Origin of the sequence: Candidatus Nitrososphaera gargensis Ga9.2, from assembly GCF_000303155.1 — an archaeon.
In the GTDB taxonomy this organism is placed as follows: Archaea; Thermoproteota; Nitrososphaeria; order Nitrososphaerales; family Nitrososphaeraceae; genus Nitrososphaera; species Nitrososphaera gargensis.
This window is the reverse complement of the sequence record NC_018719.1, coordinates 1,928,927-1,981,865: the sequence shown is the minus strand read 5'-3', so window position 1 is coordinate 1,981,865 and position 52,939 is coordinate 1,928,927. Positions and strand designations below refer to the sequence as shown.

Genomic DNA, 52,939 nt, shown 5'->3' with positions numbered 1-52,939 from the left:
ATTATCAAGATCGATGCCAACATATAGCGAACTACTGTCATGCTTGGCAAGGGCTTCAAGCAGCCTGCCGTCCCCCATCCCAAGTTCCACTATTACTCTGGGATAGGAGGAGGCGAGCTTATCAAGCATCAGGCTTTAAGCAGCTCGGCTTCAAGCAACTGCTGCACCAGCTGGACTACTTCCTGCTCGACCTGCTGCCTGGGCATACCAAGCTTTGCCGAAAACTGGTCGGTTAGCTGGTTTATTGTCTTGGTGCCGTCGCAAGTGTTCCAGAACTCTACTATTGCCTCGTTTACCATGAACCCTTGATCCTTGTCATTTGCAAGGATCAGCGAGCCGTCCTCCTGCTTTGCAAACTTGCCCATCTTGAGAGGCTTGCTCTTTTCATAATCGATCTGAAAGCGGAGCCTGGGCTTGCCAAATCCGAGCTTTTCGCGAACATCAGGGTTCATCTTTTCAAGCGTCCATGGCGGGTCCCACACGATCTCGACATTAATGTTGCCGATACCGTTTATCTTGCTGACATAGCGCTTGACGTCGCTTACCAGAGTATCGTGAAGAGGACAGCCTCTAGTGGTCATGGTCATCTTGATGTCCACATCCTTGCCGCTAGCGACCTTGACACCATAAATGAGCCCAAGGTCGACTACATTGACCGGTATTTCCGGATCCATGCATTTTTTCAGGGCGTCGTAAACCTGAGCCTCTGTGACTGTCTGCTGTTGTGACATATGTGGCCGTGCAGTATGTGGGCAAAAACACGATAAATACTTTATCCGTAGAGGCTAGGCTAGCCTAACAGCGCCTTTAGGTTCTTCTCAAACGGCGGCGTGAGCACCCCACGCTCGGTGATTATGCCTGTAATGAGCTCAGGAGGAGTCATGTCAAACGCCGGGTTGAACACCCTCACTCCCTTGGGCGCGACCCTCTTTTTGCCCACCCTGACAACTTCATCGACCGACCGCTCTTCAATGACAACGTCTTCAGGGTTGCTCTCAAAATCAAACGTCGACAGCGGAGCTGCAACATAGAACGGGATCTTGTGCTTGTTTGCAAGGATTGCCACCTGATAAGTGCCTATTTTGTTGAACACGTGACCAGTGCGAAGGACTCTGTCTGCACCAACGATCACCCGCCTGATCGCGCCCCTTGCCATCATATGGCCCACCGCAGTATCGGGTATAAGGCTGACATCTATTCCGTCGTGCTGTAGCTCAAACGCTGTAAGGCGTGAGCCCTGCATGACCGGCCGCGTTTCAGTTGCGATGACGCTCAGGCGCTTGCCAGATTCCCTTGCCGCTCGAATTACTCCAAGTGCAGTGCCATAGGCAACCGTTGCAAGTGAGCCGGCGTTGCAGTGAGTGAGCACAATGTCGCCGTCTCTGAACAGCTTGGCGCCGTTAGCGCCCATCTGCCTGTTTGCATTGATGTCCTCGTCAGACATCTTGAGAGCCTCATCAAACACAGCTTTTTTCGCTTCCTGCAGCGTTTTCGCCTTCTTTGCCCTGCCCATCACGCGCTCTAGCGCCCAGAACAGGTTGACGGCAGTTGGGCGCGTAGCCCGCAGCACCTTGAACGCGGTGTCAAGGTCTGTCATGAGCTCTGGCAGAGTCTTGGCCTTGCTCTGCTGGGCCGCAAGTGCAAGCCCAAAGGCAGCAGTAACGCCGATGGCAGGCGCGCCCCTCACTACAAGCTTTTTTATCGCTTCGGCCACCTCCCGATAGTCCTTGCACTTTACATAGACCAGCTTGTTCGGAAGCTTCGTCTGGTCAATGAGCACTACGGAATTATTCTCCCAAGCGACCGTCAGCAAAAGGTCCAGATTGCGGGGCAAACATCTGAAAATCTTTTTTCAGGCGGTATTAAACCTACCTAGGCTTGCCGATCGCAGCAAACCTACCGCTTGCAAATCTTGATCCGTCAAGGATTCCACGGCCGTCGTACACCGGCGCTCCGCCTAGCTCCCGCTGCGTCAGGCTTCTATACTCCGGGTGATCCGAAACCAGCATCACGAGGTCGGCACCCTGCACTGCCTTTGAGAGGTTCGAAGTCAGCATGACATCCTGCGGCAGGGCAGGATCGCTTGCTACAAGCGGGTCGTGCACGCGGATCTCTTTTACTTTCAGCTTTTTCAGCTCTTCAATTATCTTGTATGTGGGCGACAGCCGGGTGTCAGATACGCTGCCCCTAAACGCAAGCCCCAACAGCGTGACTGTCGACTGTGAAACGCTCGCTCCCTCAAGCAGTTTCATCGCTTGGTCAACACAGTAGGCAGGCATCGAGTCGTTGACATTCCTCCCAAGCCGGGTGATGTTGCATTCGACTTTGTTAATGTCGGCAGTGTGCAGCACAAAATGCGGGTATACCGGTATGCATGCGCCGCCCACGCCGGCTCCCGGCTTGTGTATATGGCAGAATGGTTGCGAGTTGGCGGCTTCCCTTGCCTCCCAAAAGTCGACTCCTACTTTTTCGCAGAACTTGGCCATTTCGTTTGCAAGCGCAATGTTGACGTCGCGATAGACGCCTTCGAGAAGCTTCTCCGTCTCTGCCGTCCTCATACTGCTCATCTTGATCACGCCTTTTTTGGCGACAAGCGAATAAAGCTTGCTTCCAATTTCTAGGCTCTTTGGACCAGCGCCTGCAATAACTGCAGGATACCGTTCTTCAATGTCCTCGATCGCCCTGCCTTCGTAGATCCTCTCCGGGTTGTATACCATATAAAAGTCCCACTCGGCCTGCAGCCCGCTCTCCTTTTCCAGTATTGGCAATACTACATCTTCTGACGTGCCAGGCGGCACGCTCGGGTTGAGCGAGACAACATCGCCCTTTTTCAGCCCGCGCCCGATCGCAGATGCGACCTGCTTTACTGCGGCAAGATCTGCAGAAAACGAATCGGTGAGCAGCACCGGGACACATATCAATTTGAAGTGAGCGTTCTGCGATGCCTTGACTGGATCATCGTAAACGTAAAACCTCTTGTCCTTGAGGCCCTTTGAAAATGCCTCGTTCACCCCCGGCTCTGGCACGTGGGTCTTGCCCTTCTTTGCATTTTCTAGCACTCTTGGGGACTTGTCGACCCCGATGACATATGCTCCTGCCCGGAGCCACACTGAAGCGAGAGGAGACCCTACATGTCCAAGACCATAAACCGCGATTTTGAATTCGCCCGATTTGACTCTTCTTGCGAGGTCCGCTTTGCTGTTGTACTTGGTCGCCGAGACCGTCTTGGCTTTGCCCCCCTTCATGGTGCGCTAACATATGGTTTCTGTTCATATATTAGAGTTGATTATTTTAGCGTCTCGTAACAGGTTAAATTTCCGAAGCTTCCAATTCCGCATGATTGCCCAAGGTTCCAACAGCGGTCATCAAGTTCGCCGATAGCATCCCACACCCCGTAGCATTGATCGGATGCCGCACATCGGAAACATCACTTGACTGCTGCGAGTACGATCTGGTAGTGTTTGCGCCAGAAAACCAGAATAATAACAGAGTCGTGCAGGTGGATGGCCTTGCAGTAGAGCTTGTGCATTTTACCGGGCCGGTGAGAAACCATGTTGTCGAGCTGGGCAGCATGACAGTGCTCAAGGACACCAAGTTCATTCTATCATCAATAGCCAAGGACATTACGCCGACAAAATACAGCAAGGCGCTGGCAGCCGCCGGCAGAAAATCGCTGATAAGCTCGCTCTTTTGCCAGCAAAAAATGAAAGAGGCCAAGCACCCAGCGGTGGCCGCAATGTGGCTCAAACTCGCCGCCTACGATTTCATGGGAGGCATGCTTGCCCTGTCAGGCGGTAGGCCGATGCCACTACACGAGTTAGAGCAGGCAAGGCAGGCTGATGATGCCAGTGGCATGGCAGAAGGGGTGGAGGTTGCGCTTGAATGCATCGGGATAGAGCGTGCCACTCGGCCGGTGATATCGCGATCCATTGAAGCCATCAAAGAGCTAAAATCAAAAGACTATGACAGGGATCTTTTTGTTTCTAAAGTGGACTACTTACTTGGCCGCAGCATGCTGGCCGACTGCTACTACTATGTCGGTAGGGTTGCAGCAAAAAATCTTGCAGGCAGGAAGGACCTATTTCATAACCAGTATGCAAAGTTAGTTCAGCTTGCGCTGGACTTGTCCAGTGATGTACAGCATCTTGAAAAGATGCAAAAGCGCCTCTTTAGGGCCGCTAACAGTGGCCTGAAGGGCTGCTGATTATTACTTTATTACTACTACTTCCGCCTGACGGTGAGCACCGGTGGCGCTTCGACTCTGCCACTGGTTCTGGCTCGAAGCTTCGCCTTGTACTTCAGGTTCCTTGGCTTTGTCCTAAGACGATAGCCGCAGCATGGGCACCACAAGCCATCCCATTTGATGAATATCTCACAAATCTGGCATCTCTTCTGTCCGCTTGCGTACCGGCCTGAGCCGACTGGCTTTTGAGCCTTGTGACGGATGCATATACCTTTACAAGTCATCTGCATAACGAGACAGGAATTTTCTATTTAATACTTAGTAATAATTGATCATGATTGGTAAGCAATGATTGTAGAAAAGATAAGAAAAAAGGCTTGTAGCCTTTTAGCGTACGTTTATGCTTTTTGCGTGGAACGTCTCGTTCATCGTCAGGTATTCTTCGATCTTCATCTTGACGTCGTCTGGCTCAGTGTCGTCCATTCCTGAAAAGCCAGCCTTGAACGAGATCTTGTTGCCTGAAACGTTCACGTCTGAAATCTGCATATCTGCATAGACGTTGGCAAGCTCATTAACCCATTCCTTGGCTTCATTCGCATCTATTCCTGACGTGTCGATATTCACGTTTAACATTTTGGTCATCCGAAACCACCTACAACGCAATTCATACCGGCATTAATAAAGTTGACGCACAGTAGGCAAGCGGGCAGCGCCGGTGAATTTAAACGGCACGCTTTTTTAACATATAAAGGCGATTATTCCTTCTTTTCCTCAAAGCCCCAGTACTTTGTCAGCTCTTTCTCGAACGCAGAGAACTGGTCGTCGTTCAAAAAGTCGCCGCAGTTCTTGTGGTTTGCAACGACCTTCATCCCGACTGTCTTGAATTCTACCTCATAGAATGTGACCTTGGGGCAATTGCACATTTGTGTATAGAAACTCTTCCTCTGGCTCTACTTATTTGTTTACCTGTAGAATAAACATTTATCAGTTCCCATATTCCTATTTTCATTAATGAGTTATAGATTTCTCGCCTTTGCGTTGGTAGCTTTGATGCTTGTGTTCGGAGCATCATCAGTTGCCTTGAGCGGTAGCGCATATGCGCAACAAGACGATCTCTGGTACCCTGGCGAAGGTGTCAGGCAGGACATGTATGTGACATACAGGATTCAAGAGCTTGACACAGCCGATGGAGACCCTTATGTGATGACTCTATACTTTAAGGAGCAGCAAGATGGAGACTGGATCGTCCCGGCAGCCGTACAACATGGGAATAATGTCATTACCGGGATAATGAAGCTTTCCGACGGCATGTCCTATCTTGCAGGCGGAAGCCAAGTTCCTGCTGAAATGAACGATTTCATAGGCGGATACCAAGGTTCTCTGCACTGGCTAGACGCGTTCACTACAAAATCTGCGCCGCTATCGCTGACGGCAGGCTCATGGGGTAAAATTGCCGCGATTGGAGGCGAAGAGATCAGACCACGTGGTGTGGAAAAAGTAGCGTTTGAAGGTGCACAGGATCTGTGTCAAGCAGATTCCTGCGATGCTACGCTTGTCATGTGGCATAAAGGCGTTGACAACAAGATATGGATCGTAAACGGGTTCCCATTCCCTGTCAGGGCAGATACCTTTGCAGAGGATGCAACGGGATCTGAAGTGACCCAGTTCAGATTTGAGCTGCTAGAGACCGGCACGGGCGAGCCCCCAGGACTCAGCGGATCTGGAGCGGCACAAAAGCCGCCAATAGAAAAGAGGACCCACAGCGGATATTACATTAGGCTGGAATGGACTCCAGAAGAAATCCAGCCAAACAACGATGTAAGCTTGGGAATCTCGATGTTTGATGCGCAGAAGTTCCCGTTGCTGGATGTCAGGTACGACCTCACGATAAAGGACTCTAGCGGACAGGTGATTCAGGAGCTCAAGAACCAGGTGGCAGAGCTGGGCACTGCAACGCATCAAGTCAACTTTAACGGCACAGGAACGATGATGGTCACAGTTACGATCACTGCCTTTGGCGGCCAGACTACGGGTCAGTTCGTTGAGGGCGCTGACTTTGGCATAGTAGTAGTTCCAGAATTCCCCGTCAGCGCCGCCATGGTCGCGGCAGCTGTGATCGGCCTCGTGGTCATCATCACCAGAACAAGAGGCACATCGATAGGCAGCAGCCTATTTGGCAACAAGGGTACTGCCTCTCCCTAACTTTTCCTTTTTTGATGACGAATTTCGTTTTTGCCAAGACTGCCCGCATGCCTGACAGCAAAATTTAAAAAGGCATATTCTGATTGTATAGCAAATGACACTACCAAAGGGATACGGAAGTGGTGGACGTAGAAGCGGTGGCGGTGGAGGCGAGGGTAGCCGCGATGACATCGAACGCATGATTGGCCGCAGAGTCGAAAACATGAATGGAATATACATACTCGGCTTTGCGCTGTGCTGGGCTGCAACCGCAGGCGGAGTCTATGTAGGCGTAGCCGTCTATCCGTGGGCATACCCGCTGCCAAGTGGCATTTACGCGCTTTCTGTCCTGACCGTAATTGAGGCGCTCGGGTTCTTCTTCATCATGAAGATAGCGCACGAGAAGCCTGCAAGAGCGTAAACGTCCTCTTTTTCCTCTTTTTGTTTTAATTTTTCACTCCTCAAGTTTTGCTTCCCTCCATACTAGCACATGCGAATTGCCATAGACAAGGGTTGTCGCTATGCGGAAAGCTCGAATTTCGCATGCGCCCGGGCATGGCATAAAATTTTATATACTACGTCTCTGTCTGGGTAGATAATGGTCTGGCTTAGACGTACAACGCACTACTTGTTCATAGTAGTGGTTGCTGTCAACAGCACACTGCTAACCATCAACGCAGGTGACTACATCTTCTACACGGACTGGATGTGGACCTCCTTCGTAGTATTCTCGATCTCCCAGTCTACAATGCTCGTAGTGGGCGCGATATACTACATGCTCTTCACAGGAGTACCAGGAACGGCCACATACTATGCAACAATCATGACAATCTACACCTGGGTTGCAAAGGGCGCATGGTTCGCACTCGGCTACCCGTACGACTTCATCGTGGTGCCTGTGTGGATACCTTCAGCAATGCTGTTGGATCTCACATACTGGGCAACAAGAAGGAACAAGCACGCTGCAATCATTATCGGTGGAACACTGGTTGGCCTCTCGTTCCCGCTGTTCAACATGGTCAACCTGCTGCTCGTCAGAGACCCGCTCGAAGTGGCATTCAAGTATCCAAGGCCTACGCTGCCTGCATACATGACGCCAATCGAACCTCAGGTGGGCAAGTTCTACAACAGTCCTGTAGCCTTGGGTTCAGGAGCAGGAGCAGTGCTGTCAGTTCCCATTGCTGCATTGGGTGCGAAGCTTAACACGTGGACATACAGATGGATGGCCGCGTGGAGCAAGTGGGACTAAACCTCCCCCTTTTTCCTTTTCTTTTTAATTTTTCCACGACCCAGCGGACGCTACTAAGAAAAAATCAAGATGCTTGAAGCGCAATTGGCTTTTAGATGATATTTTTGACGGCATAGCGACAAAGCTTGACGTGCGGCAGTTCCGCCCACAAGATGTTCTTTCTGAAATAAAACAGAGCATCCTTGAAGCTGCAAGGCTAATGGGCAGCGGCATTAACACCCAACACTGGTGGTTTATCGTAGTGGAGTGCAAGGATCAGCTCAAAAAGCTTGCCGAAGATAGCACAAGTAGACAGTGGGTTGCCGAGGCCAACTTTGCAATCATTGTCCTTACGAACCCAAAGCACAAATTCCATATGATTGACGCAGGGAGATGCTGCAGGACAACGCAGTTGGCCGCCTGGAATCGCGGAGTCGCTTTAGGATTGTTCGCGGACATAAAGGAGGACAAGCTTCGAAATGATTTTGGAATTCCAAAAGAGCTCAATATTGCAGTTGTAATAGGCTTTGGATTATCCTGCAGGCAAGTTGACAGGCAGGAGAAAGGATCGCGTGCTGCTTGGCGAGCTGGTCCACTATGGAAAATACGGTAACCCAATGACTTCATGAATGACTGCCGGTAGCTAGAACAAGCAACTAGAGCTTTGGGAGAATCTTTATCTTCGGCATTTGCCTAATGATGTTATGGCCGACTCGGTCATGAGCTACGCCATAGCCGCTGGCATCTTTGCCTTCCTCACAGCCATACTGTTTGGCACAAGGGCGGCAAGGAAGCGTCATGGCGAGGTACCGACGGAGAGCTCGCACGTAGAAGCTGCCTGATGCGGTCACCGTGTTGCATTTGTTTTGTGGACCCTTCAGAAGCAGTAGAGCTGTACAAAATAGAGTGGGGTCGGCCGGATTCGAACCAGCGGCCTCCAGCGCCCAAGGCTGGCATCATACCAAGCTAGACAACGACCCCGACGAAGAGCTTGCCTGTCAGGCGCAATTTTAACCTTGGCGAGAAATCCTGCATGCTCTAACAATTTAGGTGAAAGCGAGCGTCAGATATTTTAGTTACTTACCTTTCATCATAAGGCAAGCTTGATTAATAGAAGGACATGATGAGATGCCACAAGTTCAGACTATATCCAAAAGAGCATCAATTCAAAATCTTGAATGACACCATTGAAACATGCAGACATCTCTACAATAACTCGCTTGGAGAAAGGAGTGCAGGTTGGGGCATTGGATATTGGGAGCAGCAAAATCTACTTCAAGAAAGCGAGATAACAAATATTACAAACAGGTACACAGCCAAGTACTGCAGGATGTTCTACAGAGATTAGATAAGGCATATCAGGCATATTTCAAAAAATAAAGAAATATCCTAGGTTCAAACGAAGAGAGAAGTCACCTCTTTCACATATCCGCAGTATGGCGGCTTCGCATTAGGGATAACAAGCTGGTATTATCACACATCGGTACAATTAGGTTCAAGATGCATAGAATTCCTCTTGGTACACTGAAAAGATGTACTATCATTCGTGACGTTGATCAATGGTATGCTTGTATAACTACTGACGATAATGTTAAAAAATCTATCAAGATCGATGTAACAAATCTGTCGGAATCGATGTTGGCTTGTCGACCTGGTTGACGCTCAGCGACGGCAAGTAATTCAAAATACACTAAATGTCAGAGCTCATGCGAAGAAGATCAAGAAGCCCCTGCTGAATCTTGCAAGGAAAAAGAAGGGTTCTAAGAACAGAGAGAAGACAAGAAAGCGCGGTGGACAGGTAATTGTTGTCAATCCAAATGGCACGTCGCAGAAATGCTCAAGATGCGGGGTGGTTGCAGAAAAGAAGCTTGGCCTTGACGTACGTATGTTTGAATGTTATAGCTGTGGGATGGTCATAGATCGTGACCTGAATGCGGCCAAGAACATTCTAAAATTGGGTCTGTTCTAGGCCCATGCTGAGGCAGAACCGCGACTTATCAAACGAATAAGCAAGTTCCGCCTAGGAAGCAAGAAGCTCGCACCTATAGGCGCGGGTAGTTCTTCACCTTAATGAACAAACTGGAACAGATTCTTTCTTGCCTTGCGGAGCTTGCCAATTATTGGTATCGGGTAGCCACAGTTCTTGCAGCAGTTGTTGCCATCAAGGTTCCATGACTCGATGGCAAAGCCATAGCGCCCAACGACGAGGCTCTTACATTCCGGGCAGTATGTATCTTCAAGCGGGTGCCCTGGGACGTTGCCAAGGTACGCGTATTTCAGACCTTCCTGCTTGGCTATCGCATGGTGCTTCTCCAGTGTCTCGACAGGCGTGTTACCAAATTCCATCATTTTGTAGTCAGGGTGGAACCGCAGAAAGTGAATTGGCGTGTCCGGCCCAAGCTCGTCATGCACAAACCTGCATAGCTTTCTTGCAGCTTCCAGATCGTCGCCCACCTGTGGCACGACAAGATCGGTGATCTCGACGTGGATCTTTGTCTTGTCGCGGATTTCTTTGAGCGTCTGAAAGATCGGATCTGAGCCAGGTATGCCGATGTAGCGTCTGACAAATTTCTGCTCGCCGTTTCCCTTGAAATCAACAGTGATGCAGTCGAGGAACTGACTCATCATGCCGACGGACTCTGGCGTATCGTAGCCGTTTGAAACAAAGATGTTGAATATGCCGCGCTTGTGCGCCTCAATTCCGCAATCGCGCGCGAACTCGATAAAGATGGAGGGCTCGTTGTAGGTGTAGGCTATGCCTTGCGAGCCGTAGCGAGCAGCAGTCTCGGCCACCTGTTCCGGCGTCATTTCTGCGCCTTCCACCTTGCGCCTCTGCGAAATGTCATAGTTCTGGCAGTACTGGCAGAGCCAATTGCAACCAGTCGTAGAAATTGAAAATATGTCCGTGCCTGGCATATAGTGGGTCACCGGCTTTTTTTCAATTGGATCGATATGGCCGGCAATGACTCGGCCGTAAACGAACAGCCTCAGCTTGTTGTTCACCACTCCTCTTATGCCGCAAAGGCCAACCTTGCCTTCCGGTATTTCACAGAGCCGAGCGCACGCTGTGCACCTGACCCTGCCGTTTGGCAATGCTGTAAAAAGCTCGGCATCCTTGCCGGGCACATTCGTCTGCATGAACATGATGTACGCGTTTTAATCTTATAAATCCTCAGGAGGGTTCTCAGGCAGCTACTCGCATCAGCTCTACCTCGTTTGATCTGCCCTTGATCTCTGTTGGCTCGGTGTAGTCGTGCTTGCCCCACGACACGCGAATGTCCGCGTAAAGCTTTTGGGTGCCTGAATCAAGGTCGTTCCCGCTCAGCTCGATGACCTTGTTGACGTCAAACAGCAGCGATCTTGCTTCCTCTTCTGTCAGCGGGTAGAACGGCGCGTCATCCTTGACTATCGACACCCAGATCCTATACGGTATCTTGGGGTTGCGTGTCCAGAACAGAGCAGCCTTCCTCACAAATTTTATCGGCATGACAGTCCTTCTTCCGGATTTCAGGTCGACTTCAATCGTCATCCTAAAGCCGTTGTCGTGCTTGTTATAAGCGCGTTCCCAATTTTTCTGGCTAAATACTTCTCTTATCGCGCCCTCTATCTTGAAGCTCAGGCTCAAAGTGAGCGGCTGGCCGGACTTGACGCTGTCCTGTGACTTTGTAAGTGATGCGCTGGCGATGAAACTGTTATCTGCCATTTGTCCAGATGGTATCATTTATATCCTCAATAAGTAGTTGTCTGTATAACGCATGCTTGCAGAAATTGTCGATGTCAAGGATAACGCGATTGAGCTAAAAATACGTGAAGAGGATATTTCTATTCTATACATTATCCAGCATGAATTGCTAAAGGAAAAGAGCGTGGACTTTGCCGGCGTCATCCAAAAGCACCCGCTGACAAAGGAATACCAGATGAGAGTGGTTACAAAGAGAAAGGACCCGATGGAAGTCATTCAGGACACATCTTCTTCTGCACAAGAATATTCCAAGGACGTGGTCAGCATGATCAAGTCCGCCCTCAAAAAGTAATGGAGGTTTTTTCCACCTTGCGTTTTTGTCCAAAGTGTGAGACGCGCCTGAGGCCCGCACCCGACGAAGAGATGGTAGAATGCCCCAAATGCGGCTTCAAGGCCAAGAAAGGCAAGCAAGAAAAGAACGCAACAACCAAACAAGAGAACAAGAAGACAACAACAGGCTCGGACGCTTCGCTCAAGGTGATGGAAGGAGACAGCGTCGAAGCGCTTCCGACCACCAACATCGAGTGCCCGCAGTGCGGGAACGGCACAGCGTTCTGGTGGATGCTCCAGACAAGGTCGGCAGACGAAGCCACCACACAGTTCTACAGGTGCACAAAGTGCAGCCACACGTGGCGCAACTACGCCTAGCCTAGCCGCCGATATCTTTAAAATGCTATGGAGCTGCCAAATAGGATAATTTGGTATTTGTAGCTAGGAGCAAGTCGCCTGAAGAATGGAAGGCCGTGGCATCCGCGATCTCAACCCTTGTTGACGAGGCAACGTTTGAAGCGGCCGCAGAAGGCATTTCTTTTAGAGGCATGGACCCGTCCCATATTGCGCTTATAGACATACACTGGCCTAACCACGCGTTTGAAAAGTACGAATGCGACAGCTTGGTCAAATTCGGCATAAGGGTAGACGAGTTTTCAAAGCTGATAAAAAGGGCGGACAAGAAGGACGCGATTGAAATCAGCTTGGGCGATGACAGCATGCTGCATGTAAAGATGTCAAACGGCTACAAGCGTGAATACAAGACGCGCCTGATAGAAAGCTCGGCCAGCTCTACCCCGCTGCCAAAGCTCAACTTTAATTCAAAAGCAGTGCTCACGGCCACGGCGTTTGACAAGGTGCTATCCGACGTCCAAGTGGTTTCTGAGTACATCTCAATTGAAAGCAAGTCGGGCAGGATCAACTTTTCAGGCAGGGGCGACTCTGGCGAGGCCGACATCTCGCTTGAAGCAGGTAACGAGGGTCTGGAAGAGCTGGCAGTCAAGGAGGAGAGCAAGGCCACCTACAGCCTCGACTACCTGTCAAAAATAACCAAGGCTGTAATATCGATGGGCGGCTCGGTGGCTGCAGAGTATTCGAGCAAGATGCCGCTCAGGCTAGAGTTCAAGATAGCCAACGTTGGCAGGATACACTTCTATCTGGCACCCCGGGTTCAGGATTAGCATATGCGCCTTGTAATGAAGTTTGGCGGAACTGCGGTGGATTCCCCAGACAAAGTCAGGCACGTGGCGCAGCTGGTAAAATCACATAAGAAGGGCAACAACAGCAACGAGATCGTATGTGTTGTTTCCGCGGTACGCGGCATGACCGATGGCCTGCTGTCCATAGCAGACAGCGTCAGGCGCGGCGACAAGACATCGATAGACGAGTTCGTGAGCAAGTCGGCCAAGATCCACACCGACATTGCCGAGGGCGCGATCTCTGACAAGAAGCTGAAAAGCGAGGCTGTCGCCGCCGTGAAAAAGGTAATCAGCGAGCTGAAAGACGTGCTTGGAGGTATAGTGCTCTTGGGAGAGGTCACGCCCAAGTCGCTTGACTACCTGATGTCATTTGGCGAGCGCCTTTCGACGCCCATCGTGTCATTTGCGCTGCAGGACATTGGGATCAGATCTGAGTACCTGACAGGCAAGGAGGCTGGCGTATTGACAGACGGCAACTTTGGCGAGGCCCGGCCCCTGATGGATACGACGAAGCTGCGGGTGAGCCACAAGCTGGAGCCGATGCTCAAGCAGGACACTGTGCCTGTTGTCACGGGTTTTATTGGCGCCGATCAGTATGGAAATATAACTACCATTGGCCGCGGTGGCTCGGACTATACTGCCACCATAATCGCCGCAAGCATCGGCGCGGAAGAGGTGTGGCTATGGAGCGACGTTGATGGGCTCATGACCGCAGATCCGAAAATAGTAAAGGACGCACAGGTGCTCAAGGAAGTGTCGTTTGCGGAAGCTATGGAAATGGCGCTCTTTGGGGCAAAGTACATGCACCCGCGCGCATTGGAACCGGTGATCGATACCAAGATCCCGATCAGGATCAGAAACACGTTCAACACAAAGCATGCCGGCACCGTCATCACCCAGAACCCTGGCAGGGAGTCGCAGAAAATAGTCAAGTCGGTAAGCGCGATACGTCATACCGCTCTTATTGACGTGAGCGGGGGCGGGATGGTAGGCGCCCCGGGCACTGCAGCCAAGATATTCGATACTCTGGCCAAGAACCGGGTCAACATCATGATGATATCGCAGAGCCCGTCGGAATCGAGCATTTCCATGGTTGTCAGGAAGAGCGACCTTGACAAGGCCACTACAACGCTGGAGCTCAGTCTGCTTGGCAAGGTGATCAAGCAGATAAACGTAAACGACGACGTAGCGGTTATTGCAGTGGTGGGCTCGGGAATGCGCGGCATCAAGGGGGTCGCGGCCAAAGTGTTTGGAGCTGTGGCAAAGCGTGGCGTAAACGTCATAATGATAGCGCAGGGCTCGTCAGAGCTTAACCTTGCGTTCGTGGTCAACGACAGCGACTGCGAACAGGCAGTCAGGGCGCTGCATGACGAGTTTGAGCTTGCCCGAGCTGCGGGAAAAGGATAAATGGCATCTCGTCAATCCCAACGTTGCAAACATGAGCGGTAACAAGGGCAAGCTGTACGTAGTCGGTGTGGGGCCTGGCAGCCATGACCACATGACGCACCGCGCAAAGCAGGTCATCGACGAAAGCCAAGTCATTATCGGTTACGATACGTACGTCAGCCTTGTTGAGGACCTGATAATTGGCAAGGAGGTTTATCGCTATGCCATGACGCAGGAAGTCGACCGGGCCAACCAGGCGATCGACTTTGCTGAAAAGGGCAAGGTGGTGTCGCTGGTGTCATCAGGCGACCCCGGCATTTACGGCATGATCGGTCTTATTTATGAGATTTTGGCGGAAAAGGGCTGGGACAGGGAAAAGGGCATCTATGTAGAGTGCGTCCCCGGCGTTTCTTCTCTTAATTCATGCGCAGCCCTAGTGGGCTCGCCTCTTATGACGGACTTTGCAGTCGTCAGCATGAGCGACCTGCTTGTGCCGTGGGAGATCATTGTCAAGAGGGTCGAAGCGGCAGCGATAGGCGACTATGTCACCGTCATTTACAACCCCGCAAGCAAAAAGAGGGTGCACCAGCTGCGCGACACCCGGGAGATATTCCTCAAATATAGAAAGCCTGACACGCCAGTGGCCATAGTCAAGGGCGCATACAGGGAAGGTCAGCAGGTAGTGATAACAACTCTGGACAAGATGCTCGAACACCAGGACATGCTTGGCATGATAACGACCGTGATCGTGGGCAACTCGTCTACCTTCAACTACAAAGGAATGATGATAAACCCGCGCGGCTACACGTCAAAGTACGAGCTTGTAAAGCAACCTGCCAAGAAGTAAAATATATTTTCAATAGCATCTGCTGAGCCATGGAAAATTAAAAATAATTAAAAGGAAAAAGGGTTGTGGCTTAAATTACTTGCCACGGTCTTGTTGCGAAAGTCACGCCAAGGCCTACACCAATGATCACGCATTGATAGACAATGTTGCTGTATGGGATCGGCTTCAGTATAGCTTCTCCGCTTACGTTCACTGTCGCACCCCTGCCGAGACCTGGGCCTACGTGCTCTACGTTAAGCTGTGTGTGTACGTGGTATGTTCCTGGTTCGAGTGCCTTCACAGTGATCGAGTATGGAACTGTTCCGCCTGCTGGGATGTCGAATATGTTACCTGGTGGATCTCTCTGCAAGAACTCCCATCTGTTGCCAGCATTTGCCGATTCGCTGAATAGCGACAGCCACGCTCTGAGCGGCCTATTGACCAAGCTTCTGAGCTCGCCGGTTACGGTTAGCTGTTCACCTGTGTTCAGTGTCTGGTCAGAAAATTGCTCATTGTCAATCCTTACGAATCTGCTCTGAAGCTGTGCCTGTACACCGTGCGCGTCTGCGCTTTGGAATACGACCGCGAATGCTGACAGCACCATGACAGTCGCAAGAGCCGTCACGACCAACGTCTTGCTTTCCATCATATCCCTATATCTTAGGTAGACCAGAAAGAACAAAGATATATATTTTGCTCTGGCGGCGCGTGCGCCGAATTTCGGCACCCAGTCAATGCTAATTAGTGGCATCCGTGCAAAGTTAGTAGCACTTGGCTTCTTCAGAGGATGCACCAGGCAGATTGGAGCTTTCCAACATTGAGGAGATAGGCCCGGCCACAGAAAAACGCCTCAAGGAGGCCGGCTTTAGGTCAATTCGGGACCTATTAGTGAGGGGGCCGGTCGACGTAGCAGAAGCTACCGGCATGGAGATGGACGAGTCAGTCGAGATATGCAACAAGGCCAGGGTGATGCTCGAAGAGCTTGGAGTGATAGACAAAAGCTTTGTCACGGCGACCAGCCTGTACAGCAGGCGCAGGGATCGTATATCGACGGGCTCGAAAAGCTTTGACGACCTGCTTGGAGGCGGCCTGGAGACAAAGGCGGTGACCGAAGTCTATGGCGAATTTGGCACAGGCAAGACGCAGCTCTGCCACACGCTCTGCGTCATGGTACAGCAGAGCAGGCTTGCAGGCGGGCTTGACGCAAAAGCGCTCTACATCGACACCGAAAACACCTTCCGGCCTGAGCGGATTGTTTCCATAGCCGAAGCGCGGGGCTTTGACCCGCGCAAGTCGCTTGAAAACGTGATCGTGGCCAAGGCGTACAACAGCGCCCACCAAGAGCTCATAATAGAGGAGGCCGGCGCAGTCATCGAGGACAACAGCATCAGGCTGATAGTAGTCGACTCGGCAGTCGCGCACTACCGCGCCGAGTTCCTCGGCCGCGCGACGTTGTCAGAGCGGCAGCAGCGGCTGAACAAGTTCATGCATATCTTGGTAAGAATCGCCGAGACATACGAGGTGGCAGTTGTGCTGACGAACCAGATACAGGCGTCGCCTGATGCGTATTTTGGCGACACGGTCAGGCCGACTGGCGGCAATGTCGTCGCACACACCAGCACGTACAGGATACACCTGAAGCGTTCGGGCAAGAACAGGATAGCAAGGATGGTCGACAGCCCTTACCACGCAGAAAGGGAGATCCTGTTTACCCTGACAGACCGTGGCATTTCAGATGTCAACGAAGGTAGATAATATTAAATTAAGGCTGGTGGCTCTGGCTTGCTATATGCCACGATCGCACGGTACTAGAAGGAAGGCCCGCTCTATCCTGACAAAGGACAATGTCGTCAGGGGGATATCATATCTGCTTCACGATTACAAGGTTGGAGAGAAGGTTATTGTAGATGTTGACCCGAGGGAGCACGATACCACTCCACACAGGAGGTTCCACGGCAGGATAGGCGTGGTGGAAGGCGTAGGCAGGCGCACCCTGAGGGTGGCGGTGATGTTTGGGGACAAGAAAAAGATACTGCAGACCCGGTTCAACCACATCAAGCCTCTTGCAGGCGCTCCAGAAATGTCATCAGCAGCGGCAGGTGCCAACAGCAAGTGACGGAAATCATCAAGAAAGAGATAGTCACACTTCCACATGTAAAGGAGATACTCGAATCTGTCAAGCCCGACGACATGGACCAGATCCAGCGTTGGACAGCCGACTATGTGACCAAGTTCGCCAAGGCTGACTCAAAAAAGGCCCAGAAAATGGTGCGCCAGCTGGTCGAGCAATGCGACCTGACAGAGGAAGAGGCAGTAGAGGTGGTCAACATCATGCCAGTGTCGCTTGAGGAGCTGAGAGCCTTTACCTTTGGGTGGAAGAAGCTCATCCTCACCGAGACTCTGGAAAAGATGCTGACCATACTAAAGGAAGGCACCCAAAGTTAAATACCCACTCTCGCATTATAGGGATTGAACATTGTCAGGACAACAACAGCCACCATCAACTCCAGATGCTGCTGCAGCCGGGCATTACAGCCACGGCGAGCACGGCCAGCAGCCAAGGAAGTACGAGGAGTACGCCTACGTGCTCGATTTTACGCCTAGGGGCAAGTCGATAACAGTAAGGGGAAGAGAAGGAGTGATCATCCAAGCGATAGGCGAAGAGCGGCTGACGCTCCTTGAGCTATTAGGCGTCCAGAACGTGACTGTGGAGATTGGAGAGCGCCTGTACATCGGCCGCGAAGGCCGCGACAAGGTCGCAAGCGTGCTTGGCAGGCTGGAGTACAACGATATCTCGCAGGCTGCAAAAAACGAGCTTCCAAACATCGTGGAAAAGATCGTGGTTGCCAATGAAAAACGCTTTGTGGAATACATCAACGTGTCTCAGCCGATAACCCCGAGGATACACGCGCTTGAGCTTATCCCAGGCATAGGCAAGACCTACATGATGACAATAATCAAGGAAAGGGACAAGAAAAAATTCGAGAATTTTGCGGATCTGCAGAACAGGGTGGGGCTCAGAGACCCTGCCAAGCTCGTGGCAAAAAGGATAATCGAGGAAATAATGGGGCAGGCCAGAATGAACCTTTTCGTACGAAAGTAACTTGCCAAATATCACAAAGACCCTTGGTCAGCACATGCTTGTCGACGCAAGAGTCCTTGGCAAGATCATAGACGCTGCCAGAATAAGCAAAAACGAGACAGTGTTAGAGGCAGGCACAGGGCGGGGAATCCTCACAGCAGAGCTGTGCAAAGTGGCCAGGCACGTAGTTTCGTACGAAGTCGACAGAAAGCTATACCAGCAGGCACAGGAGCGGCTGCAGTTCCAGAATTTGGAGCTTGCAAATGCCGATCTTTTCAAGACAACCGGCCTACGCTTTGACGTTTTTGTTTCAAACCTTCCATATTCGCGGAGCAGGGACGCCTTTGAATGGCTGGCCGTGCAAAAGTTTAACAGAGCTATTGTGATGGTGCAGGAGGAGTTTGCGGACAAACTTGCCGCCCGGCCTGGCAGCAAGAACTACAGGGCAATATCGGCGCTAGCCGCCCATTGCTTTGCCATTGAAAGATTGTTCAGCGTTGGAAGGCAGTCGTTTCAGCCACAGCCAAAAGTAGAATCTGTGGTCATCAGGATAGTCCCAACCAACACCGTGACAAAAGAGACGATAAAGAACCTCAATCTTCTGTTTTCAAAGAGGAACAAGAAAGCCTCGACCGTGGCTGCCAAGGCAAGAGTAAAGGTAGACTTTGGCAGCAAGCGCGTAGATCAGCTTGCTCCAGGCGACCTGATCAGGGTGGCAGAGTCGATATCAAATGTATGTTCCATCTGACGACACTTTTCTTCTGGCAGATTGCATCAGGGAGTACAGCGGTAAATGGGCCCTTGAGATAGGAGTTGGCTCTGGCGTGCTGCTCAACCTGCTTGAAAAGAGCTTTGCAAACGTGGCTGGCTCGGACATTGACCTGCGGGCGCTAGAGCATTGCAGGGGCAGGTCAGGCGCAATGCTCGTCTGCTGCGACGCGGCATCGGCGTTTGCCGGCAGGTTCGACCTGATAGTGAGCAACCCGCCATACCTGCCCGATGACAAAGTCAGGGATACCACCGTGCACGGCGGTCCAGCAGGGGTAGAGACAACAATGCACTTTATACAGTCGGCTCTGCCTCTCCTTGCTCGCGGCGGCAAGATGCTTTTTGTGGTTTCGTCGCTTGCAGACTCTACTGCGCTTGACCGGCTGATCAAGGAGAAAAAGATGCACAAAAAGGCAGTAAAGGAAAAAAAGCTGTTCTACGAGACGCTCACGGTCGTGGAATTGAGTGCCTGATCATCATCACTTTTTCAAAAGCTTGCCGGCCCGCGCTGCTATCTGGTCTGCCATCTGCGACAGAGTTGCGCTGCCGCCCAAGTCATAGGTCACATACTTGCCCTCGTTGATGACGTCCTCTGTGGCCTTGAATATCGCGTCTGAGATGTGCTTTTCTCCAAGGTATTCTACCATCCACGCGCCTGACAGCACCGTTGCGACCGGGTTGACCTTGTTCTGGCCTGCGTATTTTGGCGCGCTGCCGTGCGCCGGCTCGAACATCGCGTACTTGTCGCCATAGTTGCCCGAATACACGTTGCCGATAGAGCCAACGTGGCCAGAGGCGCATTCTGACACGATGTCCATGAATAGGTTGGTGCTGAGCAGCACGCTCTGGTTGAACCTTTCAGGGTTCTTGACGAGCTGCTGCGTCATGTTGTCGATGTAGTATTCCTCGACCTGTATGTTCTTGAACTGTTTCTGCGCGTTTTCGACGGCGGCCCAGAAAATGCCGTCCGTCTCCTTGAGAATGTTGCGCTTTGTTATCGCATAGACTTTGCCAAAGCCCCGCTTTTTGGCTACTTCAAACCCTGCCTTGGCAACGCGGTCGCAGCCCTTTCTAGTTGTCTTGCGTATTGCGACAGCCGAGTCGTCGCTGGTCTTGAACTCTATGCCCGCGTAAAGCCCTTCGGTGGCTTCACGCACACAAACAAAATCAAGCTGCTTTTCGGCATTCTTGTACGTCTTGATCGGCCTGATGTTTGCATACAGCTCGAACTTTTGGCGAATGCTCACCGCCACGCTGCGCGGAGCGTTTGGCACCGGCACCGTCGTGGTCGGGCCCTTGAAACAGGCGTCCGACTCTTCAAGCAGCTTCCACACTTCTGGAGAGATGTATGAAGTTCCGCCATTCTTTTCCCACCATTCCGACCCTGCGTCGCATGGGACAAGCTCAACCTTAGAATTGCAAGCCTTCAAAACCTTGATCATTGCGTTGACGAGCTCAGGCCCCGTGCCGTCGCCCCTGATTACTGCTGCAGTCTTGGTACTAGCCAAATCAGAGTGGCGGCACTTTTTTAGCTATTTATTCTATTGCTTCGACGTAAGTTCTATGCGCGCCACCATCTTGTTGTCCTGCGGGAACGCCGGCGTTTCGTAGGGGCTGGCCACCCGGGTGAACTCGCCTGCTTCTGAAAAGTACGAGTATGCTATATCGTAGTCGGTGAGGTTCAGCGTCCTTTCCACGTTTGTTCCAGTCGAGTTGTCGACCACGGTAATCGTGTTGTTAATGTTGTAGACATCCATAAAGTTGCCAAGCGTGAGCCTGACCGGCCTGATGTATTCGATGTGGACAACGTTGCCCACTTCGTCAGTATGAATTGGTCTCCTGCATTCCTCGCCATCTTTTGGCTGCTTGCCAACATCGTCTGGTAGCATCATGTTCCTGCCGTCAACTATGACTTCAATTCTTGGATGAAGCTGGAAGGTCTCGATGCCCTCTTCTCCCCTCAGGCAGACAGTGTGCGGAGGTGGTGGCGGCGCCAAGGCGGGTATAATGACGAGCGCAACAAGGGCAGCGGCGCCCATTGCTATCGGAGGTATCAGCAGCTCCTTCTTGCCCAGCCTTTTCTTCGGCTTCTCCTCCTTTATCTTGCGCTTTGGCAAACTGGTTGCAATAAGGACATGCTAGGGCGTCTTAATATTGCTTTGCGCGCAGCACATCGTTAAATAATGCCAGGTGTGGGTATACATGGCGGCTTTGCAAATAGTCCAGCTATCAGACATACACATCGGCAGCCTCTTTGTCCAGAACGTTTTTGACACCGTGGTTGACGAGGTCAACAAGCTCAAGCCCGACGCGATCATTGTCACCGGGGACCTGACGGACGAAGGGTTGCTCTTCCAGTTTGAAAGGGCGAGGAACGAGCTCAAGCGCTTTACGTGTCCAAACGTCATAGTAGTCGCAGGCAACCACGACTACAGGCACACCGGCTACCTGCTGTTCAAAAAGTTCTTCCCATCAAAGCAGATCTACGAGTTTGACGACGCAATCGTGCTCACGCTGGGCACCGCCCGGCCTGACAGGGACGAGGGCGAAGTAGGCTACAGGCAGAACCAGTGGATGGAAAAGACTCTTACTAAATTGCCAGAGACCAAGCCCAAGATAGTGGCGATGCACCACCACCTGATAGGCATACCGGACACGGGCACTGACAAGATCATCATCCTTGACGCCGGCGACACGCTGCGGACGTGCCTGCAGTCAGGGGTGGATCTGGTGCTGTGCGGCCACAAGCACAGGCCGTGGGTGTGGAACCTTGGCCGACTGGAAATCGCGTACGCCGGCACGACGTCATCGTCAAGGTTCCGGGGCTTTTTTGAAAACTGCTACAATATCATTGACATAGAAATGGGGAAAAAGCCGCGCGTCGACATCAAGATAGTGGGCAAGAAGCGCTTTCCACTTGCTGAGCTTGTCGAGCGCTACAAGCCATTCCTAGAGCAGGCATAGGAGTGCGTGCGTTCCCGGCAGAGCATATGGAAAAAATGGTGCAATTTACAAGACATGTACGCGCGCTTCCAGTCCAGAAGTTCAAGCCTTCTATGACAGATACACCCCGCTTGAGCAGATTAGTCATGATGGAACAATGACCTATTTGTATTATCCGATAGGCAGAACTTGGCATTTTGATTATGGTGACTCTTCAAAATCGTTGCAGCTTGCAGTAAGGATTGATCCGTTTGGCAATACTAGCGTGGCACTTGATTGTACGGGCACGGAGGGTGATAATAGTTTGCCTGCCCAAGACACCTATTAACCACCTGCCGCGCATCTTAAAGCTCCAAAGCTCATTTATCGTATTTTGGAGTAAAAGCTGCGCTGGTGCCTGTATCTCTATCTAGATGATCGCTTTGTCCATGATGAATAATGCTACATTGTGAAAAATAAAGTAGCCAAAGGTTCAAAAGAAACATGCTCTCAGTTAGCCTACAATAATCATGAGCAGCAATGCGGGTCTGAGTCCATTGCTTGCGGGACTAGGAGCAGGCGCTCTTGCTCTTTTCATTGCATTGCTGTTTATGAATGATGGTCGCCTGCCGTGGGCACAAGAACCTCCAATTGTAGCCACCAGAGACAACCCTCTTGGCATTGATGCAAGGGTGGAGTATTATCATCAAAATACGGGTTCGACATGCCCCATCAATCCTCCATGCAATTCCTCTGTGCACTTAAAGTGACAAGCAAGAATGCAAATGCTACGGTCATGGGTTATCAGATATGTCTCTCGTCAGCCTGTGCCAGCTCAGAAGGTCTGAGACATGAAGCCAGTGGAACCGTAGTCGGGCAGAACAATACACCACCAAAAGAAAGAGAATGGAGCAACGCGATATTGTTAGGCTCTATAGAGGGTTGGAAAGTTGGAGATACTGCAGACATTAAGATACAGGTCAACCTGTTACCGATAGTAATGGCAGCGGCAGATGGATTGAGCTAGGCGAATCAGAGATTCTGGAATTTGAGAAAATCTAGAACATCGCACATTACCGAATCTCTAGAGACAGATGCAGCCACAAATATTGTTGCATATACTATTACTCCCGGTCTAACTGCATCTTGTTATGCAACAAAATCGAAAAGTAATTAATCAGATATGCGTACTGTTATTTGGCAGCAGTGAAGATTCAGAGTTAATCCTGAAGTTATGAAGAGAAGGCATTTGACTGAGCTGCCTTTATTATTCCAGTGATATTGCATGATAATCATTAATGCTTATCATTGATGTCTAGCTTAGTGATTAGTTTATTCTCATATATTACTACCACAATGATGTCGATATTTTGATATATATATCGAATATTATAAAGATATTGTATTTATTATTGTGTAAACATGCACTGCAAGTTAATATACAGGATAGTTAACTAGCTAATTCATGGCTCAAATGCCAGCACTGATACCAAAGGAAGTCGAAATCCAGAGGCTGAAAAAGATCTACATAATGGTCATCATGCTGGGTTCAATTGCAGCCTCAGTAGAGGTCGACAACTTTGTTGACGGCTCACTGCACCAGACGGCAATCAGAGACTCCGCATTCACGCCAGCCCACTGGTGGCTGTACAGCCACTTTGTGGCACTCCCGCTTGGATGGGGCTTTGTAGCAATGTACGACAGAAGAGTACCAATCCTCAGGGGTCCAGGCAACTCAATGAACACCGGTCTGAAGCTGACCATCATTGGCTACCTAGCCACGATGTTCACAATCGGTGTCAACGAGATGTGGCACTTCTGGTTCGTCGAAGAAATCTTCGCAGTTCCTAACCACTGGATGTTCAACATGGGTGTCGTCGTGGCATTCATGGGTGCTCTGGCATACGTAGTCAGAGTGTATGCCAGACTGGTGGAGCTGGGTGCAGAAACACCTGCAAAGAACCCGTACGTGGCCGAGATGTACAAGCTAGCACTGGAAGGCAAGCTGTACAGCAGATCCATCCCATAAAAACGGGGTTTCGACGAAGCGTCTGGAAAACCCAGACGCACGCTTTTTCCCTTTTTTCCCTTTTTGTTTTAACAAAATTATATGGTAGATTCCACTATTTCATGCCACTACAAAATTTTTATCTGCCAATGACCAGATAGAGGATTATTAATGAATCTACGTGCAATATTGCTTGCGGCAGTGCTTTTGGCAACCCTTGTTTCAATGACTGGAAAACAGTAGTTTTGCCACATCAATACCGCAGGTATCGCCAACATCTACGATTCATGTGACAAGTTCTGCAGTGCTGAAAGGCTTGATAGCCAATGTCCAGCTTGACAGCGACGACCCGGAATGGATCGAGTCAGGGATTGGGTCCTGCGCCTGAGGCCAACCGCTGCTGAATCAGATATGCCGTCGGCGCATCTGGTAGCCAGGATAGCAATGGTCAGGACCGACGGGACTGCAATGCACGACCACGCCATATCCAATTTCGGGCTGACCAATGTTGCTACGGAGGACAACAACACGACGACCGTGTTCAGGGGACAGCGACCGTCACAATGAGGGACGGGCCGGTTTCCGAAGTCCCGCTAACGATCAAAATATTCAACAACGCGGTGATCGGGATGTAGATAGGGCCGGACAAGATAGATTCGCACTTTGGGGCAAATCCGGTGTATGGCATGCTTGTCGAGTCTTCGAGGTCAATGATGGCCGAGATGCGCAGAGGCATGCCGATGAGCTAAAGACCGGCGGCCGCGCCCAACAATCCGGCTAGCACGTTGGAAAGCAGCTCTGTCAACTATTACGGGAACGCGACAGGGTACCTGGCGTACCCCAAGAATGGGAGCGACCTCCTAGCAGTCGTCATGATCCACGAGTGGTGGGGACTCAACCAGAACATCAAGGACATGACAGAGCAGCTTGCCAATGAAGGATATGTCGTTCTAGCTGTCGACCTCTACAACGGAGAAGTGGCGACAGAGTCAAGCCGCGCAGGCCAGCTGGCCGGCTCTGTAAGGAACAACCCCGGCGAAGCAATCAGCAACCTGAATGCCGCGGTAGAGTATGTTTCGTCGCTGCCAAACGTGAACAGCTCAAGGGTAGCTTCGCTTGGCCGGTGCTTGGAGTATTCAGCTCTGAAGACCAGTCAATCCCGGTCGACACAGTCAACTAGAAGCCGTACTGGACGCCAACGGCATCACAAACCAGATCTACATCTACGAAGGGGTCGGGCACGCATTCGCAAACCCATCAGGCGACAACTATGCGCCAGAAGAAACAGCTGATGCATGGAACAAGACGCTGGCGTTTCTGAGCAAGTATGTGTAGGGCCGTTGTTGCCTTTTTTCTCTCTTTTTTATTCTCTTCTGAGCGCCACTATCGGCGGCAGCCTCGACGCCTTCCACGCGGGGTAGCTGCCTGCGAGGATTGAAAGCCCCACTGAGAGCGCCCACACATAAGCCAAGTCTGTCGGCAGGAAGACAGGCGTGAGTCCTGAAGCGTCCGGGCCCTGAGCAAAGCTTGCCACAAGCACGTATCCTCCTACTATGCCAAGCGCCATTCCGAGTGTCGCGCCAAAGATGCCTATGGTCATGGCCTCTGCAAGGAACAGCGAAAGGATGAAGCCGTTCTGCGCTCCGATCGCTTTCATGGTGCCGATCTCCCTTATCCTCTCCATGACCGACGTGTAGAGCGTGGTAATGATGCCGACGCCCCCCACTAGCAGGGCGACAAGCGCGATGCTCAGGATAAAAGAGGTAAAGCCCGACGTAAACTGTTGGATGGTCTCAAGGATTGCCTCCGGCGTGGTGATCCCGATATCGTTGCCGTAAAGCTTCCTTATCTCCTCTTCCACTATTGCCACGTGGTCGCCGTCTTCTGCTGCAACCAAGAGTGCGTCGTACTTGCCGGCCTTATTCAAGAGCGCGTCACCTGACACCCTGTTGAATACGACTGCATTGTCTATGGTCGGATTGCCTGTGGGCTTCATTATGCCACTGACCACAAAGCTTTTCGATTCTTCTTCCTGCTTGCCCGTGTCAGGGTCTACAAATGTATATGTCACGCGGAGCGACTGACCTATCGTCGCAAATGGCACGTCGTCGCCGGGCGGGTTTGCCACTCTGTCTGATAGGATTATCGCAGAGGGATCGTTCTGCCTGATGCTTGAGCCCTCTACGAATTTAATAGTGGGCGCAATGACGTAGAGCTTTTGCGGGTCTATTGAAAACACGGTGGTATCGACAGACTTGCCCCTTGACTGGAGCGTGATCTGGCCCTGGTACGACTGTATGACATCGTCCACGAATGGGAGCGACCTTATCCTGCTGACCACTGCCTCGTTGAGCGTTATCTTGGGCGCAGGCGGAGGCCCTCCTCCTATCGGCCCTTGGCTGCTCTGCTGCGCGCTCGTCACGAACAGAATGTTTGGTGCAAGCTGGGAAAACTGGTCGTCAATGAACGCGCCAAAGCCGGCACCAAGGCCATTGAGGGCAGTCATCAAAGCACTCCCGACAACCACCATCAGCACCGTCAGTGCCGACCTGACCTTCCGCTCCTTCAGCGCGTCAAAGGACAGTGAAAAAATCTGAAAAATGTTCATTTGCGATCTTGCTTACTACTATGGCTGTCAAGCACAGACTCGATGTCGTCGTCATCGGCCTTGCCCGCCTGAAAAGTGCGCTTGAGGGCGCTCTTTTTTCTCCTTCTGGCGACCGTCACGCCTGCTATCGCCGCGGCAGCCGCCACGCCAATGCCCACAGGCATCAGGCTTATGCTTGCTATGTCCGGGCCTTGCGAGGACTCGTCGGCAGGCTGCTCGGGCGCAAACTGCACTTCTGAATTGACGTCAAGCATATGGGTCTCCCGGAGGTCGTCCTTGTAACTTACCTTGAGCGAAATAGCGTACGTGCCAGCGCCGGCCCTGCTGTTGACGTTTATTGGAATGCTGAAAGGCAGGGGCGAGTTCTCTTCCAAGTCGCCTATGTATTGCTGGGGCGGCAGGTCTGACACAAGATTCTCTGCGCCTGTGACCTCGATCGTTGTAAAGAGTGCCACCGTGTTGCCCTCGTTCAGGAGGCTCCCGACGATGTTGGGCGTGCCCCCGATGTAGTTGATTGCAAGGTCATAAGCCCTGATGCTGATCTCGCCTGCGATGTAGATCCCGAGCGTGAACGTTTCAGTGTTTGACTGCCCGTTCGACGAATATTCAACAGTCACGTCAAAAGAAGCAGGATTTCCAATCAGCGAATTTGCGGCAAACACCCTTGTAGGCAGGTCGACCTGTGAGTCTTCCCCGATACTCTGGATCGTCCATTTCGAATTGCCTAGGATCTTTACGGATTCAGACGGCGACACCAAGGTCACAACAACGTTTGTTATCGGAGCCGTTCCCTTGTTTGCCACACTGATATTGTAATCCTCAATCTTGCCGGCAACTATCTGGTTGCTTGCGTCCCCATCTCCAGAAGAAATCCCGCTCACATTTATGATAGCCTTGCCTGTCACCCTGAACGGGACGTCCATACTCGCGTTTCTTGGCACCCCTGTCTCAAAGAACCTTGAATAATCTACAGATAGCTGTGCAGTATGTTCTCCTATGCTTGCGGTGTCAAGCACGTCCACATCAAAAAAGAGCGTAAACGTGTTTCCCACTTTTACAATCTGGTTGAAGGTGGCAGTTGCAAGACTTCCGGCTGGCTTGCCGGTTGCCTGAAAGCCACTTGGAAGCGTCAGCTGGCCTGTGATTCCAGAGATGTCTGACGGACCCCTGTTTATCAGGACAACTGCAAGGGTGGAAGCGCCGTCGCCGGGAGCAACGTCCAACTCCGTGGTGCTCTCACTCGAATTCAAGCCTGATGTCCAGTACGAGTCAAGATAAACCGGCCCACTATAGTAGGCTGAAATGATGTCTTCTCTGCTTGGGCCACCTTCCTGTGCGTATGCCGCAACAGGGATCAAGACCATGCTGGCAAGCAGCGCAAAAATTATCGTTGAATTCACAATCATCATTAGTGGTATGCGACCTCCTTTTCCACCGTGCCGTCGCGGATATAGATTGCCCTGTCGGTTGCTTCTGCAAGCTCGGGGTTATGCGTCACCATCACTATAGTGCGCCTGAACTTGTTTGACAGCATCTTGAGCAGGTCGAACACTTCATTCCCTGTCTTTGTGTCGAGGTTGCCTGTCGGCTCGTCTGCAAGTATTATCGCGGGGTCGTTCATGAGCGCCCTTGCTATTGCGACCCTCTGCTGCTGCCCTCCGCTCAGACTGGTGGGCTTGAAGTCTGCCTTGTTGCTTATGCCCAAGACGTCAAGGAGCTTTATGGCGCGCTGTTGCATTTTGCTGCCGTCCATGCCAGATAGTATGGCAGGGAGCTCGACATTCTTGAGGACGGTTGTCCTGTTTATCAGGTTGTATGACTGGAAGATAAAGCCGATAAGGTGGTTCCTCATTGTGGCAAGCTCGCCGTCTGAAAGCGAAAATACGTCGACGCCGTTTATTATCACCCTGCCTGAGGTGGGCCGGTCAAGCGCCCCTATCATGTTGAGCAGCGTCGACTTGCCGCTGCCCGAGGGCCCCACTATAGAGACGAACTCGCCCTTCCTTATCGAAAGGTTCACTCCGCGAAGAGCCGCGACCCTGCCGGCCGCAGACTCGAATATCTTGACAATGTTTTCAACCTTGAGAACGACCGAATCGTCGCTTCCGTTATTCGTGTTCATGCCTGCCAAGCACCTATAGAAATTGCTGGCCGCCTAATAAGCATAACTGACCAGTCAGTCAGTTTTTCCTTACCGGATTTGCGGTAATGTTGTTCCGCCTTTTTTTGGCAGGCAACCTATCCGATCTCTTTGCAAAAGTAGAATTGGAACCAAGCTTTACTAGCAAGTGAACTTTCGGCTTGAAACATAGAGGCAAAATTGCTGTCCTTGCTGCTGGGGTATCTATTACCTGCTTTATCTTGGCTTGTCTGTATGGAAGGGAGGATTCTTTTTTGTCCTAGAAACAGTGGCTGTAGAAGTTTCTCAGATTTGCCCTTTGATCTGAGTCCTGCATTTCCTTTACTTCTAGCTGGGAGTGTTGCAGCAGCTATCATCATTACTGGTGGGGTAGCCTTTAGGATCAAATCCTCTAATAATCTACTATTTTGCATTCAGATTTTCTTTTGCAAACCTGCCTAAGCACCTTTGCTAACATTACAAAAGATGCAACAACATCAATTTTTTGGTAAACAATAAATACGCAACCCTTGGCGTTTGAAGTGTGCCTGTTGATCCTGTCTGCGGGATTGAAATGGACCAAGAGCTCGCAGTGAGCCACGAACACAACGGCAAGACCTACTACTTTTGCTGCGAAGGCTGCAAGAGGATCTTTGTGAAAAAGCCTGGGAAATATTCAAAGTGACGGCGTGACAGGAAACGCGCCACACGTCCTGCAGAACCTACCGTCCCGCGCCATGCAGCCGCGGCATTCCGGGCAGCGCGATTCACAATCCACTTCTCTTTCTTCTTCCTTTGGCGGCGGAAAGTAGCTTCGGAAAATAGCGTAGTAGTGCAGGTGCTCCTTGCTCCTTATCGTGACGTTGTCCAGCTCTTTTGCTATCTTTGCCTTGTTTGCAAAGGTCAGGTCATCTATCATTTCTTCAACATATTTTTGATATTTGCCAGTGGCCGCTCCCTGCTCCTGCGCAAGCTTTTGCCTCCAAACAAGGTCGCCAAGTGTAGTCTCAAAACACCTCCTGAGGATGAGCTTGCCCCACTTTTTTCCATTATGCTCGCCAACCTTTTCGCTGACGCCTATCGACTTTGCAAACGATATAAATTCCCCGTCAAGGAAAGGGGTCTTTACCTTAACACCGATATGCTCGCCCAGCTTTCTTGACGAAAAATGCATGATCTGCCAGAGCCGGCGCAATTCCAAATCCAGCTTTTGCGCGTCAGAGTAATACCGGGCAAGATAGTTGTAGCCTGCGAACAGCTCGTCGCCCCCGTCGCCTGTCATTATGGCGGAGTGGCCGTCGCTTTTTGCTTGCTCCATGCCGGCAAGAGCGACTGCCGAATTCCTGATCTCTATCGGGTCAAACGTCTTGAAGACCTGTATGACCTGCTCGACCAGCTCTGCCATCCTGTTCTGGTCAAATACGACTTCGACGTGCCTTCCGCTGTATTTTCCCGCAACCTGCCTTGCGTGGGCAAGGTCCGGGGCATCAGAGCCAAATCCCGCAGCCACCGAATATTTTGGATGCAGTATGCTTGCCAGTATGCTGCTATCAAGCCCGCCTGAGAGCAGCAACGCGTCTGCACAGTTCCGCTCCACGCTTTCAGTCAGCAGCCTGACAAGCTGTTCGCAGTGCAATACAGAACAAAATCAGACGGTGCTTCTTATTCTTCTTTTTTGCCATTTGCTGGCGGCGCTTCGCAGAATTCCGTCAGGACGCCGTTGAGCGACTTGGGGTGTATAAAAGTGATCCTGCGGCCGTACGAGCCCGTGCGCAGTCCCCCCAGCATCTTCATGCCGTTGGCAGACGCCCTTGCAACATCCTTTTCGATGTCGTCTGCCGTGATTGCAATGTGATGTATACCCTCGCCGCGATCTTGCAGGAACTTTGATATCGGGCTGTCCGGAGCTGTCGGCTCCATCAACTCGATTCTGGTGTCCTGCAGCATCAGCATCGCGACCTTGACCTTTTCATTTGGAACCTCCTCTATTTCCAGGTGGTCAACATTCAGTATCTTTTGATAATTTTTGAGCGCCTCTTCCACGTTCTTCACGGCTATGGCAATGTGGTCGACTCTCATTTCAGATCTTATTCTTCTATTGACAGTTTATTTAACCTAATGTTGGGGGTGCTTGTATCGCTAGCGACAGAAGAAAAGGCGTAGCAGTATTTCGCTAATGCTTCTATTACTATACTACTTCTCTTCTGCTCCAGAAGTTTCCGTATCCTTTGCTTTGTTGCTATTGTTGTCGTTGCCTTTCGCCGGCTCGCCTTCCGGCGATTTGGTGATTTTCCACCCCAGCCTGATGACATAGGGAGACAAGAACGTCGTAATTATTGTCATCGCTCCAATCATTGGAAGCAAAAACGCGCTTGTTGCCCCCACGTCTGCTCCTCCCTTGGCCGTCACAAGCGCCAGCTCGCCTCCCGAAGCTGACAGGCCAAAGCCTGCCCTTGCAGACACCTTCTTGCTAAGCCCAAGCATCTTTGCAGAGGCAAAGACGGTTCCGAACTTGGCTCCAAAGGAAGTGGCGATCAGGATCAGGGCAGGGACAATGAAAGACGGGATCAGCCTGATGTCCATGAGCGCCCCGACAGATATGAAAAACACGGCGCCAAACATATCCCTCAATGGGATAGTGATTATCTTGGCGACGGCCTGCGTTTTTGATTCTGCCACCAGCACGCCTGCAAAGAAGGCGCCGGTTGCGACCGAAATCCCGATCGCGTCGGCAATGAACGACAGCCCGAACGCGACTGCCAGCACTGTTATCAGGATAAGGTCGTAGCGGTCCGTCTTGCCCATGATGTCGACCAGCTTGGGTATCGTCCTTGAGCCGAGGAACAGGACGCCGCCGATAAAGGCCAGCACCACCCCGACCACGACTGTGATCTCTTGGAACGCAAGGTCGCCTGTCGAAGCCACAGACTGCAAAATGGCGAGCATCGATACTATGATAATATCTTCAATTACAGCGACGCCGAGCAGGAGGTACGCCGACTCCTCCCTTACCATACCCAGCTCCTCCAACACGCGCATCACTATTACGGTGCTCGTCACAGATATTGAAAGCGCCAGAAAGAGGCTGTCAAATAACGCCATGCCCATCTGCTGGCCTACAAAATAGCCGATGGCAAAGGTACCCAAAGCCTCGGACAGCGCAATGACAATAGCCTTTCCTCCAATGGACCGGAGCTTGGCTATCGGGTACTCCGTCCCGACCGTGAACAAGAGCAGAATGATCCCTATTTCTGCCATCAGGCTGACCGTCTCGATGCTGCTGACCAAGCTGAACGGTGGCGTGTATGGCCCAATTATCATGCCTGCAATGATGTAGCCGATAACCATTGGCTGCTTTAGCTTGAATGTGATGGCAAGCATTATTGCAGCAACTACCATGATCACTGCAAGGTCCATTACCACAATGTCTCCAAGCGCGTTCTCTCCGCCAACAAGGGATGGGAAAAGCGATGGCAACGGAGAGGTTGTTGGAGCTGTGTGGTTCACTGCACAATATCCAAAGATATACTACAATAAAAAGAAAGTTGTTGTCGTTGTACTGGGGCCGACTACCTCACGCGGGTACTTTTTTTGGATTAGCCGCTATAATTATTGCACTAGAACGATATCTTGGGCTCGTACCTGCCAAAGACTGTCCTGAGAGTGCTGCTTATCTCGCCAAGAGTGCTGTAGTTCTTGACAGCATTGATTATGTGAGGCATCAGGTTCTCGTCGTCCTTCTCTGCGGCCTTTTGCAGCTGCGACAGCGCCTGATCCACTTTGGTCCTGTCGCGGCTGCTTTTGAGTTCCTTGAGCCGGGCGATCTGCCTGTTCTCTATCTCCTGATCTATCTTGTTGAGCTTGGGCTCGACGTCGTGCGCGTCCTGGTACTTGTTGACCCCTACAATGACGCGCTTGTTCTCGTCGATCTCTTTCTTTAGCTGGTACGCGTTGTTCCTGATCTCTTCTTGGAAGAACCCCTTCTCCACGGCGACCATCGCGCCGCCCATCCTATCTATCTTTTTGAGGTACTTGTTCACTTCTTCCTCTATCTTGCCCGTCAGGTATTCGACATAGTACGAGCCGGCCATAGGGTCGACTGTCTTGACGACGCCGGTTTCGCTTGCGATTATCTGCTGGGTTCTGAGCGCCACCTTGACAGACTCTTCGGTCGGGAGTGCTAGCGCTTCGTCCCTTGAATTGGTGTGCAGCGACTGGCACCCACCAAGCACCGCGGCCAGCGCCTCTGTCGTCACCCTGACGATGTTATTATCGACCTGCTGCGCAGTCAGCGACTCGCCGGAGGTCTGCACGTGGAAGCGCAAGTGCATCGACTTGGGATCCTTTGCGCGGAACCTTTCCTTCATTATCTTTGCATAGATACGTCTTGCGGCCCTGAACTTGGCGATCTCTTCAAAGAACTCCATCGTGCAGCAGAAAAAGAACGAGAGCCGGGGCGCAAAGTCGTCAACCTTCATGCCCCTTGAGATGCATGTCTCGATGTATTCAATCGCGTTGGCAAAGGTGAACGCCAGCTCTTGTACGGCGTTGCAGCCAGCCTCCCTCATGTGGTAGCCGGATATGCTGATCGGGTACCATTGGGGCACCTTCTTTGAGCAGTATTCTATCATGTCGCCGATAAGCCGCATAGACGGCTTGGGCGGGTAGATGTATGTGTTGCGCGCGATGTATTCCTTCAAGATGTCGTTCTGGGTCGTCCCGCGCAGCTGATCTGGCGGCACGCTTTGCGACTCGGCAACAGTGATGTAAAGCGACAAGAGAGTTGACGCGGTAGAATTGATGGTCATTGACGTGCTGACCTTGTCAAGTGGTATCCCGTCAAAGCAGGTCATCATGTCCTTTATAGAGCTGATGGCGACGCCGGTCCTGCCTACCTCGCCTTCCGACTGTGGGTCATCCGAATCCCTGCCCGTCTGGGTCGGCAGGTCGAACGCAAGCGACAGTCCCGTCTGGCCGTGGTCCAACAAGAATTTGAAACGCTTGTTGGTCTCCTCCGCGCTACCAAAGCCGCTGTACTGACGCATTGTCCAGACGCGCTCTCGGTACATGTTGGGGTACAGACCACGCGTGAACGGGTACTTGCCCGGTTCTTCATCGCGGCGGCTACTATTGTATTTCGCCAAGTCTTTTCTGTTGTAGACTCGCTTGACCGGGATGTTAGAATCGGTCTTGAAGTTCTCGGTTGGCTTTGCCGGTTTTGCCACCATATCTACCATCACCTAAAGAGGCCGGCGGCCAGCTCTTCTGCGGCCGCGTACGGGTCGATCTCTTTTCTGGTCAACTTGTCGACAAACTCGGAATATTTCTTGCTGCCTGCAAGCATCTGGGAAGCCTTTTTCTCGACCGTATTTAAAACCATGTCCCTCAACTCGTTCTCCAGCATCCTTCTTTCGCGTTCTTTATAATTAATGCTTTTTTCCTTTAGTAATTTATCAATACTCTTGGCTAGTTCGCGGACGCCCTTGCCGGTCTTGGCAGACGCCTTGAGCACCACAGGCTTTCGATCCGTGTCGCCTATCAGGTCGACTATGGTGTTGTATAGCGCGCCGGCGCCTTCAAGGTCTGACTTGTTGATGATGTACATATCGCCGATCTCAGTCAGGCCGGCCTTGACCGCCTGCACGTTGTCGCCAGTGTGCGGAGTGAACAGCACCGCCGTAATATCGACCACCTTGGATATCTCGATTTCCAGCTGACCAGCGCCGACGCTTTCAACCAACACTAAGTTGTAGCCGGCAGCGTCCAGAATCCTGATCGCGTTTCGCAGCGACTTTGATACGCCTCCCACCGCGCCTCTCGACGCCATGCTCCTCATGAACACCTTTTCGTCGTCAAGATTGCCCTGCATCCTGACCCTGTCGCCCAGAATCGCGCCGCCCGTCAAGGGGCTTGTAGGGTCTACGGCAAGCACCGCCACCCTGTAGCCAAGGGCCTGGCATTCTGGTATCAGCCTGCCCACAAGCGAGCTCTTGCCTGCGCCGCCCGGCCCGGTGAACCCCACGGTCCTTGCACCCCCTATCTTGCTAAAGATCTGTCTTATTATTTCTCGGGACTCGGGCTCGTCGTTATCAACAATTGAAATGGCTCTTGCAAGAGCGCGCCGCTCGCCTGCCAGCAGGCCCTTTACTATGGGAAGCATCACTACTTGCCTTGTTTGTAAGGCGGACAATATTAACGTGTACTACTAGTCTTCTTCTTTGAGCGATTCAGAAATGATGCTGGCGAGCCTGTCATTGCCCTCCCTGCGGTACCTCTCGATTTCCTGGACTAGCTGCTCCCTCAGCTGCCTGTAGAGGCCGATCTGCTCTCTCACGGTCTTTTCCCTGATCTCCTCAACTTCTTCGGCTGGCGAGGCCATGCAATGTTATGGCAGCTTTTGTATTTATGACTTCATTCCGGGCTTGACCAGTCATGTCTGAATTGAATAAATATTTTAAGCGGAAAAGCCAATCCTTCCGGTATATAATATGTCGGCGCAACAGCAACAGACAAGGCCAATACGCGTACTGGTAAGCAAGCTCGGGCTCGACGGCCATGACAGAGGGGCTCTGGTCATATGCAGAGCGTTCCGCGACGCCGGCATGGAGGTCATTTATTCAGGGCTGTTCTGCACGCCAGAGCAGGTCGCAAACATGGCCATAGACGAGGACGTCGACGTGGTGGCAATGAGCCTGCTTAACGGGGCGCATTTGACACTGTTCCCAAAGGTAGCACGCCTTTTGAAGGAAAAGGGGGCGGACGACATCCTCATCATGGGCGGCGGCATCATCCCGGAAAGCGACAGGAAGGAGCTTGAAAAGCATGGCGTTACTGGCAATTTTGGCCCCGGCACCCCGCTTCCAGTGATAATCAAGCACATCACAGAAAACTTACAGCAGAAAAGGCGCAAGTAGAGATTCTTTACTACATCTTGCCAAAATCCCACGTAGAGAAGAACCTTGGATCGATCTCGATTAGGACTTCGTGCCTACTTCTTGCGGCTTCTATGTTCCCCTTGGCGATAGGGTGATCAAGCGTGCCAAGGTACTTTAGGTGTATCTTTTCCACGATTGGCATGACCTTGCTAGTGTCCCCAGATATTGTTGCAGTCCCCTTGCCCTTGACTCCCTTGTAGGGAAAGTTCTCGTCGTCAATTGAAAAGTAGACATTCGGGTTGTTACGAACATTCTGAACTTTCTTTGTCGTCTTGCGGGTCATTACATAGAGCTTGTTGTCGCCCTTGTCGTAATAGAACCAGAGGGGCTGGATGTTGGGATCGCCCATTTCATCAATAGTTGCCAGCTGTATGTTCAGCTTGCTTTCAAGGAACCTGTCAACTTCGTCCTTGGTCATAGCGCCTATGCCGGGCATCGCGTTTATGATCTTCATTCTCTTCTGCCTATTTGGCGTTAACTTTTGATATAAAGTTTGACGATCCTTGGCCTCTTGTTGGCGTTTGTTCCTGACTCTCTGCAACAGGAAGGGTGAACGAAAAAGTCGCGTCCTCGCCGTCAGGATTGTTCTTGGCCCAGATTTCACCATCCTGAGCCTCCCCTATGCTCTTTGAGATGAAGAGCCTAAGGCTTGTGCCCTGCTCTGATTTTGTGGAAAATTTGGTGAAGAGCCTTGGCATCATGTCAGGCGCGATGCCAGTCCCCGTATCTTTGATGCCGACATGGGCATAACCGGTGTCGTTCTTTTTCCACCCTGACTGTAATTGTCCCCTCTTTTTCAATGAACTTGATCGCGTTTCTGACGAGGTTGGACAGTACTTCAAACATCCTTGCCCTGTCTGCCTGCACGAAAAGAGGCTCGCGATAAGGCTCGAAAACGATCAGCACCTTCTTGTCGTCTGGAATAAAGCTCCTCGAATCTTCAAGCACGACCCTTACCTTTTCGTTGATATCTAGGGTTTCTCTTTGCAGCTTTAGCGCGTTGCTTTCAATTCTGGATACCTCAAGTATATTTGAGGAGAGCAACTCGAGCCTCTTTGCATTGCGCACCAAAATTTCTATCTCCGCCTTTGTTACCTCGACCCTGTCCTTGCCGTCTGCAAACTAGTCGCCCAGCAATTCAATGACGGCCAGCGGGGCTGTATCGGAGTCCTAAGCTCGTGCGCTGCGATGTTGATAAATTCCCTCTGCATCTTGTCATGTGTGCCGAGCTTTTCATTTGCCTTCACAAGGGACTCGTTGGCATGTGTCAGCTCTTCAGTCTGAGACCTACAGAGATCATTCAATGACAGGATTACGATTGCAATGCCCACGGCCGCGCTGCCGATGGCCAGAATTATTGCAGAAACGAAATAGTTGTGCTGCTGGAGAAGTGGGCTTATCTGGGCCAATACCTGATGGGGAACGACTACATACAATGTAAGGAAGCGCTCCCCTCTGGCCTCTACCGGCGCGTATGCCACGGTGGTCGACATTCCTTCAAAATCGACAAAGTCATAAGAGCCCCGCCTGTCTTCATGGGACTCTTGCAGCATCCTGTCGAAAAGCTGCCTGTTGCCGTCATCAAATGATGATGAAGACGGCGATATTGCACCAATGTCTATTATGCTGCCAGTAGACGCGCTGTTGCTAGAGTAGGCGATCAGCCCGTTGGTGTCAGCCAAGATCAGTATGGAATCCAGCTCGGGCGAGGTCGACGATTCGAGTATCTTGCCAAGGTTTTGCAACGTTATTGCAGAAAACACCACGCCCTCAAAGGCCTCGCTGCGAAGAACAGGATGCGCCAGGAACAGCCGCGGGACGCCGTCAGGCGACTCTATCGTCGCGCTATAGTAGGGAAGACCGGTATCGCGGGGGAACGTAAAATACGGCCTGAAACTGACATCCGTCCCCCTGTACTGATCGTATTCCTCTTCGCTTACAAATCCACTTGACCACACCGTCTTGCCTTCCCTGTCAAGCCAGACATAGCGGTCGGTAATTTCTGAAGTGGCAGCCTGCCTGTTGTTTATCACGATCTTGGCTGCCTCCAAGTCGTTATTGAGAATTGAGGGAGCTTCGGCCAGTATTTCCAAGTTGCTATCGATCAGATCCACATTGCTTTCTACCAGGTTTGCCAGATGATAGCTTTCCACTCGGTGTCCTCCTGCAGGTTGGCGGTGACAAGTTTCGTAATTTCGCTAGAAGTAAATCGAAAGTAGCTGTACGACAGGATCGACAGGATTACTGCGCCGGCACCGATGGACGCTAAAATAGCGAGCTGCTTTGCTGGCGCAATGCCTATGCGATGGCTAGACACCAAGCAAATGACAAGGCACTCATAGATAAATTGCCCTGATGGAATATTCTATAAGATATGTCAGACTTCGGGGGCGTCCGGCCACATCATCTTGCGCATCTCCCTGCCTACCTTTTCCACAGGGTGGTTCTCTATCTCCTTCATGTAGCGCGCAAACGAGTTCTTGCCTTCCTTCTTGTACTTGCTGACCCATTCCTCTGCAAAATCGCCTGACTGGATCTCCTTGAGCGCTTCTTTCATCTTTTTCTTGGCCTCCTTGTCGATTACGCGCGGCCCGCGGGTGAGCCCGCCGTACCTCGCCGTTTCGCTCACGCGGTTGTACATGCCGGTGATGCCGTACTTTTGTATCAGGTCGACTATCAGCTTCAATTCGTGCAGGCACTCGAAATACGCCACTTCCGGCTGGTAGCCTGCTTCTACGAGTGTCTCAAACGCGTTCATTACCATCGCGTGCGCTCCGCCGCAGAGGTCGACCTGCTCGCCGAACCAGTCAGTTTCTACCTCTTCCTTGAACGTCGTCTGCAGTACGCCTGGGCGGGTGCTGCCGATCGCCTTTGCCATCGCAAGGACGCGATCCCACGCCTTGCCCGTGTGGTCTTGGTAGACTGCGACAAGCGAAGGCGTCCCAAAGCCTTCCTGGTACAATTCGCGTACACGCTGCCCGGGGCCCTTTGGCGCGACCATGATGACGTCGACATTCTTGGGCGGGACTATCCACTTCCAGTGGATCGCCGCGCCGTGCGAAAATGAAAGCGCCTTGCCTTCTGTCACGTGTTTTGCAATCTCTTTCTTGTACGTGTCGGCCTGCTCCATGTCCGGGATCAAAATGTGGATAATGTTTGCAGCCTTGGCCGCCTCTGCAACCTCCATCACCTTGTGGCCTTCTGCCTCGGCCTGCTTCCACGTCTTGCCTCCCTTCCTGAGGCCGACTATGACATTGAGGCCAGAGTCCTTCATGTTGGACGCCTGAGCGCGCCCCTGAATTCCGTAACCGATAACTGCAACAGTCTGGTCCTTTACCGGAGCTAGCGATACCTGGTTATCAAGCCATTTCTTTGCGGGCATGAGTGTCTGTCGCTGGCACGCATTATATTATTCTACTGATACGCAATCACGGGCTGGCACTCCTTGCGATGTGCAGACCACCACCTGTCAAGCTTTGTCAGCATGAATTCAAGCTCTCTGGCGCTGGCAGTCAGCCTATATTCTACTTTTGATGAATCACGAGTCTTTGCTATCAGCCCTTCATGCTCTAGCTCCAGAAGCCTTTCGGACAGCACCGTGCTACTTATTCCTGCAAGGGCTCTTTTGATCTCGCAAAAGCGCGCTGCTTCTTTTGAGCCAATGCTTTTCAGGATCGGCCATGTCCACCTCTTGCCAAGCATTCCCCATATGCCAAGATCCAGATCGCCGTCAGCCATGTTCTCAGACATTTGGATGCGTCTCCTTCTGCCAGCATTGCAGGCAATAGTCGCCTGTCACCTGAAATATCTCGGCCTTCTTCTGGCAGCAATACCAGCAGTTTGGATCTGGCAGCCTGCTGCCACGATTTTGGTTCATTTCCTGTCCTCCCGCCTGAACCTGTTGAGGACAAACGCCAGCGCTGCAAGCGCTGCGGCAGAAACGGTCATCAAAAGGTGTCCAAGCCCAATGTGAGCGGGATGGGTAATCCCAAACCCGATGCCAGAAGCAATGTGAATCTCATGAGGCTGCCCCCTGTAAAAGAGACCTACTCCAATTACCGCCCCTGCTATAGCCAGATACTTCATCGGGACGCCGGCCCTGGCGGCGACTGCTACCACAATGACAAGACCAAGACCATACAGAAGATCTGCAAAAGGTGTCAGCACAGTGGTGCCTGCTTCTATTCCAATCACCCCCTGCAAGACCAGCCCGGTGCTGACGAATCCAATCGCAAACCCGGCCAAGTGAATCGCTATGCCGGTTATCCCATGCCTGCGTACCTGACTTGCGAGGATGCTAGGCTGTTCTGACAATTTTGTCAAAGCCCCCAAACAAAAGAGGTGGAGAGGGCTAGTGCCAGATTCCCCAGCCAAGTCCGTGCCCTTTCCAAGGTCCGCCCCATTCCCCATATCCGTGTCCGCCCCAGTGTCCGGACATTGGCCCAAAGGAGCCTAGTTGCTGGCCTTCGGAAGTGTAGAGCACATCGCCGTTTCCTGCATCGACTATGACCAGATATCCCGTCTGGTTTGCAGTGTTTGCTACAAGGAACTTGTATACGAGATACCCCTGCACGACGCCAAGATGCCCGCCAAGTACAGCCCCGTCTGTCACATGCCCCTGCGCAGTTTCAGCGGCTGCAACAAACGACACCCCGACATTTTCACGGATAAAGTCCATCGTTTCATTTGCGACGCTGACTGAGCCGTTTATTTCAGGCACGCCTTCGCCTGCCCATATCATTTTCTGCTGTTCTTGCTGTGCAGTTGCCTGTACTACCGACGACGCTGCTAGAATGGCAGCCACCGCGCCGGCAGCAATGATGGCAACTATTACCACCTTCTTGCTCAGAAGATTTTTTGTTGACATGCGTAAACTTGCAAAGGAATTATTTTAACCGTTGTTTACCCATGACACGTAACTTAGTTACTTGAAGTTCAAGCTCGGGTAGAGTCGAAAAATAAAAGTTGAATTCTAAAAAATAATGAAGGATCAGGTCGCGCTAATCGCCATCCTTAGGTTTTACGTTCCAAGTCGTGCATCATCTGTTCGAATTGCTCTCTCGTGATCTCTCCTTTGGCGTACCTTTCCTTGAGTATCGATTCAGCAGTTCTGTATTCGTACCTGTACCATCCCCTCCAAGGCCAGAGGAACCATTTTGCCACCCAGAAGACTATGAATATCAAAAAGATTCCGCCAAGCCAGCCGAAAGGAAATGGGAAGAATGCTCCCGGCCGCCCGGGAACAAAGTAGAGGGACAGGGCAATCGACACCCCTATTACAGCTATCAGTCCTATTATGCCCCAGCCTACGATTCGCCTGATGCGGTTTGATTCCTGATCGCTCATGCTATGTAGCCCTCAAAAAATTAATGAGGGGCTACCGTCACAGCCCTCGCCGTTCTTATGCCCTTTGCGACGCCAAGCCCGAATACTATCAGCCCAAAGATGACTCCAAGGATTGGGCCAGGGAACACAATGACTGCAAAGTTTATGCTCGCAAGAGCCACCAGACCCGGGATCATGTATATGACGCCAGCTGCGGCCAGCAATCCTGCCACTAGAAATGACCTCTGCTTCCACGAGACAGCAAACGCCGCTGCTGACAGCACTAATGAGCTTATGTTGAGCGCCGTTCCGAGACTTAAGCCCAGCACCGCTATTCCTCCCGCTAGATTAGGTAACACCAAGGCAAGCGCGGCCGCGGCCAGCCCCACCGCCAATGCAAGTTTCGAGTTGTTAGTCATGACGCAGTCTTTCACCCGATCTATTTTAGACATTGTTAATCCTTGACACGTAACATAGTTACCTCACTGTTAATCTAGCTCGGCCGGCAAGCCATTTTAGGAAGGGTGCACAATAGTGCTAGTGGCGGACATGCCGCGCCTTGACGGCTATTGCTATTCATCGTTAATCAATCCTGCAGCGATCAAGCCCGAGAAATCTGGTTAAATTGGTCCACGAATACCGCGACAGGGTCTACATCAGAAAAGACGTGATACTAAAGCTGTCGGAGTACGGCGAGCTCAACCAGAGCAAGCTGATGAGCTACTGCGGCCTGAACAATGTCAAGCACAAGGCAATCATCGACGACATGGTCGAAAAAGGGTTGATAATCCGGTTCGAGGAGCCATGGGGCAACAAGACGATAATCAAGTACAAGGTTTCGGAAAAGGGGCGAGCGATCTTTCAGGAGATACTAGAGCCGTACGAAGTGCTCTTTCCAAGAAGCGAGGGGGAAGAAAAATGACGACGGCTACAAGTAACATTGTTACCACATTTCTTATAATGAGCGGGAGGGGAGTTTAGTCAGTGGCAAAAGACGACGACAAGCCTATTGAAAACATCTTCAGGGCAATGGACGAGATAGTCCGCCAGCTGAACATGACAAAAAGGCTGTTTCTCCTGATGATACTGTCCTTTGTCATCATCGTTCCTACGACACACATCATTACTACCATAGTTATCGGCGAAACGTTCTTTGATGGCGACGGGTTTGATGGGGGGCCGCCGTTTAGGGGCGGGCCTCCAGACAACCCTTCGTTCAGGATAGTGCAGGTTGTCGTGATCGTCACCGTACTTGTCTGGATAGGGATAGGCATCAGGCAGTGGTTCGTGCTTTCGAAATGGACGAAAAAGTACAAGCAGTACAAAGAGCTGCAGAAAAAGATAGATGAAAAGCTGGGAGATGACGAAGGTGATGAAAAACAGCCCTAGGCGTTCTTTGTTGATTTACCCCGGGCCGGTGGAATTCTGCTGTATCGGAGCCTGACCATCCAGAGCTTCAAACTGTCTGGCACTGGGAAGCGCCTGACCTGCTTGTCTGGGAGGACCACCACTCCTAGAACGGCATGGGCAAAGGCACAGCATCAAGCAACAATGACGTAGAAACTACAAGTGCAAATCGCGCTTTCCTCTTCTTTATTCTATCCAGCTCAGGCACTCTTCATTTCCGAGTTGAACTTTTCCATCAATATGGTCGCGCCCCTGCCAAACAGGTCAGAAAATGCCGACTCGATCTTTTTCCTTGACAGGTTGTCAGGGTCATATACAGAGATGCCGTGTTCCTTGTAAAGGTAAAACAGCAAAAGATCCCTCGAGTCGCCGCCAAACAGATCCAGAGTCTTTTTTAGGGCCAGCTGCATATCAGCCATGTCAGCCCTGTTGACGGACTTTTTCTTCATCAACCCTTTTCGATATGCCAAGATCCGCTTAAAGTAGTTGTATGTAACAATTCTGACAGGCACCTTCCTATATACATGGGGGAGGGTAGCTTTTGAGTTAATGAAGATACTGATAGCAGAGGATGAGCCAGACATAGCGATGCAGTATGAACTCGCGCTGAAGGACAGGAAGCACGACGTAATAATTACAAACGACGGCGAACAGTGTCTTGAAGCATTTTATCATGAACTGGAAAAGGACGAGCCAGCCCGCAACCGCAAGATGATGAAGAGGCCGCCGTTTGACGCGGTGATTCTGGATTACCGCATGCCAAAAAAGGATGGCATGGAAGTAGCCAAGGAGATCTTGGCGATAGAGCCAAAGCAGAGGATCCTTTTTGCGTCGGCTTATGTGCTTGAGACCTTGGTGGACTCTGTCAAGACCCTGCAGCAGGTTGTCGAACTCATCCAAAAGCCGTTTGAGCTTGACCCGTTCGTAGACCTCATAGAGGACAAGGGGATCTATTCGGAACTGGAAAAGCTGAACGTGAACGCCAAGGAGATCAAGGACCTGAACCCTACGCACCAGCAGGTCCTGGACCTGCTTGAAGGTCTGAAAAAGCTCCAGAAAGGCAGGGCGCTCTAGTCGCGGATAATGTTTGACTGGTCTATGGGCAGGACTATTGTAAATGTGGCCCCGCCTGTAGCGTTGTTGTATCCATAGATCTCGCCCTTGTGGGCAGTCACTATCGCCTTGCTTATGAAAAGGCCGAGCCCTGTGCCGCCGTGACCGTCCGTGTCGCCTGTGCTCTTTGTGACAAACTTGCCAAACAGGTTCGGAAGTACCTGCTCTGGTATGCCGGTGCCCGTGTCGATTACCCTGATCTCCACCCTGTTCTTGCCCGGGAACGCTCGGCATTCTACCTTTATGCTGCCCTGCTCTGTGAACTTGACGGCGTTGCCGATGACGTTGGACAGCACCTGGGTTATGCGCGACCTGTCAAGGTTGACTTCTAGGCTCCTGCTAGCGTCGTCGATCACAAGGTCCATCGTCACGTCCTTTGCCAAGTTGGTCTTTGCAGAGTCGACCACGCCGACTAAAAGGTCATTTATTGCAACCTTTTCCATCTGGTACATGAGGCTGCCACTCTCGATCCTGCTCACGTCAAGGATGTCGTTTGCCAGCTGCTGCAGCTTGCGCGCCTCCCGAAGTACGCCTTCCCATGCCGCCTCTTGGCTTATCTTGCCCTTCTTTGCAAGGATGGCGTAGCCGAGAAGCGGCTGGATTGGGGTGCGGAGCTCATGTGATGCTATCGCGATAAATTCGTTTTTTAGCTGCTCCTTTATCTTTAGCTCCTCATTTGCCTTTTCGACATCTCTCTTGGTCTTGTAAATATCGGTCTGATCTATCAGCGCGATATTGCAGGCGACAACCCTGCCCCGCTCGTCGTGCACAGAGGCGGCGCTTAGCAGCGCTGGGAAGACGCTGCCATCCTTTTTCTTGAGCCATACTTCGCAGTTCTCGACAAGCCCCTTCTTCTCCCATGCCTCAAGATACTCTTGCATGGCGACCAGGCTGTTGGGCCCCACATGGTTGAATATCGATCTGCCCACAGACTCGGCTCTCGAGTATCCGACGCGCCTTGCGTATGTCTCGTTACAGTCAAGTATTGTCCCCGCTGCGTTTACGACGCAGTAGAGCACTGGAGAACTCTCATAGAGGCTCTCGAGTATCCAATAAGTCCTCAAATATGTGTTTGGATATCCTCTACCATCCTCTAGGGACCTGTCTGCCTTTTGTTCCAATGTACTACAGAGTGAGCGCTTGAAGATTAGATATTAGAATTCGTATGTAAATTATTCTACATCTTGATCGTTATAGCCACTCCGGCGACAAACTGGAGATACGAATTTCAGCAATTATGGTGGATATGGTGGGGCGTGACAGCAACAATATGGGCGGCAACGGTCAGGTTATTTTGCGCCAGTCAATAGACGCCGCCATAGAGTCGCTGGGCGGGCCGATCCACAAGACCATAACATGGTATCTGAACAGCAGGGGCGTACTTTCCAATTCGAAAAAAATTGACATCAATTTCTTTTATTCAAATTTGCGGGATCTGCTTGGGCCGGGCGCCGACCTGATAATGGAAGAAACGTGGCAGCAGCTGCAAAAGCGCTGCGGAGGCAAGGCCGGCCAGCAGAATCCTCCGGCCAAGTGCTCTCCGCTTGAAAGGATACAGAAAATGATAGAGATAGGTGAAGCCTGATGGAGGAGCAGCAAGCATATCTGGACATCAAGCGGGCGCGCAGGAATCTGGTGCTCGGACTGATCGCTGCTATCGCAGCAATAGACGGGGCCGTCTTTTTCACCGCTGGCTCTGAAATAGAGGCGATTGTCAGCGACATCTCCAGAGTAGGCACGGTATGCGCTGCAGCTGCCCTATCGCTTGTAGTAGTCAGGAGGCAAAAAGTAGGCGGCCTCTTTGGAAGGGCTTATGCCGCCCTTGCAGCAGGGCTGATGCTATGGGTCGTGGCTGAATCCATCTGGGCGTACTATGAGCTGGGTCTAGGAATAGGGGCACATACTACTTCGATAGCCGACGTATTCTGGATTTCCGGCTATGGGCCCTTCGCCTACCACCTGCTCAGCACTGCAAGGTTCTTTGGCAAAGGGCTGAAAAGATCCGCAATAGCCATCGTGGGAGTAGCGGCCGCGCTGTTCTTGGCTTTTTACATCCAGACATTGGTGGGCGTCTTTGAGCTTGAAGGTCCCGGTGCCCTAGCAACTCTGGCGATAAGCATAGTCTACCCTGTGCTGGACGCCCTGCTCATAGTCCCGGCCGTCCTCATAGTCATGAATGCTGGAAAGGGCCAGCTCACGTCTATCCCGTGGATATTCATAGGATGGATATTGCTGGTCCTTGCCGACAGCATGCTTGGAGTTGCGGCCGCATCCGACATGTCTGAAGTATTCCATATCACCATGGCATACAACGCCGCGTACCTGTGCTTTGCCGCAGGGCTGTTATGGTACAACAGGCAGTTCATCATCAGCGACAAAAAGCTGGTCAATTGGTGAATGTAACACAACCATACATACAAGTGCTTTTATCAAATGAACCGGGCAGAAAAATTCCCCGCAGATGCCGACTATAACCGCAGAATTAAGCCAGAAAGAACTTGAGGCGATACGGGAATATGCCAATCTGTGCGGCGAGACCATATCAGATCTAATCAGGAAGGCACTGATACGTGAGGCGACTCTGGCCGACGGCTATGGCGCAGACGACCCCGCATACGAGTACCAGATGATGGCCGTCCCCGACAATGGCAGCATGAAAAGTAAAGAGCACAAAATTATTCAAGAAAATTACAACAAGATCAGAAGAATTTTAGGCTGGCAGGAAATAACGTTGTAGATCATCAGAGTTCTTTTTATAGCTGTAGCACCGTGAGGCGTTTTTATAGAATTTTTTATAGAGCCAGCCTCTGTCAACTATCCTTTACTCTATGTTGTTATTAGCCGCCTGATGCCCTCGAACAAGGAGATCGAAGCGATTTGGGTCCAGTCTTGCTGCTACTGATGGTGGTGATTGTCTTGTGATCAACAATTCAGAGCAGATCTTGGCAGGCGACATCAGGCAGTTGCTCGTCATCAAATCCGAAGAGCTCTTGAGGCGCGGCGAGCCGAGGTTTGTAGAGGGCTTGGATGAAATCGCAGGCATGCTTGGCAGGTACGACCCTGCACCGTCGCCGCTCTTGAATGCGCTGGATCACAAGGCGCAGGACATGGCAACGTATTTTTTCGTGGCCTATTCTAACACAAGGGATCTTGACAGGTCGATCCTTATATACAGGACCGTCAAGTCGCTTGTCAGGTACGTGCTTTTGATAGACCGGTTCTACGAGGTTGGCAACAAAAAGTACGAGAGGGTTGCAAGGGGCGTCCTGCGCTCTGTGAAAAAGGTTCAGAGTAGCCACTTAAAGTATTCGCTTGACTTTCTGCTGAAGCGATCTTGGCCGTTCATGGACTATGAACAGGCGGTAAAGCGGCTCTTGATAAAGGATCACATCTTCAACTTCAAGGAAATAAGGCACTACAGCCTCTTCAAGGCTTCAGACGCCCCTATGATATACGCCCACGTGCTGGACGCCGAGCTGCCAGATTTTAACCAGAATGTCGCGGCCGTGCTGCACTACAACCAGGCGCTTCAGGACCTGCATGACGATTTTGAGGACATTGAAGAAGACGTGCATGACATGATGCCCAACATGTTCATACTGGCCGCGACAGGAGCAGCAGCCATCACCTTCTCAAAACTCTTGAAAAACCGCGAGCATGCAAGGAAAATGGTAATTGAGAGTGGGGCGCTTGACTCTATGGTGCCGCTGGTCGAGCAGTACCGGGCGATGGTAAAAGGCATATCGGTGCCGCCAAGTTTCGCCTTCTTGAAGTACCTGACGAAGGAATATGCCGATATGATGCTAAGGGCGCTTGACGTCTCAGCCAGATGATGCTTATACGACTGCTGTCAAGAGCACATAGTCGCGACTGCCTGCGAAGCGATAGGCTGTAGAAGAATTTTTAACCCATCCTATCATAAAAGCCTCTGGTAGCTGCTTGGTTCAGATCGATGAGGATATCATCCGGCTCATAATAAAGCAGGACCATGTAGTTCTTGTCGGGAGCGTCAGCGCCGAGGGCATCCCGAACATTTCGCCACGATACGTCCTTGGCATACTGCAGAACGAAAAGCTGCTGTTTGCAGACGCGTTCACGAACAAGACGTTCCATAACATCAATTCATGGCCCAAGGTGTCGGTCGCAATATTTGACAGGGACACGCGGGGCGGATATCAGCTGAAGGGCAGCGCGGAGGAAGTGACCGATCCGAAATTGGTCTTGCAGGCAGAGACCAGACTCAAGGAGTTTGGCATCCTTGAAAAGCCGAAAAAGGTGTGGACTCTGGCAGTAAAAGAAGTATTTTCGCTAGAGCCGAGCGCGAAATCGCGCCACTCCTTTTCGCCGTATTACAGGTAGGCTCTGTCTGTTGTACCGGATTACATGCACTAGTTTAACGTGATCAAACCCCTCTCAAACAGACGGGCCATTCGAGAGGAGAGAGAAATTACGAAGATAGTAACAAAAATTATTATTGGCTTTCTGGCAGTGGCCGCGCTGGCTACCGGGGCCGTAGGCTACTACATGCAGCAGTCGCTTGCAGGGGCTGGCGCAGCAGCAACAACAGGCTTGGTAATTGTTATTATTATTGTCGCAGCGGCGATTGGCGCCATCGGAGCGTTGCTGGCAGTGTTCATCCTGCTGCCGGTAAGAAAGATCGAGCAGAGTGCAGAGCAGATAGCAAGGGGCAACTTTGAAGTGCAGGTCTATAACGGCAAGCTGACCAAGGGCAGCTACAAGAACTCTGACGAGCTGGTGCGTCTCATGATGGCGTTTGAGGTCATGAGAAGGAAGGTAACAGAAGTAGATGCCAACCTTAACAAGCAGATCAAGATGAAGACTTTTGATCTCCAGCGAATCAATGACGAGCTAGTAGAGAAGGAAAAGGTCCTCCAGCGGGCAAACGCTAGGCTGACCGGCCAAAGTGAAGACCTGAAAAAGATGAACGAAGAGCTGTCGGCAAAGAACAAGGAGCTGTCAGAAGCCAATGAAAAGCTGCAGAGACTGGACAAGATGAAGACCGACTTTATCCTTGTCGCAGCGCACGAGCTCCGCACTCCAATCCAGCCGATAATGGGCTCTGTGAAACTAGCAGAGAAGGGGCTCATCAGCAACGAACAAGCGTGGAAGAGCATCGTGACTGAGGCCAAGAGGCTGTCCACCGTGGCGACCTACATACTGGATGTAGGCAAGATCGAGAGCGGGAATATTTCATACGACATGAAGCCGCTCAGCGTGTCGGAGCTCGTGGAAAGGATATCGTCTTCGTCAACCAAGTTTGCCACCCAGGACGGGATGATAAGCATCAAGATTGACCTGGACGAAGATGTCAGGATAATGGGCGACAGAGAGCGCCTTGTGCAGGCATTTGCGAACATCATTGACAACGCTGCAAAGTTTGCCAAGAATGGTACGATCACCATACAGACCATCAATAACGACGATGAAGGTGTAGTGGAGATCAAGATACGTGACGACGGCCCCGGCATCCCTGACGAGATCATGCCCGTGCTGTTTAACAAGTTTGTCACAAAGACAAAGGAGAACGAGAGAGGCACCGGCCTTGGGCTGTTCATAACAAAGAGCATAATCGAGGCGCACAGCGGCAAGATATCGGCAGAGAACAACGCTGACGGCAAGGGCGCCACGTTTACTGTGTCGTTCCCGATACACGAAAAAGGAGAAGTTGCCTCGATGTCGCTGACTGACTGATTGAGTGTGCAAGTATGTGCAGGTATTGTTCTGCAGTTCCACCAACTTCATGTTCTTGCAGGCCATGCAGCCTCTTTTTCGTCTTGCTAGCCTGCCGGCATCTTTTTCTCTGCGGTCAGCGGCAACAACCTTTTTTGCCTCCTGCCTCTCAGGAACTCAAAGTAAATCCCAGCGGCCAGGCAGCCTAGCCCCAGTGCCGAGCCTGCAATAACAGTCCCATAAAAGAATACGATGTGCCACGGCATGTTTATTCTTCATCGTACCTCCTGTCCCTATTCATTTTTAAAAATTACAAACTGGGACTCTGATGACTTGCGGAAGATCACATTGAAATCCCTCGTGGAATAAGTCTGATCTCCTGCAAAGTTACCAGTGTAAGGATTCGTGTATCCATAAGAGAGCGGGCCCGGAGGGATTCGAACCCTCGACCTAACGCTTAGGAGGCGTTCGCTCTGTCCATGCTGAGCTACGAGCCCTCGCACTGTTCAACCTTTGTAGCGCCAATTTAAGGCATTCGTCTATTTTGGAGCAAGCACCACGACCTGTACTTTTCTGTCATGCCGGAATTCTGGGTCCCGCCAGCCCTCTGGAAAATATGCCTTGTCATTGTGTGTAGCCAGCTGAAAGCCGGCCTGATTTGCGAGCAACACAAGCTCCCTGAAACCTGCACTGTCTTTTTCCATATCGGTTAAGATTCGGAACGCGCCGCCACTTGTCAGCTTTTTTGATATCACTGCAAGCATGGACCGGAATGAGCTCTTGCTTTCCATCGTGGTAAAGGGCGCAGAATGTTCCGGCAGCACCATCAAAAAGTTGTCTATCGACCTGTCGGCAATTGCAGGAAGCAGCTTTTCAGTGTCTCCCCAGAAGGCAGAGGCGTTCTGCGGCTCAAGCTCTGTAAAGCGGGACTTTGCCTTGAAAACTTCGCTTTGATCCTTGCCAATTCCTATGAAATACTCGGCCCAGTTATTGGTAGCCATGTTCTGCAGCATTTCGCCCCTCCTCATACCTATCTCCAAGTTCACTTTCAGGTACATCTTTCTGGCGGTGGCTATGGTCCTGTTAAGCTGCGTTGACGGGTTGCCCTCGTGGAAGAATTGGTAGATCAGGCTCCACCTCTGCCGGAAAATATAGGGAAAGTGTTTCATGCCGATTATCTGCTTGAAGGTCTCATTTTCAGCAAAGTCTGAGAAAAAGGCATCAGTCCTTGGCACGGCCTCGAGCTTAGGCAGGTTCAGCTCGTCGTACAGGTTGGTGACCCTGTCCCATGCCCTCACGGGGTCTGAACCCATGTACGTCACGGCAAGGTCGGCAAGCCACAGGATTTCGGCAAGCAACTTTATCCTGTCGGTGTCCTCGCCTCTGCTGGCCAGCTGCTCCTGAAGGCGCGCGAACATTTCCTGCGCGAGCTTTTGTCTGAAGAACGGAAAGTCTGTTCTCCAGATCAGCATTTCTACCATAATGCTTTCTAGGGGGCTCCAGTTCATCTTGACGAACTCGGGATGCGTAGTGGCAAACTCCTCAGGAGGCGAAAGCGGCGACTTGAACTGACGGAAATAGCTTGCAAATTCTTCCCACCCCATGGTAAAGTAGGCGTCCAGTATTCGCGTCTTTGAAATTTCCTGCATTGTCCTAACGACGCTTGGACCTTTGGGCCCTTCATGTGATGCAAGCGGCTGGCTTGGATCATAGTCGTGCAGGAGCCCTGCCACCAGCGCAATCTCGTAATCCTTGGGTCCAAACTGGATCTCTTGAAATTCTTTTGGAATCATGTGGAGGGTCATATATGACACTTCAAGCGAGTGATGGAAGTTGTGGTATTCGCTTGCACCCTCGCCAAGCCCAAGCTTGGTATATGCATTTTTTAAAAACCTGACAAGCAGCCGCAGCATTTCGATCCTGCTCTGGGGAATCCCTTTTTCAGATGCAAGTTCGAGCAACGAAGCGACGAGCTCGTCGTCCTTGACGTTTGCAAGGTTGGCGTTTGTCTCTTCGATGCCGCGCCTCTTTGCGCCTGGAAAGTTCCTTATAACCTGCCGGTAAACGATCCTCAAAGGCAGGCTCTTGTTGAGGTAGATGCCGAGCGTCATGCCGCTCCACGGGTACTTTATCCTCTGCCTCTCCCATTCTGCCACTTCGTCAGAAGCTGCTACTATCTTCCTGTTGAGGTCGGCGACAAGCTCGGCCAGTTGATCGCCTGCAGCGCCGTCGGCAAACCTGTTACGGTCAGTATTCATCACAAGCCATTGCGGGATCTTGACGACATAGACGTAGCGCGATGTCTTTGCTTCTCCGCCGTCAACCCTCTGCCGGGCTGTGATTGCGACGTTCCGGGTGCCAGTGTTAAACGGCAGGTCTCTGTCCTTGACAACTGTCAGCCGGACCTCGCGGCTCCCGCCCTGAAGGCTGAGCAGTATATGCCAGTACTTGCCTTTGTCCATCCAAGCCGGCACTTGCATTTCCTTGTCCCAGAAATCTATCGGGCCGGCAGGCACAAAACCGGCTTCATAGTCCTTGGTGATTGGGTTGTAGGACTTGTATTCGTACTCGCCTATCATGTGGTCCAGTCTTCGCGCCGCATCCCTTGCGTCCATGACAAGTTGTATGGACTTTGTAAACTCGCGATATGCCATCACGCCCCAGATCGTGCCAAGGGCGCTAAAAAGCGTGAAAATGCCGGCTATGATGTTTACTTCGTTACTGACGAGATATTGCGGGACAAGTGGTATCCCAAACCATCCTGTGGAAAGGAGGCCGGCAAATGCAAGCGTGACAAATAGGTACCTGGCGAGATTGTGATAATGTATGCTAAAAAACAGGCCGCTGCCGCACGCGCAGCAGTCGCAGTTTTCTCGCCCGCCTATGCTAGGTCCAAATTTCAACCCGTTTGCCTGCCGAATGATTACCGTTCAGTGCACGATTATATATTGTCTTCACGATTGCCCTCGCTCATTTTTCCCATGATAGCACAGAGAGATGACCATGATTTGGAATCATGCACGCCCCACTGCTCATAGCAAACCACACTGGCAAGGTCCATCCTTGGAAGCCAGCCGGCACGCTCCAAGTCCGGCTTTTCTGCAAACTCGCTCACGTATCCAAGGCACAGGTATGCGATAGGCTTAACATGCGGCGGTATCGCCAGTATTTTTTCAAGATCTTCATTTGCAAGGATGCTCACCCAGCCGACCCCTACCCCTTCGGCTCTTGCCGCGAGCCAGAGATTCTGAATCGCACAGGCGACGCTGTAGACGCCTGTTTCCTCTATGGATGTCCGACCAAGGACAAAGGGTCCAAAGCGCGTCGGGTCATAGGTGACGCAGATGTTAATTGCAGATTCCAATATCCCTTCAAGCTTTAGCGAAACATATTGTTTTTGCCGCTGCTTGTTGCCATCAAGCATTGAAATCGAGCGCGAGCGCTCGCGCAAAAACGACTCTTTGACCTTCTGGCGGATCGCCCTGTCCTTTATTAGGATAAAGTTCCACGGCTGTGAAAATCCGACTGAAGGAGCATGGTGGGCCGCATTCAATATCCTGAGCAGGACATCGTCTGGTATTTCCCTGTCCACAAAGTGAGAGCGGACGTCCCTTCTTGAGAATATAGCCTTGTACAGCCCTTCTTTCTCGCTGCCAGTCAGGCTGCTACCATTACTACTGTCAGCAGCTGTCAACGCGGACTATTGGGCGCGAGTCCCATTATTAGATTTGCGCCATTGCTACAATCTGCCTTGGTGATGTTCCTGCTGGCCTTTTCCACATTTTCCTTATAAAGGTCTATGCCAACGAACTTGCGGCCAAGAGATGTCGCGACAATGCCAGTGGTCCCCCTCCCGGCGAATGGGTCCAGAACATAATCGCCCTTTTCAGTCGCAAACCTGACTATCATGTCAACTAGCTCCTCAGGAAATATCGCAAAGTGCTCG

76 protein-coding genes, 2 tRNA genes and 1 pseudogene (2 of these 79 cut by a window edge) are annotated in these 52,939 nt (G+C 51.5%); 36 read left to right on the top strand and 43 right to left on the bottom strand.

The features are described from left to right. The 4 genes in view from NGAR_RS11960 to NGAR_RS11945 are tightly spaced (at most 59 nt apart) and all read right to left on the bottom strand, a layout consistent with a single transcriptional unit that may run on beyond the window. Window positions 1–129, bottom strand: the beginning of a protein-coding gene (locus NGAR_RS11960) for a methyltransferase domain-containing protein (protein ID WP_015020002.1). 438 nt of this gene lie to the left of the window's left edge; the window shows 129 of its 567 coding nt (coding positions 1–129); it begins with the start codon at window positions 127–129; its stop codon lies off the left edge, out of view. Continuing rightward, on the bottom strand, window positions 129–731 hold the full coding sequence (locus NGAR_RS11955) for a PqqD family peptide modification chaperone (protein ID WP_015020001.1): 603 nt from the start codon (window positions 729–731) through the stop codon (window positions 129–131). The genes NGAR_RS11960 and NGAR_RS11955 overlap by 1 nt, the downstream gene beginning before the upstream one ends. A gap of 59 nt (window positions 732–790) precedes the next feature. After that, window positions 791–1,834 carry an S-methyl-5-thioribose-1-phosphate isomerase gene (gene mtnA, locus NGAR_RS11950; RefSeq protein WP_015020000.1) on the bottom strand — a complete coding sequence of 348 codons (1,044 nt, stop codon included), beginning with the start codon at window positions 1,832–1,834 and terminating at the stop codon, window positions 791–793. Window positions 1,835–1,868: 34 nt separating this feature from the next. After that, window positions 1,869–3,245, bottom strand: coding sequence for a nucleotide sugar dehydrogenase (locus NGAR_RS11945; protein WP_015019999.1), 1,377 nt, complete (start codon window positions 3,243–3,245; stop codon window positions 1,869–1,871). A gap of 95 nt (window positions 3,246–3,340) precedes the next feature. On the opposite strand from NGAR_RS11945, the gene NGAR_RS11940 reads away from it, so the two are divergent. Next, the gene (locus tag NGAR_RS11940) at window positions 3,341–4,204 is read left to right on the top strand and encodes a hypothetical protein (RefSeq protein ID WP_015019998.1); all 864 of its coding nucleotides are present in this window, start codon (window positions 3,341–3,343) and stop codon (window positions 4,202–4,204) included. Window positions 4,205–4,221: 17 nt separating this feature from the next. Here the strand turns inward: NGAR_RS11940 and NGAR_RS11935 are convergent, their stop codons facing one another. The 3 genes from NGAR_RS11935 to NGAR_RS17715 all read right to left on the bottom strand — a co-directional run bounded on the left by NGAR_RS11935 (window position 4,222) and on the right by NGAR_RS17715 (window position 5,106). Continuing rightward, window positions 4,222–4,467 (bottom strand): hypothetical protein, encoded by a 246-nt coding sequence (locus NGAR_RS11935; protein ID WP_015019997.1) that lies wholly within the window; start codon window positions 4,465–4,467, stop codon window positions 4,222–4,224. Between the two features lie 103 nt (window positions 4,468–4,570). Next, the gene (locus NGAR_RS11930; RefSeq protein ID WP_228369173.1) at window positions 4,571–4,816 is read right to left on the bottom strand and encodes a hypothetical protein; all 246 of its coding nucleotides are present in this window, start codon (window positions 4,814–4,816) and stop codon (window positions 4,571–4,573) included. Window positions 4,817–4,938: 122 nt separating this feature from the next. Next, complete coding sequence (locus NGAR_RS17715; RefSeq protein ID WP_015019995.1) at window positions 4,939–5,106, bottom strand: hypothetical protein; 168 nt, start codon at window positions 5,104–5,106, stop codon at window positions 4,939–4,941. A 157-nt stretch (window positions 5,107–5,263) separates the two neighbouring features. On the opposite strand from NGAR_RS17715, the gene NGAR_RS11925 reads away from it, so the two are divergent. From NGAR_RS11925 to NGAR_RS17710, 5 genes are all read left to right on the top strand, one after another. Then, on the top strand, window positions 5,264–6,385 hold the full coding sequence (locus tag NGAR_RS11925; RefSeq protein WP_148681394.1) for a hypothetical protein: 1,122 nt from the start codon (window positions 5,264–5,266) through the stop codon (window positions 6,383–6,385). Window positions 6,386–6,479: 94 nt separating this feature from the next. Further along, a complete protein-coding gene (locus NGAR_RS11920) occupies window positions 6,480–6,785 on the top strand; it encodes a hypothetical protein (RefSeq protein ID WP_148681393.1) in 306 nt (101 codons plus the stop codon). Between the two features lie 177 nt (window positions 6,786–6,962). Further along, the gene (locus NGAR_RS11915) at window positions 6,963–7,613 is read left to right on the top strand and encodes an ammonia monooxygenase family protein (RefSeq protein WP_148681392.1); all 651 of its coding nucleotides are present in this window, start codon (window positions 6,963–6,965) and stop codon (window positions 7,611–7,613) included. Between the two features lie 73 nt (window positions 7,614–7,686). Continuing rightward, window positions 7,687–8,205: a nitroreductase family protein gene (locus tag NGAR_RS11910; protein WP_015019991.1), complete on the top strand. Its 519-nt coding sequence runs from the start codon at window positions 7,687–7,689 to the stop codon at window positions 8,203–8,205. 91 nt (window positions 8,206–8,296) lie between these two features. Further along, window positions 8,297–8,434 carry a hypothetical protein gene (locus tag NGAR_RS17710; RefSeq protein WP_187147490.1) on the top strand — a complete coding sequence of 46 codons (138 nt, stop codon included), beginning with the start codon at window positions 8,297–8,299 and terminating at the stop codon, window positions 8,432–8,434. 65 nt (window positions 8,435–8,499) lie between these two features. Here the strand turns inward: NGAR_RS17710 and NGAR_RS11905 are convergent. After that, window positions 8,500–8,573 (bottom strand) — tRNA-Pro (locus tag NGAR_RS11905). 139 nt (window positions 8,574–8,712) lie between these two features. Here NGAR_RS11905 and NGAR_RS11900 point away from each other — a divergent pair. Next, window positions 8,713–8,940 carry a helix-turn-helix domain-containing protein gene (locus tag NGAR_RS11900; protein WP_015019990.1) on the top strand — a complete coding sequence of 76 codons (228 nt, stop codon included), beginning with the start codon at window positions 8,713–8,715 and terminating at the stop codon, window positions 8,938–8,940. A gap of 273 nt (window positions 8,941–9,213) precedes the next feature. Beyond that, window positions 9,214–9,561, top strand: coding sequence for a zinc ribbon domain-containing protein (locus tag NGAR_RS19400; protein ID WP_148681849.1), 348 nt, complete (start codon window positions 9,214–9,216; stop codon window positions 9,559–9,561). Between the two features lie 98 nt (window positions 9,562–9,659). Here the strand turns inward: NGAR_RS19400 and amrS are convergent, their stop codons facing one another. Together amrS and NGAR_RS11885 are read right to left on the bottom strand one after the other, a co-directional pair. Beyond that, complete coding sequence (gene amrS, locus NGAR_RS11890) at window positions 9,660–10,730, bottom strand: AmmeMemoRadiSam system radical SAM enzyme (protein ID WP_148681391.1); 1,071 nt, start codon at window positions 10,728–10,730, stop codon at window positions 9,660–9,662. A 46-nt stretch (window positions 10,731–10,776) separates the two neighbouring features. Next, entirely contained in the window at window positions 10,777–11,295 is a 519-nt protein-coding gene (locus NGAR_RS11885) for a hypothetical protein (RefSeq protein ID WP_015019987.1), read from the bottom strand. A 52-nt stretch (window positions 11,296–11,347) separates the two neighbouring features. Here NGAR_RS11885 and NGAR_RS11880 point away from each other — a divergent pair, with 52 nt between their 5' ends. From NGAR_RS11880 to cobJ, 5 genes are read left to right on the top strand one after another with little or no spacing between them, the layout of a single operon-like run. Next, complete coding sequence (locus NGAR_RS11880) at window positions 11,348–11,626, top strand: RpoL/Rpb11 RNA polymerase subunit family protein (RefSeq protein WP_015019986.1); 279 nt, start codon at window positions 11,348–11,350, stop codon at window positions 11,624–11,626. Window positions 11,627–11,643: 17 nt separating this feature from the next. Next, complete coding sequence (locus NGAR_RS11875; protein WP_148681390.1) at window positions 11,644–11,982, top strand: transcription factor S; 339 nt, start codon at window positions 11,644–11,646, stop codon at window positions 11,980–11,982. Window positions 11,983–12,032: 50 nt separating this feature from the next. Beyond that, on the top strand, window positions 12,033–12,785 hold the full coding sequence (gene pcn, locus NGAR_RS11870; protein ID WP_015019984.1) for a proliferating cell nuclear antigen (pcna): 753 nt from the start codon (window positions 12,033–12,035) through the stop codon (window positions 12,783–12,785). 15 nt (window positions 12,786–12,800) lie between these two features. Further along, on the top strand, window positions 12,801–14,210 hold the full coding sequence (locus NGAR_RS11865) for an aspartate kinase (RefSeq protein ID WP_015019983.1): 1,410 nt from the start codon (window positions 12,801–12,803) through the stop codon (window positions 14,208–14,210). 31 nt (window positions 14,211–14,241) lie between these two features. Next, entirely contained in the window at window positions 14,242–15,036 is a 795-nt protein-coding gene (gene cobJ, locus NGAR_RS11860) for a precorrin-3B C(17)-methyltransferase (protein ID WP_148681848.1), read from the top strand. A 70-nt stretch (window positions 15,037–15,106) separates the two neighbouring features. On the opposite strand, the gene NGAR_RS11855 is transcribed toward cobJ, so the two are convergent. Then, window positions 15,107–15,661, bottom strand: coding sequence for a methane monooxygenase/ammonia monooxygenase subunit B (locus tag NGAR_RS11855; protein ID WP_148681847.1), 555 nt, complete (start codon window positions 15,659–15,661; stop codon window positions 15,107–15,109). A gap of 125 nt (window positions 15,662–15,786) precedes the next feature. Between NGAR_RS11855 and radA the strand changes: the two genes are divergently transcribed. From radA to NGAR_RS11825, 6 genes are read left to right on the top strand one after another with little or no spacing between them, the layout of a single operon-like run. After that, a complete protein-coding gene (radA, locus tag NGAR_RS11850; RefSeq protein WP_228369170.1) occupies window positions 15,787–16,770 on the top strand; it encodes a DNA repair and recombination protein RadA in 984 nt (327 codons plus the stop codon). A 34-nt stretch (window positions 16,771–16,804) separates the two neighbouring features. Then, on the top strand, window positions 16,805–17,131 hold the full coding sequence (locus NGAR_RS11845) for a 50S ribosomal protein L21e (protein ID WP_015019979.1): 327 nt from the start codon (window positions 16,805–16,807) through the stop codon (window positions 17,129–17,131). After that, window positions 17,128–17,460 (top strand): RNA polymerase Rpb4, encoded by a 333-nt coding sequence (locus NGAR_RS11840; protein ID WP_015019978.1) that lies wholly within the window; start codon window positions 17,128–17,130, stop codon window positions 17,458–17,460. The genes NGAR_RS11845 and NGAR_RS11840 overlap by 4 nt, the downstream gene beginning before the upstream one ends. A gap of 31 nt (window positions 17,461–17,491) precedes the next feature. Beyond that, window positions 17,492–18,118 (top strand): DUF655 domain-containing protein, encoded by a 627-nt coding sequence (locus NGAR_RS11835; RefSeq protein WP_015019977.1) that lies wholly within the window; start codon window positions 17,492–17,494, stop codon window positions 18,116–18,118. Between the two features lies 1 nt (window position 18,119). After that, window positions 18,120–18,845, top strand: coding sequence for a 16S rRNA (adenine(1518)-N(6)/adenine(1519)-N(6))-dimethyltransferase RsmA (rsmA, locus tag NGAR_RS11830; RefSeq protein ID WP_015019976.1), 726 nt, complete (start codon window positions 18,120–18,122; stop codon window positions 18,843–18,845). After that, window positions 18,829–19,338 (top strand): methyltransferase, encoded by a 510-nt coding sequence (locus tag NGAR_RS11825; protein ID WP_015019975.1) that lies wholly within the window; start codon window positions 18,829–18,831, stop codon window positions 19,336–19,338. Before rsmA ends, NGAR_RS11825 begins: the two co-directional genes overlap by 17 nt. A gap of 6 nt (window positions 19,339–19,344) precedes the next feature. Here the strand turns inward: NGAR_RS11825 and NGAR_RS11820 are convergent, their stop codons facing one another. Continuing rightward, the gene (locus tag NGAR_RS11820; protein ID WP_015019974.1) at window positions 19,345–20,373 is read right to left on the bottom strand and encodes an isocitrate/isopropylmalate dehydrogenase family protein; all 1,029 of its coding nucleotides are present in this window, start codon (window positions 20,371–20,373) and stop codon (window positions 19,345–19,347) included. 33 nt (window positions 20,374–20,406) lie between these two features. Beyond that, the gene (locus NGAR_RS11815) at window positions 20,407–20,982 is read right to left on the bottom strand and encodes a hypothetical protein (protein WP_148681388.1); all 576 of its coding nucleotides are present in this window, start codon (window positions 20,980–20,982) and stop codon (window positions 20,407–20,409) included. An 85-nt stretch (window positions 20,983–21,067) separates the two neighbouring features. Here NGAR_RS11815 and NGAR_RS11810 point away from each other — a divergent pair, with 85 nt between their 5' ends. The 4 genes from NGAR_RS11810 (at window position 21,068) to NGAR_RS17705 (ending at window position 24,362) form a co-directional block, all read left to right on the top strand. After that, window positions 21,068–21,829 (top strand): metallophosphoesterase family protein, encoded by a 762-nt coding sequence (locus tag NGAR_RS11810; protein ID WP_015019972.1) that lies wholly within the window; start codon window positions 21,068–21,070, stop codon window positions 21,827–21,829. 724 nt (window positions 21,830–22,553) lie between these two features. Further along, window positions 22,554–22,814, top strand: coding sequence for a hypothetical protein (locus tag NGAR_RS11805; protein WP_148681386.1), 261 nt, complete (start codon window positions 22,554–22,556; stop codon window positions 22,812–22,814). Window positions 22,815–23,252: 438 nt separating this feature from the next. Beyond that, window positions 23,253–23,816, top strand: coding sequence for a methane monooxygenase/ammonia monooxygenase subunit C (locus tag NGAR_RS11800; RefSeq protein WP_148681385.1), 564 nt, complete (start codon window positions 23,253–23,255; stop codon window positions 23,814–23,816). Between the two features lie 390 nt (window positions 23,817–24,206). Beyond that, on the top strand, window positions 24,207–24,362 hold the full coding sequence (locus tag NGAR_RS17705; protein WP_187147489.1) for a hypothetical protein: 156 nt from the start codon (window positions 24,207–24,209) through the stop codon (window positions 24,360–24,362). Here NGAR_RS17705 and NGAR_RS11795 read toward each other — a convergent pair. After that, window positions 24,337–24,531 (bottom strand): hypothetical protein, encoded by a 195-nt coding sequence (locus NGAR_RS11795; protein WP_148681384.1) that lies wholly within the window; start codon window positions 24,529–24,531, stop codon window positions 24,337–24,339. The genes NGAR_RS17705 and NGAR_RS11795 overlap by 26 nt on opposite strands. Before the next feature lie 49 nt (window positions 24,532–24,580). On the opposite strand from NGAR_RS11795, the pseudogene NGAR_RS11790 reads away from it, so the two are divergent. Next, window positions 24,581–24,913: pseudogene (locus tag NGAR_RS11790) on the top strand (dienelactone hydrolase family protein); the annotation flags it as partial. Between the two features lie 70 nt (window positions 24,914–24,983). Next, a complete protein-coding gene (locus tag NGAR_RS19395; protein WP_148681845.1) occupies window positions 24,984–25,130 on the top strand; it encodes a dienelactone hydrolase family protein in 147 nt (48 codons plus the stop codon). Window positions 25,131–25,158: 28 nt separating this feature from the next. Here NGAR_RS19395 and NGAR_RS11780 read toward each other — a convergent pair whose 3' ends face one another. The 3 genes from NGAR_RS11780 to NGAR_RS11770 are packed head-to-tail and all read right to left on the bottom strand — an operon-like array spanning window position 25,159 to window position 28,525. Further along, entirely contained in the window at window positions 25,159–26,403 is a 1,245-nt protein-coding gene (locus tag NGAR_RS11780; protein ID WP_015019967.1) for an ABC transporter permease, read from the bottom strand. Next, window positions 26,400–27,812: a COG1361 S-layer family protein gene (locus NGAR_RS11775; RefSeq protein WP_015019966.1), complete on the bottom strand. Its 1,413-nt coding sequence runs from the start codon at window positions 27,810–27,812 to the stop codon at window positions 26,400–26,402. The genes NGAR_RS11780 and NGAR_RS11775 overlap by 4 nt, the downstream gene beginning before the upstream one ends. Further along, a complete protein-coding gene (locus NGAR_RS11770) occupies window positions 27,812–28,525 on the bottom strand; it encodes an ABC transporter ATP-binding protein (protein ID WP_015019965.1) in 714 nt (237 codons plus the stop codon). Before NGAR_RS11770 ends, NGAR_RS11775 begins: the two co-directional genes overlap by 1 nt. Before the next feature lie 541 nt (window positions 28,526–29,066). Here NGAR_RS11770 and NGAR_RS11765 point away from each other — a divergent pair. Continuing rightward, a complete protein-coding gene (locus tag NGAR_RS11765; protein ID WP_148681382.1) occupies window positions 29,067–29,207 on the top strand; it encodes a YHS domain-containing protein in 141 nt (46 codons plus the stop codon). On the opposite strand, the gene NGAR_RS11760 is transcribed toward NGAR_RS11765, so the two are convergent. The 6 genes from NGAR_RS11760 to NGAR_RS17700 form a co-directional block, all read right to left on the bottom strand. Further along, window positions 29,199–30,158 (bottom strand): asparagine synthase C-terminal domain-containing protein, encoded by a 960-nt coding sequence (locus NGAR_RS11760; RefSeq protein WP_148681381.1) that lies wholly within the window; start codon window positions 30,156–30,158, stop codon window positions 29,199–29,201. The two genes, NGAR_RS11765 and NGAR_RS11760, sit on opposite strands and share 9 nt — an antisense overlap. Window positions 30,159–30,184: 26 nt before the next feature. Then, on the bottom strand, window positions 30,185–30,601 hold the full coding sequence (mce, locus tag NGAR_RS11755; RefSeq protein WP_015019962.1) for a methylmalonyl-CoA epimerase: 417 nt from the start codon (window positions 30,599–30,601) through the stop codon (window positions 30,185–30,187). Between the two features lie 114 nt (window positions 30,602–30,715). Continuing rightward, the gene (locus NGAR_RS11750) at window positions 30,716–32,029 is read right to left on the bottom strand and encodes a cation:proton antiporter domain-containing protein (RefSeq protein ID WP_228369169.1); all 1,314 of its coding nucleotides are present in this window, start codon (window positions 32,027–32,029) and stop codon (window positions 30,716–30,718) included. 110 nt (window positions 32,030–32,139) lie between these two features. Next, a complete protein-coding gene (locus tag NGAR_RS11745; RefSeq protein ID WP_148681380.1) occupies window positions 32,140–33,750 on the bottom strand; it encodes an acyl-CoA mutase large subunit family protein in 1,611 nt (536 codons plus the stop codon). Window positions 33,751–33,758: 8 nt separating this feature from the next. Beyond that, complete coding sequence (gene meaB / locus NGAR_RS11740) at window positions 33,759–34,682, bottom strand: methylmalonyl Co-A mutase-associated GTPase MeaB (RefSeq protein WP_015019959.1); 924 nt, start codon at window positions 34,680–34,682, stop codon at window positions 33,759–33,761. Window positions 34,683–34,727: 45 nt separating this feature from the next. Next, complete coding sequence (locus NGAR_RS17700; protein WP_015019958.1) at window positions 34,728–34,901, bottom strand: hypothetical protein; 174 nt, start codon at window positions 34,899–34,901, stop codon at window positions 34,728–34,730. A gap of 109 nt (window positions 34,902–35,010) precedes the next feature. Here NGAR_RS17700 and NGAR_RS11735 point away from each other — a divergent pair, with 109 nt between their 5' ends. Beyond that, entirely contained in the window at window positions 35,011–35,436 is a 426-nt protein-coding gene (locus NGAR_RS11735) for a cobalamin B12-binding domain-containing protein (RefSeq protein ID WP_015019957.1), read from the top strand. Between the two features lie 10 nt (window positions 35,437–35,446). Here the strand turns inward: NGAR_RS11735 and NGAR_RS11730 are convergent, their stop codons facing one another. The 12 genes from NGAR_RS11730 to NGAR_RS11680 all read right to left on the bottom strand — a co-directional run bounded on the left by NGAR_RS11730 (window position 35,447) and on the right by NGAR_RS11680 (window position 41,201). Then, complete coding sequence (locus NGAR_RS11730) at window positions 35,447–35,911, bottom strand: pyridoxamine 5'-phosphate oxidase family protein (protein WP_015019956.1); 465 nt, start codon at window positions 35,909–35,911, stop codon at window positions 35,447–35,449. A gap of 10 nt (window positions 35,912–35,921) precedes the next feature. After that, a complete protein-coding gene (locus tag NGAR_RS17695) occupies window positions 35,922–36,158 on the bottom strand; it encodes an ATP-binding protein (protein WP_148681379.1) in 237 nt (78 codons plus the stop codon). A gap of 1 nt (window position 36,159) precedes the next feature. Beyond that, window positions 36,160–36,528 carry a sensor histidine kinase gene (locus NGAR_RS18510; RefSeq protein ID WP_015019954.1) on the bottom strand — a complete coding sequence of 123 codons (369 nt, stop codon included), beginning with the start codon at window positions 36,526–36,528 and terminating at the stop codon, window positions 36,160–36,162. Window positions 36,529–36,548: 20 nt separating this feature from the next. Continuing rightward, window positions 36,549–37,610, bottom strand: a complete 1,062-nt coding sequence (locus NGAR_RS11715; protein ID WP_015019953.1) for a cache domain-containing protein — start codon at window positions 37,608–37,610, stop codon at window positions 36,549–36,551. Further along, window positions 37,580–37,777: a hypothetical protein gene (locus NGAR_RS11710; protein WP_148681378.1), complete on the bottom strand. Its 198-nt coding sequence runs from the start codon at window positions 37,775–37,777 to the stop codon at window positions 37,580–37,582. Before NGAR_RS11710 ends, NGAR_RS11715 begins: the two co-directional genes overlap by 31 nt. Before the next feature lie 57 nt (window positions 37,778–37,834). Next, window positions 37,835–38,839: a ketol-acid reductoisomerase gene (gene ilvC / locus NGAR_RS11705; RefSeq protein WP_015019952.1), complete on the bottom strand. Its 1,005-nt coding sequence runs from the start codon at window positions 38,837–38,839 to the stop codon at window positions 37,835–37,837. Between the two features lie 32 nt (window positions 38,840–38,871). Then, window positions 38,872–39,207 carry a winged helix-turn-helix transcriptional regulator gene (locus NGAR_RS11700; RefSeq protein WP_015019951.1) on the bottom strand — a complete coding sequence of 112 codons (336 nt, stop codon included), beginning with the start codon at window positions 39,205–39,207 and terminating at the stop codon, window positions 38,872–38,874. Further along, window positions 39,200–39,334, bottom strand: coding sequence for a hypothetical protein (locus NGAR_RS18850; protein ID WP_266190249.1), 135 nt, complete (start codon window positions 39,332–39,334; stop codon window positions 39,200–39,202). Before NGAR_RS18850 ends, NGAR_RS11700 begins: the two co-directional genes overlap by 8 nt. Then, the gene (locus NGAR_RS11695) at window positions 39,331–39,771 is read right to left on the bottom strand and encodes a hypothetical protein (protein WP_015019950.1); all 441 of its coding nucleotides are present in this window, start codon (window positions 39,769–39,771) and stop codon (window positions 39,331–39,333) included. The genes NGAR_RS18850 and NGAR_RS11695 overlap by 4 nt, the downstream gene beginning before the upstream one ends. 37 nt (window positions 39,772–39,808) lie before the next feature. Continuing rightward, entirely contained in the window at window positions 39,809–40,324 is a 516-nt protein-coding gene (locus NGAR_RS11690; RefSeq protein WP_015019949.1) for a hypothetical protein, read from the bottom strand. A 146-nt stretch (window positions 40,325–40,470) separates the two neighbouring features. After that, window positions 40,471–40,803: an SHOCT domain-containing protein gene (locus tag NGAR_RS11685; protein ID WP_015019948.1), complete on the bottom strand. Its 333-nt coding sequence runs from the start codon at window positions 40,801–40,803 to the stop codon at window positions 40,471–40,473. 20 nt (window positions 40,804–40,823) lie between these two features. Further along, on the bottom strand, window positions 40,824–41,201 hold the full coding sequence (locus tag NGAR_RS11680; RefSeq protein WP_148681377.1) for a hypothetical protein: 378 nt from the start codon (window positions 41,199–41,201) through the stop codon (window positions 40,824–40,826). 206 nt (window positions 41,202–41,407) lie between these two features. Here NGAR_RS11680 and NGAR_RS11675 point away from each other — a divergent pair, with 206 nt between their 5' ends. Together NGAR_RS11675 and NGAR_RS11670 are read left to right on the top strand one after the other, a co-directional pair. Further along, the gene (locus NGAR_RS11675) at window positions 41,408–41,704 is read left to right on the top strand and encodes a winged helix-turn-helix domain-containing protein (RefSeq protein ID WP_015019946.1); all 297 of its coding nucleotides are present in this window, start codon (window positions 41,408–41,410) and stop codon (window positions 41,702–41,704) included. 62 nt (window positions 41,705–41,766) lie between these two features. Next, a complete protein-coding gene (locus NGAR_RS11670) occupies window positions 41,767–42,171 on the top strand; it encodes a hypothetical protein (RefSeq protein WP_148681375.1) in 405 nt (134 codons plus the stop codon). Here NGAR_RS11670 and NGAR_RS18845 read toward each other — a convergent pair. Together NGAR_RS18845 and NGAR_RS11665 are read right to left on the bottom strand one after the other, a co-directional pair. Next, entirely contained in the window at window positions 42,168–42,293 is a 126-nt protein-coding gene (locus NGAR_RS18845) for a hypothetical protein (protein WP_266190248.1), read from the bottom strand. The genes NGAR_RS11670 and NGAR_RS18845 overlap by 4 nt on opposite strands. Before the next feature lie 96 nt (window positions 42,294–42,389). Continuing rightward, window positions 42,390–42,701: a hypothetical protein gene (locus tag NGAR_RS11665; protein WP_148681374.1), complete on the bottom strand. Its 312-nt coding sequence runs from the start codon at window positions 42,699–42,701 to the stop codon at window positions 42,390–42,392. A gap of 37 nt (window positions 42,702–42,738) precedes the next feature. Between NGAR_RS11665 and NGAR_RS11660 the strand changes: the two genes are divergently transcribed. Beyond that, window positions 42,739–43,263 carry a response regulator gene (locus NGAR_RS11660; protein WP_015019944.1) on the top strand — a complete coding sequence of 175 codons (525 nt, stop codon included), beginning with the start codon at window positions 42,739–42,741 and terminating at the stop codon, window positions 43,261–43,263. Here the strand turns inward: NGAR_RS11660 and NGAR_RS11655 are convergent. Continuing rightward, window positions 43,260–44,423, bottom strand: a complete 1,164-nt coding sequence (locus NGAR_RS11655; RefSeq protein ID WP_015019943.1) for a PAS domain-containing sensor histidine kinase — start codon at window positions 44,421–44,423, stop codon at window positions 43,260–43,262. The two genes, NGAR_RS11660 and NGAR_RS11655, sit on opposite strands and share 4 nt — an antisense overlap. A gap of 125 nt (window positions 44,424–44,548) precedes the next feature. Between NGAR_RS11655 and NGAR_RS11650 the strand changes: the two genes are divergently transcribed. From NGAR_RS11650 to NGAR_RS11625, 6 genes are all read left to right on the top strand, one after another. Then, window positions 44,549–44,887, top strand: coding sequence for a hypothetical protein (locus tag NGAR_RS11650; RefSeq protein ID WP_015019942.1), 339 nt, complete (start codon window positions 44,549–44,551; stop codon window positions 44,885–44,887). After that, a complete protein-coding gene (locus NGAR_RS11645) occupies window positions 44,887–45,699 on the top strand; it encodes a hypothetical protein (protein ID WP_015019941.1) in 813 nt (270 codons plus the stop codon). Before NGAR_RS11650 ends, NGAR_RS11645 begins: the two co-directional genes overlap by 1 nt. A 64-nt stretch (window positions 45,700–45,763) precedes the next feature. Continuing rightward, window positions 45,764–46,039 (top strand): DUF6290 family protein, encoded by a 276-nt coding sequence (locus NGAR_RS11640; protein WP_015019940.1) that lies wholly within the window; start codon window positions 45,764–45,766, stop codon window positions 46,037–46,039. A 181-nt stretch (window positions 46,040–46,220) separates the two neighbouring features. Further along, entirely contained in the window at window positions 46,221–47,135 is a 915-nt protein-coding gene (locus NGAR_RS11635; RefSeq protein WP_015019939.1) for a hypothetical protein, read from the top strand. Window positions 47,136–47,241: 106 nt separating this feature from the next. Continuing rightward, window positions 47,242–47,661 (top strand): pyridoxamine 5'-phosphate oxidase family protein, encoded by a 420-nt coding sequence (locus NGAR_RS11630; protein ID WP_015019938.1) that lies wholly within the window; start codon window positions 47,242–47,244, stop codon window positions 47,659–47,661. 39 nt (window positions 47,662–47,700) lie between these two features. Then, a complete protein-coding gene (locus tag NGAR_RS11625; protein ID WP_015019937.1) occupies window positions 47,701–49,014 on the top strand; it encodes an ATP-binding protein in 1,314 nt (437 codons plus the stop codon). An 86-nt stretch (window positions 49,015–49,100) separates the two neighbouring features. On the opposite strand, the gene NGAR_RS17690 is transcribed toward NGAR_RS11625, so the two are convergent. The 5 genes from NGAR_RS17690 to NGAR_RS11605 form a co-directional block, all read right to left on the bottom strand. After that, window positions 49,101–49,259: a hypothetical protein gene (locus NGAR_RS17690; RefSeq protein WP_187147487.1), complete on the bottom strand. Its 159-nt coding sequence runs from the start codon at window positions 49,257–49,259 to the stop codon at window positions 49,101–49,103. Between the two features lie 156 nt (window positions 49,260–49,415). Next, window positions 49,416–49,490 (bottom strand) — tRNA-Arg (locus NGAR_RS11620). A 42-nt stretch (window positions 49,491–49,532) separates the two neighbouring features. Continuing rightward, the gene (locus tag NGAR_RS11615; RefSeq protein WP_015019936.1) at window positions 49,533–51,896 is read right to left on the bottom strand and encodes a hypothetical protein; all 2,364 of its coding nucleotides are present in this window, start codon (window positions 51,894–51,896) and stop codon (window positions 49,533–49,535) included. Window positions 51,897–51,934: 38 nt separating this feature from the next. Next, on the bottom strand, window positions 51,935–52,687 hold the full coding sequence (gene bluB, locus NGAR_RS11610; protein ID WP_015019935.1) for a 5,6-dimethylbenzimidazole synthase: 753 nt from the start codon (window positions 52,685–52,687) through the stop codon (window positions 51,935–51,937). Next, window positions 52,684–52,939: the final stretch of a DNA-methyltransferase gene (locus NGAR_RS11605; protein WP_015019934.1), read on the bottom strand. 806 nt of this gene lie beyond the right edge of the window; the window shows 256 of its 1,062 coding nt (coding positions 807–1,062); its start codon lies beyond the right edge, outside the window — the gene reads right to left on this strand; it ends in the stop codon at window positions 52,684–52,686. Before NGAR_RS11605 ends, bluB begins: the two co-directional genes overlap by 4 nt.

What these genes read in the sequence shown, in the direction of transcription:
- NGAR_RS17690 (WP_187147487.1), bottom strand. Translation starts at nt 49,259, where the DNA reads ATGCCGTGGCACATCGTATTCTTTTATGGGACTGTTATTGCAGGCTCG.
- meaB (WP_015019959.1), bottom strand. Translation starts at nt 34,682, where the DNA reads ATGCTTCCCATAGTAAAGGGCCTGCTGGCAGGCGAGCGGCGCGCTCTT.
- NGAR_RS11880 (WP_015019986.1), top strand. Translation starts at nt 11,348, where the DNA reads ATGCTTGCAGAAATTGTCGATGTCAAGGATAACGCGATTGAGCTAAAA.
- NGAR_RS11700 (WP_015019951.1), bottom strand. Translation starts at nt 39,207, where the DNA reads ATGTCTGAGAACATGGCTGACGGCGATCTGGATCTTGGCATATGGGGA.
- NGAR_RS11775 (WP_015019966.1), bottom strand. Translation starts at nt 27,812, where the DNA reads ATGATGATTGTGAATTCAACGATAATTTTTGCGCTGCTTGCCAGCATG.
- NGAR_RS11935 (WP_015019997.1), bottom strand. Translation starts at nt 4,467, where the DNA reads ATGACTTGTAAAGGTATATGCATCCGTCACAAGGCTCAAAAGCCAGTC.
- NGAR_RS11640 (WP_015019940.1), top strand. Translation starts at nt 45,764, where the DNA reads ATGCCGACTATAACCGCAGAATTAAGCCAGAAAGAACTTGAGGCGATA.
- mce (WP_015019962.1), bottom strand. Translation starts at nt 30,601, where the DNA reads ATGAGAGTCGACCACATTGCCATAGCCGTGAAGAACGTGGAAGAGGCG.
- NGAR_RS17705 (WP_187147489.1), top strand. Translation starts at nt 24,207, where the DNA reads ATGCCGTCGGCGCATCTGGTAGCCAGGATAGCAATGGTCAGGACCGAC.
- ilvC (WP_015019952.1), bottom strand. Translation starts at nt 38,839, where the DNA reads ATGCCCGCAAAGAAATGGCTTGATAACCAGGTATCGCTAGCTCCGGTA.
- amrS (WP_148681391.1), bottom strand. Translation starts at nt 10,730, where the DNA reads ATGCAGACGAATGTGCCCGGCAAGGATGCCGAGCTTTTTACAGCATTG.
- NGAR_RS11915 (WP_148681392.1), top strand. Translation starts at nt 6,963, where the DNA reads ATGGTCTGGCTTAGACGTACAACGCACTACTTGTTCATAGTAGTGGTT.
- NGAR_RS11945 (WP_015019999.1), bottom strand. Translation starts at nt 3,245, where the DNA reads ATGAAGGGGGGCAAAGCCAAGACGGTCTCGGCGACCAAGTACAACAGC.
- NGAR_RS11885 (WP_015019987.1), bottom strand. Translation starts at nt 11,295, where the DNA reads ATGGCAGATAACAGTTTCATCGCCAGCGCATCACTTACAAAGTCACAG.
- NGAR_RS11745 (WP_148681380.1), bottom strand. Translation starts at nt 33,750, where the DNA reads ATGGTGGCAAAACCGGCAAAGCCAACCGAGAACTTCAAGACCGATTCT.
- NGAR_RS11690 (WP_015019949.1), bottom strand. Translation starts at nt 40,324, where the DNA reads ATGTCAACAAAAAATCTTCTGAGCAAGAAGGTGGTAATAGTTGCCATC.
- NGAR_RS11920 (WP_148681393.1), top strand. Translation starts at nt 6,480, where the DNA reads ATGACACTACCAAAGGGATACGGAAGTGGTGGACGTAGAAGCGGTGGC.
- NGAR_RS11735 (WP_015019957.1), top strand. Translation starts at nt 35,011, where the DNA reads ATGTCGGCGCAACAGCAACAGACAAGGCCAATACGCGTACTGGTAAGC.
- cobJ (WP_148681848.1), top strand. Translation starts at nt 14,242, where the DNA reads ATGAGCGGTAACAAGGGCAAGCTGTACGTAGTCGGTGTGGGGCCTGGC.
- NGAR_RS17710 (WP_187147490.1), top strand. Translation starts at nt 8,297, where the DNA reads ATGGCCGACTCGGTCATGAGCTACGCCATAGCCGCTGGCATCTTTGCC.
- NGAR_RS11865 (WP_015019983.1), top strand. Translation starts at nt 12,801, where the DNA reads ATGAAGTTTGGCGGAACTGCGGTGGATTCCCCAGACAAAGTCAGGCAC.
- NGAR_RS11810 (WP_015019972.1), top strand. Translation starts at nt 21,068, where the DNA reads ATGGCGGCTTTGCAAATAGTCCAGCTATCAGACATACACATCGGCAGC.
- NGAR_RS11800 (WP_148681385.1), top strand. Translation starts at nt 23,253, where the DNA reads ATGGCTCAAATGCCAGCACTGATACCAAAGGAAGTCGAAATCCAGAGG.
- NGAR_RS17715 (WP_015019995.1), bottom strand. Translation starts at nt 5,106, where the DNA reads ATGTGCAATTGCCCCAAGGTCACATTCTATGAGGTAGAATTCAAGACA.
- NGAR_RS11650 (WP_015019942.1), top strand. Translation starts at nt 44,549, where the DNA reads ATGGTGGGGCGTGACAGCAACAATATGGGCGGCAACGGTCAGGTTATT.
- NGAR_RS17700 (WP_015019958.1), bottom strand. Translation starts at nt 34,901, where the DNA reads ATGGCCTCGCCAGCCGAAGAAGTTGAGGAGATCAGGGAAAAGACCGTG.
- NGAR_RS11900 (WP_015019990.1), top strand. Translation starts at nt 8,713, where the DNA reads ATGATGAGATGCCACAAGTTCAGACTATATCCAAAAGAGCATCAATTC.
- NGAR_RS17695 (WP_148681379.1), bottom strand. Translation starts at nt 36,158, where the DNA reads ATGATGCCAAGGCTCTTCACCAAATTTTCCACAAAATCAGAGCAGGGC.
- NGAR_RS11855 (WP_148681847.1), bottom strand. Translation starts at nt 15,661, where the DNA reads ATGGAAAGCAAGACGTTGGTCGTGACGGCTCTTGCGACTGTCATGGTG.
- NGAR_RS11680 (WP_148681377.1), bottom strand. Translation starts at nt 41,201, where the DNA reads ATGACTAACAACTCGAAACTTGCATTGGCGGTGGGGCTGGCCGCGGCC.
- NGAR_RS11930 (WP_228369173.1), bottom strand. Translation starts at nt 4,816, where the DNA reads ATGTTAAACGTGAATATCGACACGTCAGGAATAGATGCGAATGAAGCC.
- NGAR_RS11645 (WP_015019941.1), top strand. Translation starts at nt 44,887, where the DNA reads ATGGAGGAGCAGCAAGCATATCTGGACATCAAGCGGGCGCGCAGGAAT.
- NGAR_RS11955 (WP_015020001.1), bottom strand. Translation starts at nt 731, where the DNA reads ATGTCACAACAGCAGACAGTCACAGAGGCTCAGGTTTACGACGCCCTG.
- NGAR_RS11825 (WP_015019975.1), top strand. Translation starts at nt 18,829, where the DNA reads ATGTATGTTCCATCTGACGACACTTTTCTTCTGGCAGATTGCATCAGG.
- NGAR_RS11770 (WP_015019965.1), bottom strand. Translation starts at nt 28,525, where the DNA reads ATGAACACGAATAACGGAAGCGACGATTCGGTCGTTCTCAAGGTTGAA.
- NGAR_RS11845 (WP_015019979.1), top strand. Translation starts at nt 16,805, where the DNA reads ATGCCACGATCGCACGGTACTAGAAGGAAGGCCCGCTCTATCCTGACA.
- NGAR_RS11780 (WP_015019967.1), bottom strand. Translation starts at nt 26,403, where the DNA reads ATGAACATTTTTCAGATTTTTTCACTGTCCTTTGACGCGCTGAAGGAG.
- NGAR_RS11730 (WP_015019956.1), bottom strand. Translation starts at nt 35,911, where the DNA reads ATGAAGATCATAAACGCGATGCCCGGCATAGGCGCTATGACCAAGGAC.
- NGAR_RS11685 (WP_015019948.1), bottom strand. Translation starts at nt 40,803, where the DNA reads ATGAGCGATCAGGAATCAAACCGCATCAGGCGAATCGTAGGCTGGGGC.
- NGAR_RS18850 (WP_266190249.1), bottom strand. Translation starts at nt 39,334, where the DNA reads ATGAACCAAAATCGTGGCAGCAGGCTGCCAGATCCAAACTGCTGGTAT.
- NGAR_RS11660 (WP_015019944.1), top strand. Translation starts at nt 42,739, where the DNA reads ATGAAGATACTGATAGCAGAGGATGAGCCAGACATAGCGATGCAGTAT.
- NGAR_RS11795 (WP_148681384.1), bottom strand. Translation starts at nt 24,531, where the DNA reads ATGCCTCTGCGCATCTCGGCCATCATTGACCTCGAAGACTCGACAAGC.